The 56376-nt window shown below is 65.2% G+C and carries 55 protein-coding genes and 1 tRNA gene (1 of these 56 only partly in view); 39 read left to right on the top strand and 17 right to left on the bottom strand.

Annotated elements, in window-relative coordinates; all coding sequences use genetic code 11:
• Nucleotides 1-359, bottom strand: the start of a protein-coding gene (locus Q0897_RS03965) for an SWFGD domain-containing protein (RefSeq protein ID WP_299307681.1). 463 nt of this gene lie to the left of the window's left edge; only the first 359 of its 822 coding nucleotides appear in the window; it begins with the start codon at nt 357-359; the stop codon falls past the left edge of the window.
• 274 nt (nt 360-633) lie between these two features.
• On the opposite strand from Q0897_RS03965, the gene Q0897_RS03960 reads away from it, so the two are divergent.
• The 4 genes from Q0897_RS03960 to Q0897_RS03945 all read left to right on the top strand — a co-directional run bounded on the left by Q0897_RS03960 (nt 634) and on the right by Q0897_RS03945 (nt 5730).
• Nucleotides 634-1968, top strand: a complete 1335-nt coding sequence (locus Q0897_RS03960; protein ID WP_299307680.1) for an amidohydrolase — start codon at nt 634-636, stop codon at nt 1966-1968.
• A gap of 143 nt (nt 1969-2111) precedes the next feature.
• A complete protein-coding gene (cysD, locus tag Q0897_RS03955; RefSeq protein ID WP_299307679.1) occupies nt 2112-3047 on the top strand; it encodes a sulfate adenylyltransferase subunit CysD in 936 nt (311 codons plus the stop codon).
• Complete coding sequence (gene cysN, locus Q0897_RS03950; RefSeq protein ID WP_299307677.1) at nt 3047-4987, top strand: sulfate adenylyltransferase subunit CysN; 1941 nt, start codon at nt 3047-3049, stop codon at nt 4985-4987. Before cysD ends, cysN begins: the two co-directional genes overlap by 1 nt.
• On the top strand, nt 4981-5730 hold the full coding sequence (locus Q0897_RS03945) for a 3'(2'),5'-bisphosphate nucleotidase CysQ (protein ID WP_299307675.1): 750 nt from the start codon (nt 4981-4983) through the stop codon (nt 5728-5730). Before cysN ends, Q0897_RS03945 begins: the two co-directional genes overlap by 7 nt.
• Nucleotides 5731-5745: 15 nt before the next feature.
• Here the strand turns inward: Q0897_RS03945 and aroQ are convergent, their stop codons facing one another.
• The 3 genes from aroQ to Q0897_RS03930 form a co-directional block, all read right to left on the bottom strand.
• The gene (gene aroQ, locus Q0897_RS03940; RefSeq protein ID WP_299307674.1) at nt 5746-6177 is read right to left on the bottom strand and encodes a type II 3-dehydroquinate dehydratase; all 432 of its coding nucleotides are present in this window, start codon (nt 6175-6177) and stop codon (nt 5746-5748) included.
• A 76-nt stretch (nt 6178-6253) separates the two neighbouring features.
• Nucleotides 6254-6652 (bottom strand): response regulator, encoded by a 399-nt coding sequence (locus Q0897_RS03935; protein ID WP_299307673.1) that lies wholly within the window; start codon nt 6650-6652, stop codon nt 6254-6256.
• 151 nt (nt 6653-6803) lie between these two features.
• Nucleotides 6804-8885 carry a protein-disulfide reductase DsbD gene (locus Q0897_RS03930; RefSeq protein WP_299307672.1) on the bottom strand — a complete coding sequence of 694 codons (2082 nt, stop codon included), beginning with the start codon at nt 8883-8885 and terminating at the stop codon, nt 6804-6806.
• 175 nt (nt 8886-9060) lie between these two features.
• Here Q0897_RS03930 and Q0897_RS03925 point away from each other — a divergent pair, with 175 nt between their 5' ends.
• The gene (locus Q0897_RS03925) at nt 9061-10281 is read left to right on the top strand and encodes a UbiH/UbiF/VisC/COQ6 family ubiquinone biosynthesis hydroxylase (protein ID WP_299307670.1); all 1221 of its coding nucleotides are present in this window, start codon (nt 9061-9063) and stop codon (nt 10279-10281) included.
• 4 nt (nt 10282-10285) lie between these two features.
• On the opposite strand, the gene Q0897_RS03920 is transcribed toward Q0897_RS03925, so the two are convergent.
• Genes Q0897_RS03920 through hemC form a run of 3 tightly spaced genes read right to left on the bottom strand, consistent with a single transcriptional unit; the run spans nt 10286 to nt 12941 of the window.
• A complete protein-coding gene (locus Q0897_RS03920; RefSeq protein WP_299307668.1) occupies nt 10286-11251 on the bottom strand; it encodes a hypothetical protein in 966 nt (321 codons plus the stop codon).
• A gap of 8 nt (nt 11252-11259) precedes the next feature.
• Entirely contained in the window at nt 11260-11982 is a 723-nt protein-coding gene (locus Q0897_RS03915) for a uroporphyrinogen-III synthase (RefSeq protein ID WP_299307667.1), read from the bottom strand.
• Complete coding sequence (gene hemC, locus Q0897_RS03910) at nt 11979-12941, bottom strand: hydroxymethylbilane synthase (RefSeq protein WP_299307665.1); 963 nt, start codon at nt 12939-12941, stop codon at nt 11979-11981. Before hemC ends, Q0897_RS03915 begins: the two co-directional genes overlap by 4 nt.
• A 44-nt stretch (nt 12942-12985) precedes the next feature.
• On the opposite strand from hemC, the gene tsaD reads away from it, so the two are divergent.
• Genes tsaD through Q0897_RS03880 form a run of 6 tightly spaced genes read left to right on the top strand, consistent with a single transcriptional unit; the run spans nt 12986 to nt 18277 of the window.
• The gene (gene tsaD / locus Q0897_RS03905) at nt 12986-14038 is read left to right on the top strand and encodes a tRNA (adenosine(37)-N6)-threonylcarbamoyltransferase complex transferase subunit TsaD (protein WP_299307663.1); all 1053 of its coding nucleotides are present in this window, start codon (nt 12986-12988) and stop codon (nt 14036-14038) included.
• Nucleotides 14035-15051 carry an NAD(P)H-dependent glycerol-3-phosphate dehydrogenase gene (locus Q0897_RS03900; protein ID WP_299307661.1) on the top strand — a complete coding sequence of 339 codons (1017 nt, stop codon included), beginning with the start codon at nt 14035-14037 and terminating at the stop codon, nt 15049-15051. The genes tsaD and Q0897_RS03900 overlap by 4 nt, the downstream gene beginning before the upstream one ends.
• Nucleotides 15048-16583, top strand: a complete 1536-nt coding sequence (locus tag Q0897_RS03895; protein ID WP_299307660.1) for a lipopolysaccharide biosynthesis protein — start codon at nt 15048-15050, stop codon at nt 16581-16583. Before Q0897_RS03900 ends, Q0897_RS03895 begins: the two co-directional genes overlap by 4 nt.
• Before the next feature lie 34 nt (nt 16584-16617).
• A complete protein-coding gene (locus tag Q0897_RS03890) occupies nt 16618-17349 on the top strand; it encodes an OmpA family protein (RefSeq protein WP_299307658.1) in 732 nt (243 codons plus the stop codon).
• Nucleotides 17350-17352: 3 nt separating this feature from the next.
• On the top strand, nt 17353-17505 hold the full coding sequence (locus tag Q0897_RS03885; protein WP_202085386.1) for a hypothetical protein: 153 nt from the start codon (nt 17353-17355) through the stop codon (nt 17503-17505).
• Nucleotide 17506: 1 nt separating this feature from the next.
• On the top strand, nt 17507-18277 hold the full coding sequence (locus Q0897_RS03880; RefSeq protein ID WP_299307655.1) for a hypothetical protein: 771 nt from the start codon (nt 17507-17509) through the stop codon (nt 18275-18277).
• On the opposite strand, the gene Q0897_RS03875 is transcribed toward Q0897_RS03880, so the two are convergent.
• Nucleotides 18274-18858: a hypothetical protein gene (locus Q0897_RS03875; protein WP_299307654.1), complete on the bottom strand. Its 585-nt coding sequence runs from the start codon at nt 18856-18858 to the stop codon at nt 18274-18276. The two genes, Q0897_RS03880 and Q0897_RS03875, sit on opposite strands and share 4 nt — an antisense overlap.
• Nucleotides 18855-21041, bottom strand: a complete 2187-nt coding sequence (gene uvrB / locus Q0897_RS03870; protein ID WP_299307653.1) for an excinuclease ABC subunit UvrB — start codon at nt 21039-21041, stop codon at nt 18855-18857. Before uvrB ends, Q0897_RS03875 begins: the two co-directional genes overlap by 4 nt.
• A 137-nt stretch (nt 21042-21178) precedes the next feature.
• Between uvrB and Q0897_RS03865 the strand changes: the two genes are divergently transcribed.
• From Q0897_RS03865 to Q0897_RS03830, 8 genes are all read left to right on the top strand, one after another.
• Nucleotides 21179-21715: a DUF3617 domain-containing protein gene (locus Q0897_RS03865; protein ID WP_299307652.1), complete on the top strand. Its 537-nt coding sequence runs from the start codon at nt 21179-21181 to the stop codon at nt 21713-21715.
• Between the two features lie 18 nt (nt 21716-21733).
• Complete coding sequence (locus Q0897_RS03860; protein ID WP_299308148.1) at nt 21734-22564, top strand: alpha/beta fold hydrolase; 831 nt, start codon at nt 21734-21736, stop codon at nt 22562-22564.
• A gap of 49 nt (nt 22565-22613) precedes the next feature.
• A complete protein-coding gene (locus Q0897_RS03855; RefSeq protein ID WP_299307651.1) occupies nt 22614-24056 on the top strand; it encodes a circularly permuted type 2 ATP-grasp protein in 1443 nt (480 codons plus the stop codon).
• A 31-nt stretch (nt 24057-24087) separates the two neighbouring features.
• Nucleotides 24088-25038, top strand: coding sequence for an alpha-E domain-containing protein (locus Q0897_RS03850; RefSeq protein ID WP_299307649.1), 951 nt, complete (start codon nt 24088-24090; stop codon nt 25036-25038).
• A gap of 15 nt (nt 25039-25053) precedes the next feature.
• Nucleotides 25054-25866 (top strand): transglutaminase family protein, encoded by an 813-nt coding sequence (locus tag Q0897_RS03845; RefSeq protein ID WP_299307648.1) that lies wholly within the window; start codon nt 25054-25056, stop codon nt 25864-25866.
• A 103-nt stretch (nt 25867-25969) separates the two neighbouring features.
• Nucleotides 25970-26725: a proteasome-type protease gene (locus Q0897_RS03840; protein ID WP_202085373.1), complete on the top strand. Its 756-nt coding sequence runs from the start codon at nt 25970-25972 to the stop codon at nt 26723-26725.
• 155 nt (nt 26726-26880) lie between these two features.
• The gene (locus Q0897_RS03835; RefSeq protein ID WP_299307646.1) at nt 26881-27498 is read left to right on the top strand and encodes a LuxR C-terminal-related transcriptional regulator; all 618 of its coding nucleotides are present in this window, start codon (nt 26881-26883) and stop codon (nt 27496-27498) included.
• A gap of 111 nt (nt 27499-27609) precedes the next feature.
• Complete coding sequence (locus Q0897_RS03830) at nt 27610-28119, top strand: GNAT family N-acetyltransferase (RefSeq protein ID WP_299307644.1); 510 nt, start codon at nt 27610-27612, stop codon at nt 28117-28119.
• On the opposite strand, the gene Q0897_RS03825 is transcribed toward Q0897_RS03830, so the two are convergent.
• Together Q0897_RS03825 and Q0897_RS03820 are read right to left on the bottom strand one after the other, a co-directional pair.
• Nucleotides 28116-28688 carry a TMEM165/GDT1 family protein gene (locus Q0897_RS03825; RefSeq protein WP_202085367.1) on the bottom strand — a complete coding sequence of 191 codons (573 nt, stop codon included), beginning with the start codon at nt 28686-28688 and terminating at the stop codon, nt 28116-28118. The genes Q0897_RS03830 and Q0897_RS03825 overlap by 4 nt on opposite strands.
• Nucleotides 28689-28742: 54 nt before the next feature.
• Nucleotides 28743-29432: an extensin family protein gene (locus tag Q0897_RS03820; RefSeq protein ID WP_299307641.1), complete on the bottom strand. Its 690-nt coding sequence runs from the start codon at nt 29430-29432 to the stop codon at nt 28743-28745.
• A 176-nt stretch (nt 29433-29608) separates the two neighbouring features.
• On the opposite strand from Q0897_RS03820, the gene Q0897_RS03815 reads away from it, so the two are divergent.
• The 3 genes from Q0897_RS03815 to Q0897_RS03805 all read left to right on the top strand — a co-directional run bounded on the left by Q0897_RS03815 (nt 29609) and on the right by Q0897_RS03805 (nt 33667).
• Nucleotides 29609-30730 (top strand): phosphoserine transaminase, encoded by a 1122-nt coding sequence (locus Q0897_RS03815; RefSeq protein ID WP_299307640.1) that lies wholly within the window; start codon nt 29609-29611, stop codon nt 30728-30730.
• A 105-nt stretch (nt 30731-30835) separates the two neighbouring features.
• Nucleotides 30836-32419 carry a phosphoglycerate dehydrogenase gene (gene serA / locus Q0897_RS03810; RefSeq protein ID WP_299307639.1) on the top strand — a complete coding sequence of 528 codons (1584 nt, stop codon included), beginning with the start codon at nt 30836-30838 and terminating at the stop codon, nt 32417-32419.
• A gap of 102 nt (nt 32420-32521) precedes the next feature.
• On the top strand, nt 32522-33667 hold the full coding sequence (locus Q0897_RS03805; RefSeq protein ID WP_299308147.1) for an ATP phosphoribosyltransferase regulatory subunit: 1146 nt from the start codon (nt 32522-32524) through the stop codon (nt 33665-33667).
• Between the two features lie 4 nt (nt 33668-33671).
• Here Q0897_RS03805 and Q0897_RS03800 read toward each other — a convergent pair whose 3' ends face one another.
• Both Q0897_RS03800 and Q0897_RS03795 read right to left on the bottom strand, forming a co-directional pair.
• Complete coding sequence (locus Q0897_RS03800; protein WP_299307638.1) at nt 33672-34499, bottom strand: aldo/keto reductase; 828 nt, start codon at nt 34497-34499, stop codon at nt 33672-33674.
• Nucleotides 34500-34592: 93 nt separating this feature from the next.
• Nucleotides 34593-35525, bottom strand: coding sequence for an alpha/beta hydrolase (locus Q0897_RS03795; protein ID WP_299307637.1), 933 nt, complete (start codon nt 35523-35525; stop codon nt 34593-34595).
• A 121-nt stretch (nt 35526-35646) separates the two neighbouring features.
• Between Q0897_RS03795 and Q0897_RS03790 the strand changes: the two genes are divergently transcribed.
• The 5 genes from Q0897_RS03790 to Q0897_RS03770 all read left to right on the top strand — a co-directional run bounded on the left by Q0897_RS03790 (nt 35647) and on the right by Q0897_RS03770 (nt 40313).
• Nucleotides 35647-36936, top strand: a complete 1290-nt coding sequence (locus Q0897_RS03790; protein WP_202085361.1) for an adenylosuccinate synthase — start codon at nt 35647-35649, stop codon at nt 36934-36936.
• Between the two features lie 22 nt (nt 36937-36958).
• The gene (locus Q0897_RS03785) at nt 36959-37693 is read left to right on the top strand and encodes a class I SAM-dependent methyltransferase (protein ID WP_299307636.1); all 735 of its coding nucleotides are present in this window, start codon (nt 36959-36961) and stop codon (nt 37691-37693) included.
• 497 nt (nt 37694-38190) lie between these two features.
• Complete coding sequence (locus Q0897_RS03780) at nt 38191-38730, top strand: winged helix DNA-binding protein (RefSeq protein WP_299307635.1); 540 nt, start codon at nt 38191-38193, stop codon at nt 38728-38730.
• Nucleotides 38731-38813: 83 nt separating this feature from the next.
• Nucleotides 38814-38904: transfer RNA gene (locus Q0897_RS03775), tRNA-Ser, on the top strand.
• Nucleotides 38905-39599: 695 nt separating this feature from the next.
• Nucleotides 39600-40313 (top strand): hypothetical protein, encoded by a 714-nt coding sequence (locus Q0897_RS03770; protein ID WP_299307634.1) that lies wholly within the window; start codon nt 39600-39602, stop codon nt 40311-40313.
• Here Q0897_RS03770 and Q0897_RS03765 read toward each other — a convergent pair.
• Complete coding sequence (locus Q0897_RS03765) at nt 40298-42013, bottom strand: recombinase family protein (RefSeq protein ID WP_299307633.1); 1716 nt, start codon at nt 42011-42013, stop codon at nt 40298-40300. The genes Q0897_RS03770 and Q0897_RS03765 overlap by 16 nt on opposite strands.
• Nucleotides 42010-42645: a DUF2924 domain-containing protein gene (locus Q0897_RS03760; RefSeq protein ID WP_299308146.1), complete on the bottom strand. Its 636-nt coding sequence runs from the start codon at nt 42643-42645 to the stop codon at nt 42010-42012. Before Q0897_RS03760 ends, Q0897_RS03765 begins: the two co-directional genes overlap by 4 nt.
• Nucleotides 42646-43024: 379 nt before the next feature.
• On the opposite strand from Q0897_RS03760, the gene Q0897_RS03755 reads away from it, so the two are divergent.
• The 4 genes from Q0897_RS03755 to Q0897_RS03740 all read left to right on the top strand — a co-directional run bounded on the left by Q0897_RS03755 (nt 43025) and on the right by Q0897_RS03740 (nt 46178).
• Nucleotides 43025-43435: a hypothetical protein gene (locus Q0897_RS03755; RefSeq protein ID WP_299307632.1), complete on the top strand. Its 411-nt coding sequence runs from the start codon at nt 43025-43027 to the stop codon at nt 43433-43435.
• Nucleotides 43432-44499 carry an ADP-ribosylglycohydrolase family protein gene (locus tag Q0897_RS03750; protein WP_299307631.1) on the top strand — a complete coding sequence of 356 codons (1068 nt, stop codon included), beginning with the start codon at nt 43432-43434 and terminating at the stop codon, nt 44497-44499. The genes Q0897_RS03755 and Q0897_RS03750 overlap by 4 nt, the downstream gene beginning before the upstream one ends.
• A 424-nt stretch (nt 44500-44923) precedes the next feature.
• Nucleotides 44924-45613, top strand: a complete 690-nt coding sequence (locus Q0897_RS03745; RefSeq protein WP_299307630.1) for a hypothetical protein — start codon at nt 44924-44926, stop codon at nt 45611-45613.
• The gene (locus Q0897_RS03740) at nt 45606-46178 is read left to right on the top strand and encodes a hypothetical protein (RefSeq protein WP_299307629.1); all 573 of its coding nucleotides are present in this window, start codon (nt 45606-45608) and stop codon (nt 46176-46178) included. Before Q0897_RS03745 ends, Q0897_RS03740 begins: the two co-directional genes overlap by 8 nt.
• 145 nt (nt 46179-46323) lie before the next feature.
• Here Q0897_RS03740 and Q0897_RS03735 read toward each other — a convergent pair whose 3' ends face one another.
• Nucleotides 46324-47202 (bottom strand): LysR family transcriptional regulator, encoded by an 879-nt coding sequence (locus Q0897_RS03735; protein ID WP_299307626.1) that lies wholly within the window; start codon nt 47200-47202, stop codon nt 46324-46326.
• A 204-nt stretch (nt 47203-47406) separates the two neighbouring features.
• Here Q0897_RS03735 and Q0897_RS03730 point away from each other — a divergent pair, with 204 nt between their 5' ends.
• The 8 genes from Q0897_RS03730 to Q0897_RS03695 all read left to right on the top strand — a co-directional run bounded on the left by Q0897_RS03730 (nt 47407) and on the right by Q0897_RS03695 (nt 54213).
• Nucleotides 47407-48108 carry a type 1 glutamine amidotransferase domain-containing protein gene (locus Q0897_RS03730; protein ID WP_299307625.1) on the top strand — a complete coding sequence of 234 codons (702 nt, stop codon included), beginning with the start codon at nt 47407-47409 and terminating at the stop codon, nt 48106-48108.
• Between the two features lie 2 nt (nt 48109-48110).
• The gene (locus tag Q0897_RS03725; protein WP_299307613.1) at nt 48111-48566 is read left to right on the top strand and encodes a VOC family protein; all 456 of its coding nucleotides are present in this window, start codon (nt 48111-48113) and stop codon (nt 48564-48566) included.
• Nucleotides 48560-49672, top strand: coding sequence for an NADH:flavin oxidoreductase/NADH oxidase (locus Q0897_RS03720; RefSeq protein ID WP_299307611.1), 1113 nt, complete (start codon nt 48560-48562; stop codon nt 49670-49672). Before Q0897_RS03725 ends, Q0897_RS03720 begins: the two co-directional genes overlap by 7 nt.
• Nucleotides 49669-50820, top strand: coding sequence for an L-dopachrome tautomerase-related protein (locus tag Q0897_RS03715; RefSeq protein WP_299307610.1), 1152 nt, complete (start codon nt 49669-49671; stop codon nt 50818-50820). Before Q0897_RS03720 ends, Q0897_RS03715 begins: the two co-directional genes overlap by 4 nt.
• 76 nt (nt 50821-50896) lie before the next feature.
• Complete coding sequence (locus tag Q0897_RS03710; RefSeq protein ID WP_299307608.1) at nt 50897-51637, top strand: SDR family oxidoreductase; 741 nt, start codon at nt 50897-50899, stop codon at nt 51635-51637.
• A 111-nt stretch (nt 51638-51748) separates the two neighbouring features.
• Nucleotides 51749-52042, top strand: a complete 294-nt coding sequence (locus tag Q0897_RS03705) for an antibiotic biosynthesis monooxygenase (RefSeq protein ID WP_299307606.1) — start codon at nt 51749-51751, stop codon at nt 52040-52042.
• Between the two features lie 454 nt (nt 52043-52496).
• A complete protein-coding gene (locus Q0897_RS03700; protein WP_299307605.1) occupies nt 52497-53636 on the top strand; it encodes a glutathione-independent formaldehyde dehydrogenase in 1140 nt (379 codons plus the stop codon).
• 31 nt (nt 53637-53667) lie between these two features.
• On the top strand, nt 53668-54213 hold the full coding sequence (locus Q0897_RS03695; protein WP_299307603.1) for a type 1 glutamine amidotransferase domain-containing protein: 546 nt from the start codon (nt 53668-53670) through the stop codon (nt 54211-54213).
• 252 nt (nt 54214-54465) lie between these two features.
• Here Q0897_RS03695 and Q0897_RS03690 read toward each other — a convergent pair whose 3' ends face one another.
• Nucleotides 54466-56154: an ATP-binding cassette domain-containing protein gene (locus tag Q0897_RS03690; protein ID WP_299307601.1), complete on the bottom strand. Its 1689-nt coding sequence runs from the start codon at nt 56152-56154 to the stop codon at nt 54466-54468.
• Nucleotides 56155-56376: the final 222 nt, after the last annotated feature.

Raw genomic sequence — 56376 nt, 5'->3', positions numbered from 1 at the left:
TGCACACGCTCGAAATCGCGGCCGCCATAATCGTTCGAATTGAAGCTGCCGAAACGGTCGCCGCGGTTGTCGTAACGCATGGGATCGCCCGCTGTGCGTGCTCCGCTCCGGTCGTTCATGTCACGTCCGCCGCGGCGCGTCATGTCGTCACGGCCGTAGCTTTCGAAGTCATCGCGGCCGTAATCATTGTCCATTTGACGGTAACCATCGTCATAGCTGCCCTGCTGACCGTATCCGCGCTCCGCACCGTAATTGCCGGATTCGAATTGCTGCTGCTGACGGTCGTCGAAACGGTCGTAATCGCGGCTGTAGCTGCGATTGCGTTCATTCCTGCGCTCGTTGTCATAACGGTTGGCCATGGGGTGTCTCCTTTTACTGTGTCATGAAAGACGTGGACGAATATTGCTATCCGTTCGTCTTTCCCGCGTTTCAGCGGATTGTATGGTGTTTAAACGGCTGAACCGATTGATTTGTTTCGCGGTTCGTCGCAACGCTGCGCCATTTGGGCGAAGAAGCGGCGCGACACGGGATTTCGAAAGGCGATACAAGGGTTTGTCCCACCCGCCATGCGCACGCCGGAACGGACGGCAAAATCGGATTGCGGGGCGGCGCAATCGCGGTAAGGTGGCACGCATGACCATACGATCCACGCTTCGCGCGCTTTCGCTTTCCGCCGCTCTCGGCCTGACGCTGCCCGGCGTGGCATGGGCCGATACGCTCTCCGACGATCTTCAAGGCGACATGCCCGGCCTCATGGCGCTTTATCGCGATCTCCACGCGCATCCCGAATTGTCGATGCAGGAAACCCGGACCGCGGCGAAGATGGCGGGCCTCATGCGCGAGCTTGGCTATGAGGTAACGGAAAATGTCGGGCAGACCGGCGTGGTCGGCATTATGAAGAACGGTCCCGGCCCGGTGGTACTGCTGCGCGCCGACATGGACGGCCTGCCGGTGCGGGAGCAGACGGGGCTTCCGTTCGCGTCGGAGGTCACCGCGACGGCGCGGTCCGGCGTGGAAAGCGGCGTGATGCATGCCTGCGGCCACGATACGCACATGACCGGCCTGATCGGGGCGGCGCGCCTTCTGGCGGAGCGGCGTTCCGAATGGTCGGGCACGCTGATGCTCGTCGCGCAACCGGGCGAGGAAGTGGGCGAGGGGGCGGCCGCCATGCTCGACGACGGGCTGTACGACCGGTTCGGTCAGCCCGACTATGCCATCGCGTTTCACGACGCCGCCGCGCTTCCCGCAGGGGTCGTGGGCTATTCCCCGGGCTACGCGCTCGCCAATGTGGACAGCGTCGACATCACCGTGCCGGGCATCGGCGGGCACGGCGCCTATCCGCACATGACGAAGGACCCCATCGTGCTGGCGAGCAGCATCGTCATGCGGCTCCAGACGCTGGTCAGCCGGGAGCAGGACCCGCAGGATCCGGCCGTCGTCACCGTCGGCTCCATCCACGCCGGGTCGAAGCACAACATCATTTCGGACGAGGCGAAATTGCAGCTTACCGTGCGCAGCTATGGCGATGAAAGCCGCCAGGGCCTGCTCGACGGGATACGCCGCATCGTGCGCGGGGAGGCCATCGCCGCCGGCATGCCGGAGGACAGGATGCCGACCGTCACGCTCGCGGATCAGTTCACGCCCGCGACCTACAACGATCCCGCCCTCGCGACCCGCATGGCAGGCCTTTTCGAAACGCGTTTCGGTGCCGAACGCGTGGTCGAGGAACCCGCCACGATGGGCGGCGAGGATTTCAGCCGTTACCGACGCGCAGCCCCGGACGAGATTGAATCGCTGATCTTCTGGGTCGGCGGGGTGCCGATGGACCGCTGGGAGGCCGCCCAGGCGGGAACGGCGCAGCTCCCTTCGCTGCACAGCCCGTTCTGGGCACCCGATGCGGAGGCCGTCATCGCCACCGGGGCGGAGGCGCTGGCCGCCGCGGCGCTCGACCTGATGCCGCGCAGCTGAACGTGCGGCACCCGACCGGCGCCACCCCCTTCGCGCAAGTCGGGCTAAATCCCCGTTGGCGCGGCGCAATAAATTCTTGGCTGTAATGCGGAAGGCCCGCGACTAGGTTCTCGCCATCTTTTGAACAATCACGCGGGTGCGCCGTGCCCGCTGCCGATCGAAAAGCGCGACCTATGGCCAAACCCCTCACTCATCTTCAGCGTCTGGAGGCCGAAAGCATCCACATCATGCGCGAGGTCGCCGCCGAGGCGGACAACCCCGTCATGCTGTATTCGGTCGGCAAGGACAGCGCGGTGATGCTGCATCTGGCGAAGAAGGCGTTCTATCCCTCTCCGCCGCCGTTCCCGTTGATGCATGTCGACACCACCTGGAAGTTTCAGGCGATGTACGAATTGCGCAACCGTGCGGCGGAGGACGCCGGCATGGACCTCATCGTGCATCAGAATCCGGAGGCGAAGGCGCAAGGGATCAACCCGTTCGACCACGGCCCGCTCCACACCGACATGTGGAAGACGCAAGGGTTGAAACAGGCGCTCGACAAGCATGGTTTCGATGCGGCCTTCGGCGGCGCGCGCCGGGACGAGGAGAAAAGCCGCGCGAAGGAGCGTATCTTCTCCTTCCGCACGGCAACCCACGGCTGGGACCCGAAGGATCAGCGGCCCGAACTCTGGAACCTTTACAACACGCGCAAGGCCAAGGGGGAGAGCATTCGCGTGTTCCCCATCTCCAACTGGACCGAGCTCGACATCTGGCAATATATCCAGCTGGAGGGGATCGAGATGGTGCCGCTCTATTTCGCGGAAAAGCGCCCGGTGGTGGAACGCGACGGCTTGCTCATCATGGTGGACGACGACCGCTTTCCCCTGCGCGAAGGGGAGACCCCTGAAATGCGTTCGGTGCGGTTCCGCACGCTGGGCTGCTACCCGCTGACCGGCGCGGTGGAGAGCGAGGCGAGCGACCTTTCGGGCGTGATACAGGAAATGCTGCTCACCACCACGAGCGAGCGGCAGGGCCGCGCGATCGACCGGGATGCCGGGGACGCCAGCATGGAAAAGAAGAAGCAGGAGGGCTATTTCTGATGGCCGACGCGCACGACACCACCGATGCCCCCGTGTACGAGACCGATGCGCTCATCGCGAAGGACATCGACGCCTATCTGGAAACGCATCAGCATAAAACGATGCTCCGGTTCATCACCTGCGGGAGCGTGGACGACGGGAAATCCACGCTGATCGGCCGGTTGCTCTATGATTCCAAGATGATCTTCGAGGATCATCTGGAGGCACTGGAAAGCGATTCCCGCCGCGTCGGTACGCAGGGGCAGGAGATCGATTTCGCCCTCCTCGTCGACGGCCTCGCGGCGGAGCGGGAGCAGGGCATCACCATCGATGTCGCGTACCGCTTCTTCACCACGCAGAAACGCAAGTTCATCGTCGCCGACACGCCCGGCCACGAACAATATACGCGCAACATGGTCACCGGCGCATCGACCGCCGATCTCGCCGTGATCCTCGTCGATGCGCGCAAGGGTGTGCTGGTGCAGACCCGGCGGCACAGCTATCTCGCCCATCTGGTCGGCATCCGTAATGTCGTGCTGGCCGTGAACAAGATGGATCTCGTCGATTACGATCAGGCGACGTTCGATGCCATCGTCGCGGATTACCGCGAGTTTGCGAAGACCATCGGGATCGAGGATCTCACCGCCATTCCGATTTCGGGCTTCAAGGGCGACAATGTCACCGAGCCGTCCGGTAACACACCGTGGTATGCGGGGCCGTCGCTCATGGAGCACCTCGAAACGGTCAAATTGTCGAGCGATAGCGACCTTGTCAAGCCGTTCCGCATGCCGGTGCAATGGGTGAACCGGCCCAATCTCGACTTTCGCGGATTTTCCGGCCTGATCAGCGCGGGGACCGTGCGGCCCGGTGACCCCGTGCGCATCGTGCCTTCGGGCAAGACGACGAACATCGCCCGCATCGTGACGCTGGACGGCAATCTGGACGAGGCGCAGGTCGGGCAATCGGTGACGCTCACGCTCGCCGACGAGGTCGATTGTTCGCGCGGCAGCGTCATTGCCGCCGCCGAAGCACCGCCCGAAACCGCGGATCAGTTCGAGGCCACGATCGTGTGGATGGCCGACGATGCGATGCTGCCCGGCCGGTCCTACTGGATGAAGATCGGCACGCAGCAGGTGTCGGCCAGCGTGCAGGAGCCCAAATACACCGTCGATGTGAACAGCATGGACCACATGGCGGCCAAGACGCTGAATCTCAACGAGATCGGGGTCGCGGAACTCGCCACCGAACGGCCCATTGCCTTCGTCCCCTATCGCGACGAGCAGGACCGGGTGAGCCCGGCGCTTGGCGGGTTCGTGCTCATCGACAAGATGACGAACCGCACGGTTGCGGCGGGCATGCTGCATTTCGCGCTGCGCCGCTCGCAGAACGTCCATTGGCAGGCGCTCGACATCACACGCGAGGCCCGCGCCGATCTGAAGAACCAGGCGCCGAAGGTGCTGTGGTTCACCGGGCTTTCGGGATCGGGTAAATCGACGATCGCGAACCTTGTCGAGAAGCGGCTGCACCGCATGAACCGGCACAGCTTCCTCCTCGACGGGGACAATGTGCGGCACGGGCTGAACCGCGATCTCGGCTTTACCGACGCCGACCGGATCGAGAATGTGCGCCGCGTGGGCGAGGTTGCCCGGTTGATGACCGATGCCGGGCTGATCGTGATCACCGCCTTCATCTCCCCCTTCCGTGCCGAACGCGACATGGTGCGCGCGATGATGGAGGAGGGCGAGTTCATGGAAGTGTTCATCGACACGCCGCTTTCCGTGGCGGAGAAGCGCGACGTGAAGGGCCTCTATGCCAAGGCGCGGGCCGGGACGCTGAAGAATTTCACCGGCATCGACAGCCCTTACGAAGCGCCGGAAAACCCGGAAATCCGCATCGACACCACCGCGCTTTCGCCGGAGGAAGCGGCCGATCTCATCGTGGAGCGTTTGCTGGGATGGTAACGAAGGTTCGTATCGAGGACGACACCGAGCTGGCCGCGAGGCTCGCGACCACGGCGGGGCAGATCGCCGTCGCCGTGCGGGACAGCGGCTTGCTCGACGGCAAGGAGCTGGGCAGTGCAGGGGACAAGGTCGCCAATGCGTTCCTGATGAAGGCGCTGGCCGAGCAGCGACCCGAGGATGGCGTGCTTTCGGAGGAAAGCCGCGACACGCTCGAACGGCTGGACAAGGAACGCGTGTGGATCGTCGATCCGGTCGACGGCACCCGCGAATATGGCGAGAGGCGCGGCGACTGGGCCGTGCATGTCGGCCTTTCCATCGGGGGGCAGGCGGCCATCGGCGCGGTGGCGTTGCCGGGGCTGAACGTCACGATGCGGTCCGACCGGACGGAGCCCTTGCCCCCCGCGCCCGAACGGCTGCGCATGGTGGTGAGCCGCACGCGCCCGGCGAAGGAAGCGGTCCACGTGGCCGAGGCGCTCGATGCCGAGCTCGTTCCCATGGGCAGCGCCGGTGCGAAGGCGATGGCGATCCTGCGCGGGGAGGCGGATATCTACCTGCATTCGGGGGGGCAGTACGAATGGGACAATTGCGCGCCCGCCGCCGTGTGCGAGGCGTTCGGCCTCCATTGTTCGCGCATCGATGGCGCGCCGCTCCAATATAACAGGGCCGATGTCGCGCTGCCCGACCTGCTGTTCTGCCGCAAGGAGCATGCGACCCGCGTGCTGAACCTCGTCGCCGCGATGTAGCGTGCGGCGCCGCGTTCAGATCCGCTGCGCAACCGCCTCTATCGCGAGGACATAGCCCAGCGCCCCAGCGCCGCAAATGACGAGATCCGCCACGGCGGAGACGTGGCTGTGATGGCGGAAACCCTCGCGCGCGTGGATATTGGAGATGTGCACCTCCGCGATCGGCCCTGTAAAGGCGGACAGGGCATCGCGAATGGCGATGGAGGTGTGGCTGTAGGCGGCAGGATTGATGATGATGGCGGCGGCATCGTCGCGCGCCGCCTGGATCCAGTCGATCAGATCGTGTTCGGCATTGCTTTGGTGAAAGGCGATCTCGTGGCCGAGCGCGTCCGCTCTTGCGCGGCACATCCGCTCGACATCGGTAAGCGTTTCGTGGCCGTAGATGTCCGGCTCCCGCTGACCCAGGAGGTTGAGATTGGGGCCGTTGAGTACGGTGATACGCGCCATCCGGTCCGCCTTTCGCTCTTGCAACCGCAGCCTTGCGCCTAACCGATGGCGGGGGCGGGCGCAATCGCGTCGCGGTTCATTTCCTGCTCACGACCAGCTTCTGCAGCCGGGATTCCAGCGTTCCGATCGGGCATGGCTTCGTGCACACATCGGCGCGCGGGTAGCGTTCGTGCAATTCTTCTGGGCTGGCATGGCCGGAATGAAAGACGAACGGCACGGCCATGTCCCGAAGCTTGTCCGCCACCGGAAATACGGCCCCGTCGGTAAGCTGCACATCAAGCACGGCGCCGTCGGGAACGCGCGCCTCGATCGCGGCGAGAGCGCGGGCGATGCTGGGATGCGGGCCATCGACGGTAAAGCCGCAATCCTCCAGCCGATCGACGAGGTCGAAAGCGATGATCATCTCATCCTCGACGAGGAGGATATGGGGCGAGGCCGTTTCGGGCTCGCCATGATCGCCTGCTTTGATGGTCACATTCAATTGCGGTCGGCTCACCACTCGCACACTTTCATCGGCGTCTGCCCCCTGGGTCGCAGCCAGCTATTGTTAACATTCGGCAGAAAGCGAACAGGCCAACCGGGCAATTGTTCCCGCGCGGCACATTAAAAAGCGAACGCCCGTTCTTTTATCCCGGATTGGCGCCGTTTCCCGGAACCCCGTCGCGGGCGAGCGTGACCAGCGCGTCGGCCGAAAGAACCTGCGGCAGGATTTGCGGGGGCTTTCCCGGCGCGTACCAGATATAGAGCGGAACGCCCGCCGCGCCGTTTTCCGACAGGAAGCGGGCGATGGCCGGATCGCCCCGCGTGAAGTCGCCGCGCAGGACCGCCACCTCGTGATCGGCAAAGGCCTTCGCGACCGGCGCGCGGTCGATCGCGACCCGTTCATTGACCTTGCACGTCACGCACCAGTCCGCCGTGAAATAGGCGAAGACGGGGCGGCCCTCCGCGCGTGCGGCGGCCAGCGCCTCGATACTGAAGGGCTGCGTGCCGGGCAGGGCGACGGCATCCGCGGCGGCGGGCGCAGGCTCCATCCACGCGGCAAGCCCGCCGGCGCAGGCCGCGATCAACAGCGTCACGCCGGCAAGCGCCGCGACGCCGCGCCCCTTCGCCTGTCGCCGCCCCGCCATGAACAACACGGCCAGCACGCCCGCCCCGGCGATGAGCGCCATCACCGCCAGCGTCCATCCCCCCACGCGCCAGCAGAGCCAGAACAGCGCCACCCCGGTCAGCGCCATCGGCACGGCCATGGTGCGCCGGAACGCGTTCATCCACCGGCCCGGCTGCGGGATCATCGCGCGCAGGCGCGGCACGAAACCAATGGCAAGAAACGGCGCCGCCAGCCCCAGCCCCAGCGCCGCAAACAGCGCGAGTGCCGCCCACGCGGGCAAAAGCAGCGCGGCGCCCATCGCCCCCGCCATGAACGGCCCGGTGCACGGCGTCGCCACGAATGCGGCGAGCATGCCGGTCCCGAACGCGCCGCCCCCGCGCCGCTCGACCGGCACGGGGAGGACCATTTCATAAACGCCCGCCAGATTGGCGGCGATCGCGGTGACGAGGAGGAAGAGCAACACGATGGTCGCCGGTTCCTGCAACTGAAACGCCCAGCCGACCTCCTGCCCAAGCATGCGCAGGATGAGCAGCACCCCGCCAAGTGCGACGACGGTGACCAGCACGCCCGCGGTATAGGCAAGCGCCTCCGTCCGGGCGCGCCCGTCACTGTCGCCCCGCGCGCGGGCGAGGGCGACCGCCTTCAGGCTAAGCACCGGGAACACGCAGGGCATGACGTTGAGCAGCAAGCCGCCCGCAAATGCGGCGAGCAGCAGCAGCAGCAGCAGCGCCAGCGGCCCGGTCCCCGTGCCATCGGCGCGCGCCGCATTTGCGAGCGGCTCTCCCGCCGCGCCGACCGGTCCGGGTTCGAGCCGCACCGACACCCCGCGCCCGTCGTTGAGCCGGAGTACCGCACCATGCGCCCCCTCGGCCGTGGCACCCTCCCGCGCATCGGTCTCCACGATGATCCAGTCGCCCCGGCGCGAGACATCCTGCCGCGCGGCATAATCGACCACACCATCGTCGGCGAGGAACAGGTGCGGCGCGGCAAGGCTCGCCCCCGCCGCGACGGGGATCGCGGCACGCAGCCGCCCGCCGGCAATCTCGTATCGGCCCGGCTCCGCCAGCGGGGCGGGGAGCGCGGCGCGCCATGCGGCAAGGCGCGGGTCCTGCCTCGCGCGATCCGCAATGGCGAGGCGCGCGCGAAGCGTCGCCTCCTCTGGCACGCAGATCGTGTCGGTACACGCCAGCCAGCGCGCCCGTACCGCGATCGGCACGGCTTCGCCCGGCGCCATCCGCGCGGACACCGACGCCGGGACTAGCACGGCATAGCGCCCTTCGTAGACATGGTTCATCAGCCCGGAAATCAGCAGCGTCTGCGGTACCGGATATTGCGGATCGCCCACCGAAACCCCGTCCGGCAACGTCCAGTCCAACGTCATGCCATAGCCCGCATCGCCGGGGTTCGACCAATATCCGTGCCACCCGTCCGCAGGGTCCATGAGGAGCGCGATCACCGCATCCTCGCCCGGCGCGGCGGTGCCGGCAACCAGCCGCGCATCGATATTGTTGGCATGGGCCGCCCCCGGCAGCCCGCCCGCCACGAGGATGATCGAACACGCAATCCACGCGAGCAGTACGCGCAGGAAAGCCGTCGGCAACACAGGGCAAATCGACAGGCGATGATGCATGGGGGTTATCGTGTCCGGGCTCGCTGCTGCGGCGAAGAGGCGATACGGACACTTGCGTCCGCGCCCGCGCACCGCCATCAACCGCATGGCGTATCTAGGCGCGGCGCTTCGCCGTGTCCAGCATGGCGGGAACGAGGAACGAGCGATGACGAAGACAGACAGGCGCGATGTGGTGATCCTGGGCGGCGGCCTTGTCGGGACCAGCCTGGCGCTTGCGCTGGCAAAGGCGGGCATCACGAGCCATGTCCTCGACGCCGCCGATCCCGAGGCACAGCTCGCCGAGGGGTTCGACGGGCGCGCGTCGGCCATTTCCACGGCGAGCTGGAACATGTTCGCCAATATCGGCGTCGCGCCTTTGCTCGAACCTTTCGGCTGTCCGATCGAATCCATCGCGGTCAGCGATCAGCTGAAACCCGGCGAACTGCATTTCCGGCCCGAACCGGGCGAAGGCAGCCTTGGCCGCATGTTCGCCAACCGGCAGCTGCGCAAGGCCTTGTTCGACGCGATGCAGGACGAGGACGCCATCGCGTTTCATCCCCGCTCCCGCGTGACGGAACGCCGCCGCGGCCCGCATGGCGTCGCCGCCGTGCGCGACGATGGCACGCGCTTCGAAGGGAGCCTGCTCGTCGGGTCGGAAGGGCGCGGTTCGCCGACGCGCGACGAGGCGGGCCTGAAAATGGCGAAATGGGATTATCGCCACCGGGCCATCATTTGCGGCCTCGCCCATGAAAAGCCGCACGGGAACGTGGCGTGGGAAATCTTCTATCCCGAAGGGCCGTTCGCGCTTTTGCCGATGCTGGACGATGCGGATGGGCGGCATCGCACCGCGCTGGTGTGGACGGTTGCGGAAAAGGAAGCGGAAGGCTGGCTCAAGCTCGGCGACCGCGCGTTCCTTGCCGAGGCGGAGAAGCGCATGGGCGCGCTGCTCGGCACGATGGAACTGGCCTCCCCCCGGTCGTCCTATCCGCTCGGCTTTCATCACGCGCCGACGATCATCGACCACCGGCTCGCGCTCGTCGGCGATGCGGCCCACGGCATCCACCCCATCGCGGGGCAGGGGCTCAATCTCGGCCTGCGCGATGTTGCGGCGCTGGCCGAGGTGGTGGGCGATGCGATGCGGCTGGGACTGGAGCCGGGGGACGCAGAGGTGCTCAAACGCTATCAGCAATGGCGCGCACTGGACGATTTCACGGTGTCGATCGCGACCGACGGGCTGACGCGGATCTTCGGCGTGCCGGGCCGCGCCGCGTCCGCCGTGCGCCGGCTCGGCATGGGGGCGATCGAGCGGGTCAATCCGCTCAAACGCTGGTTCATGGACGAGGCGCGCGGGGTGAGCGGGACGCTGCCGGCCCTGCTTCAGCGCTGAGGGTTCAGGCGGCGGGTTCGGCGGTGCGCGAGGGGGCATCCTGCCCTTCGCTCGCGCCGTCTTCGTCCACGGGCGCATCGGCGCCCGCGGGGGAGGCGGGACTCAATTGCCGGACCGGCTGCCCGCTGCCGTCGTTGAGGTTGCGCGGTTCGAGCAACGCCGCCGTCTCGATCAGGTCGAGCGCCTCGCGCGCCGCGACATAGCGCCGCGCATCGCGGAGCCATCCCTCCGCACGTTCGGCATTGGGAAGGCTCGCGACGAGCGCGCGCGCCGATGCGACACGCCCTTCGTCGAGCAGGCGGCTCGCCCGCTCCAGCCTGCGTTCGGGGCGGGGGGACGGCGCGCTCGCCCGGCGCAGCACGAACAGATCGCCCAACTCCGCCTTCACCCGCTCCCACCCGTTCAGATCGCGCGGTTTTTCAACCGTTTCCTGCGGCAGGTTTTCGAGCCCCTGCCGCAATTGTTCGAGCGTCACCGGATCGCGCGCGGTGGCGAGTATGGTGCGCACCGCATTGGGCTGCGCATTCCCGAATCGCAGCCGCAGCTGATCGCCGAGATAGCCGAGCCGCTCGCCCCGCTCGATCAAACGGCGCGCGGCAAAGGCGATGAGCAGGCCTTCGGCGCGGGCGGCATTGCCCGACGCGGCCTCGGCCTGAAGATCGATACGGTTGAGCCGGCGTTCGAGCGCATTGAGCCGCAGGTCGATCGGCACGCCGGCGCCCGGGCCCGCCGCCATCGCCGGCGCGGTATTACCCGCGCCGTCGCCGTCGTTCGCGGCGCCCGCCTTCGTCTGCGGAGCGGCGGTGTCCTGATCGGTGGCGATCCATCCTGTGCGCCACGCGATCCACGCCGCCGCGCCCGCGCCCAGCACGAAGGCGAGAAGCACGGCAAGCACCATCCCGCGCAGCCCGGATTTGCGCGGGCTGTTCCCATTTCGCGGGCGGTCATGCGGGCGGGTCGGTTCGGTCATGCGATCGTTCAAGCGGGTGTTCCTTCTGGCCCCTGTCGCCTTTCCAAGCCGCCTTTGCACATTTCGGCGGCAAGGGCCAGCAGGGCGGCATCATCCACCGTCTCCGCCACCTCGACGGCACGCCATCCCGCGCCCGCGGCCGACGCGATCCGGGGCGCGAGACATGCAAGCGCGATACGGCCGCGCGGCAGTCCGACCCGCTCGACCTCCGCCGAAAAATGACGCGCAGCCTCCGCCGAATGGAGCAGCACGACCAGCTCCTCGTCGGCCAGCGCCGCAAGCGCGCCGGGCAGGGGCAGCGCCGCCACGCGATAGACCACGCGCGTGTCGAGCCTCGCATCCTCAGCGAGCGAGAGCGGCACATGCGCCTCCCCCGACAATCGCAGGAGATTGCGCGCGCCCATTGCGACCGCCCTCTCGGCGACAGGCTGCAATCCCCCCGCGCCGACATGCGCGAGCGTAAACCCCGCCGCCCGCGCCGCCTCCGCCGTCGTTTCGCCGACGCACCACGCGGGGATGCCCGTCAACGCCGACAGCTTCGCCCCGCCGTGGCGCATGATGTTCGCGCTGCCGAGCAGGAGCGCGTCGAGGCTGGCAATGTCAGGCATGGTCCACGCCACCGGCTCCACCCGGAACATCGGCATGGAGAGCAGCGCAATGCCTGCCTCGCCCGCGCGTTTGAGCGTCGCGGCATCGCCCGGTGGGGGGCGGATCGCGACGATCGCGGTCATTGCGGGCCGAAAAAGGCGCGGATCGCATCCGGCGCATCGACGAGCAGATTCCGGCCCATGTCCGCCGCGGGTTCGGTCTCGCCCGGGGCAAAGGTGACGTCGCTGTCGCGGCGGACGGTGCCGTCGGGGCTGAAAATCGCGGCGGTCATGCGCATGGCGGCACCGTCGTGGCGGGTCCATGCGGCGATCGGGCTATGGCAATTGCCGCCCAGCGCGAGGAGGAGCGCGCGTTCCGCCATGACCTGCGCCCGGGTCGGGACATCGTCGATCGCGCCGAGCATTTCGCGAAGATCGTCGCGGTCTGCGCGGCATTCGATGCCGATGGCGCCCTGGGCCGGGGCGGGGAGCCATTCCTCCGCCTCCAGCACATGCCCCACACCCCCCTGGTCGAGCCGGGCCAGCCCCGCCGCCGCAAGCAATGTCGCATCCGCCTCGCCCGCGCTCAGCTTCGCCAGCCGCGTCGCGACATTGCCGCGGATACCGACGATGGTAAGGTCCGGGCGGTGATACAGCATCTGCGCGGCGCGGCGCGGCGCACTGGTCCCGACGCGGGCGCCGCGCGGGATCTGCGCGATGGACGATGCCCCGACCAGCACGTCGCGCACGTCCGCGCGGGGAAGAAGCGCGGCGATGGCGATGGCCTCGGGGCGAATCGTCTCGACATCCTTCATCGAATGGACCGCGAAATCGATGCGCCCGTCCGCAAGGCACGCGTCCAGCTCCTTTGTCCACAACGCCTTGCCGCCGATCTCGGCCAGCGGGCGGTCCTGTATCTTGTCGCCGGACGCGATGACGGGGACGAGTTCGACGGCGCCATCGTCCCAGCCATGCGCGGCGATGAGGCGGGCCTTCGCCTCCTCCGCCTGTGCAAGAGCGAGGGGGGAGCGGCGCGTCCCCAGCTTGAGCGGTCGGTCCGGGCGGGGCCGGGATGCGGATCGGGATTGGTTCAGGAGTGTCATGCGCGTCTTGTGCTAGCGCCGCAAAGCGTTCAGGGAAAGCCGCCATGACGGCGCCAATCGTTCTCGGTATCGAATCCAGCTGCGATGAAAGCGCGGCGGCCCTCGTGCGGGCCGACCGCACCATCGTCGCGCAATCCATCGCGTCGCAGGACGAGGCGCATCGCCCGTTCGGCGGCGTGGTGCCCGAAATCGCCGCGCGCGCGCATGTCGAGGTCGTCGGCCCGATGGTGGAACGTGTGCTCAAGGATGCGGGCATGACGCTGGCCGATGTCGATGCGATTGCCGCGACGGCGGGGCCGGGGCTGATCGGCGGGGTGATGGTCGGGCTGGTCACGGCAAAGGCGCTGGCGATGGCGGGTGACAAGCCCCTGATCGCGGTCAATCATCTGGAGGGGCATGCGCTGTCCCCGCGTCTCGCCGATCCTCGGCTTGCCTTTCCCTATCTCCTGCTGCTCGCATCCGGCGGGCATTGCCAGATATTGGAGGTGCGCGGCGTCGGCGATTACCGCCGGCTCGCCACCACGATCGACGATGCGCTGGGCGAGGCATTCGACAAGACGGCGAAGATATTGGGGCTTGGCTATCCCGGCGGTCCGGCGGTGGAGCGTCTCGCGAAAGAGGGCGACCCGGCCGCCGTGCCGCTGCCGCGCCCTTTGAAAGGCGCGAAGGAGCCGCATTTCTCCTTTGCCGGGTTGAAGAGCGCGGTCCTGCGCGCGCACCAGACGGGCGACCACGCCCCCGCCGACATCGCCGCCAGCTTTCAGCAGGCCGCGCTCGACTGCGTGATCGACCGGACGGGCCGCGCCCTGCAAACCGCGGAGGGCATGACCGCGCTCGTCGTGGCGGGCGGGGTTGCGGCGAATGCGTCGTTGCGCGGCGCGTTGGAGGCGATGGCCGCCGATCACGGATTGCGTTTCGTCGCGCCGCCGATGGCGCTGTGCACCGACAATGCCGCGATGATCGCCTGGGCGGGACAGGAACGGATCGCGGCGGGGCTGGTCCAGCCGGGCGGCGATCCGCTCGATTTCGTGGCGCGGCCGCGCTGGCCGCTGGACCCGGATGCGGAACCGGCGCGCGGGGCGGGGGTGAAGGCGTGACGACGACGGGCGTGATCGGGGCGGGTGCATGGGGCACCGCGCTTGCGCAGATGCTGGCGAGCGACGGACGCGCCGTGCGGCTCTGGGCGCGGGATGCCGGGCTTGTCGCGACGATCAACGACGCGCATCGCAACCCGCTCTATCTGCCCGATGCGGCACTGTCCCCGGCGATACGGGCGACGAACGATCTTTCCGAACTGGCCGCGCTCGACATATTGCTCGTCGTCGTACCGGCGCAGCATGTGGGCACGGTTCTGCGCGATTTGTCGGGCTATGGCGGCGACCTTGTGCTCTGTGCCAAGGGGATCGAGGCGGGCAGCGGGCGCTTGATGGCCGATGTCGCGGGCGATTGCGTGCCGGGCGCGGGGCTGGCGGTTCTGTCCGGCCCGACCTTCGCGCATGAGGTCGTCGCCGGCTTGCCGACCGCGGTGACGCTCGCGTGTGCGGGCCGTCCGGGGGAGAGCGGGGAAGCGCAATGGAACCGCCTGTCCCCCGCCATCGCGCGGCCGCAGTTCCGGCCCTATTTTTCCGACGACATGACAGGCGCCGAAATCGGCGGGGCGGTGAAGAACGTGCTCGCCATCGCATGCGGCGTGGTGGACGGGCTTTCGCTGGGTCAGAATGCACGCGCGGCGCTGATTGCGCGCGGCTATGCCGAGATGCTGCGGTTCGGGCTGGCGCGCGGGGCGCGGGCGGATACGCTGGCGGGGCTGTGCGGGCTGGGCGATCTCGTGCTGACCTGTTCGTCGACGAGCAGCCGGAATTTCTCGCTCGGCAAGGCATTGGGCGAGGGGCGGTCGGCGGCGGAGCTGATGGCCCATCGCCGCACCGTGGCGGAGGGCGCCTTTACCGCGCCGGTGCTCAACGCGCTTGCCGATGACATGGGGATCGCGATGCCGATCACCGATGCGGTGTGCGCACTGCTCGACGGGAGGGTCGACGCGCAAACCATGGTCGAACGGCTGCTGTCGCGCCCCTTGCGGACCGAAACCGAGCCGGAGAACACGGTTTGAGCGATCCGGCAGCGGCCCCCGCAAAAGACGCGGACGGCAGCGACATCCAGGCGCTCGCAAAAGGCGGGCGCACCAATTTCTTCGGCTTCCTGCTCCGGCTGGCGGCGCGCTTGCCGTTCCTGTTCATCGCGGGGCGGCTTTATGGCGCGGACGATCTCGGGCGCTTCGCCTCCGCGCTCATCATCGTGGAAATCTGCGGGCAATTGGCGACACTGGGGCTGAAACGTGGCCTCGCCAAGGAGCTCGCCCGCGAACAGCGCGCCGATGCCAATGTCGTGGCCGACGGGTTGCTCTTGTCGCTCGGGCTGTCGGCGGCGATGGCGGCGATCCTGTTCGTGTTTCCGACGCCGATGTTTCCCAATGGCATGAACGCGCCGATCGACCGCTATCTCCCCATCGCGATCGTGATGCTGGCCACGACGGAGATCATGCTGGCGGCGCTCGCCTATCGATACGACATCGCGGCCACGGTGCGCAGCCGTTCGGTGGTGGAGCCGTGGACGCTCTCCATCATGGCCGGCGTGTTCTGGTTCGTGCCGGGGCTGCGCGATGGCGGGCTTTCACTCGCCTATCTCGTGTCGGTCGTGGCGGCGGCGATCACCGCGCTGGTGCCGATGCTGCGCAGCTACGGCCTGCCGCATGGCTGGAACCCGCGCCCGATACAGCTTGCCGCGATCGCGCGCGACAATCTGCCGCTGGCGCTTGCCGATGCGATCGAGTGGGGGACGCGCCGGCTGGACATCGCGCTGCTCGGCATTTTCGTCAGCCCGGCGACCGTCGGCGTCTATTACGTGGCGCAGCAGGTCGCCAGCCTGCCGCAAAAGCTGAAGACCAGTTTCGAGCCGATCCTCGGCCCCGTGATCGTGCGCAAGCTGAACGAGGGGGACTATCCCGCCATTGCGCGGCAGGTGTGCCAGGCAGGCTTCTGGATCATCGCGGCGCAGGCGGGCATCGGCCTTGCGCTCGGCATTCCGGGGGAGGGGGTCATGGGTCTCGTCGGGCCGGGCTTCGTCGCGGGGACGGGTGCGCTCGCCTTCCTGCTCGCCGCCGAGGTCGTCGCATCGACCGCCGTCGTTTCGGAGGCGGCGCTCATCTACATGGCCCGGATGCGCAATCTTGCGCTGTCGGTTGCGACGCTCGTCGTGCAGGCGGGGTTGAGCGTTGCCGCGATCCTCATCATGCGGCGGCTCGGCCTCGACGAGCTGTTTCAGGCGGCGGGCGTGGCCATCGGGCTGATGCTGGCGCTGGCGTTCGCGTCCTTCGTGAAATCGCGCATGCTGTCGCGCATGCTCGGCGAGCCGATCAGCAATTTTCGCTGGCCGCTCGTCTGGGCGGTCGCGCCGGCGGTGCTGGTGGGATATGCGTTCAAGCTGACGCCGGAATGGGCGCAGCTTGCGCTCGGCGTGCCGGCGATTTTGCTGACCTATGGCTTCGTCATATGGAAGCGCGGCTTCGGCCCGGAGGACCGCGTCCTGTTCAAACAGGCGGGAAAGAAGGGCGAGACGCTTCCCCACGCGCCGCCGCCACGCTAAGGCCTGCGCCATGGCCCTTGTTTTGCGATCATGGATGAAGCTGAGCGCCGGCGCGGTCGTCGTGGCGGGCATTGCGCTCGTCTTCGATGCGGCGACGGGACCGGTCGTCGTCGGCCGGCTGGACCAGATGGCGCAGGAGGTGATCGCGCGCGAAGGCGGCGCGGATATTCGCGCGGATTTCCATACCTCGACCGGCGCGCTCACCCGGCATCCGACGCTTTACGGCGGCGAATCGCTCGATGACGGGCGCCGTGTCCGCATCGCGCGCGCCATTGCCGCCCTGCCGGGCGCGGGCGGCGTGCACTGGGCGAGCCGCGGCGCCGGTCCCGCCCCCGAAACGGGCGAGACGCCCGAACGCGGCCCCTATCATTGCCAGCGCGACGTCGAATCCCTGCTCGCACAGCGGGTCATCCGGTTCAACGAAGGCAGCGCCAGCATCACCGCGGACAGCGCGACCCTGCTCGACGAGGTGGCGGACGCGCTCGAACCGTGCGGGGGCAGCATCATCGCCATCGCGGGCCATTCCGATGCGGTCGGCGATGCGGCGATCAACCTGCGCCTTTCGCGGCAACGGGCGCTGGCCGTGCGCGATGCGCTGGTGGCGCGGGGCTTGCCGCGGGACGGGCTGCGGGCGCAGGGCTATGGCTCGCAACGTCCCATTCCCGGCATTCCGCCCGAGGATTCCGCCAACCGCCGCATCGAGTTTTCGGTGATCGCCATCGAACCGTTGCAACCCACCCCCATCGACACGCCGGACGCAGGGTAGCGCATGCCGATCTGGATTGAATTGCTGGTCTCGCTGTTGATCGTCTATGCCGGGATCGTGGCGCTGACCGTGCCGTGGCTGCGGAGACGGCGGCGATTGCGCGCGTTGCAATTGCGCCGCGAGGCATCGCCCGCACGAAAAAGAGAGGAACAATGACATGTGGCAATTGATAGAGGCGAACTGGGTCGCCTTCCTGATCGTTGCGATACTCGCGGTGCTGATCGCGTTCTGGATCGTGGGACGCGCGAAGAAACCGCGCGAACGCAGCCACCGTCCCGACGTGCTCGACGAAGGGGTCGGGCCTGCGCGCCGCAACCAGGCGCTAATCGACGCGCCGCCCGCCGGGGCGCCGCCCGTTTCCCCTTCGCAGGATACAATTGGCGGAAACGCGGGCGAACGGCTCGCCCGGCAGGATGGCGCATCCGATACGGAAAAGACGCCGCCCGCGACCCCGCCCCTTGGCGGTGCGGACGTGGCCGTGGCCGCCGCCGTGCTCTCGAACGAGCCCGGCACGGACGAGGATATCGCAACCGATCACCGCGCCACAGCGATACAGCCCGGCGCCGCGGATGATCACCGCGCGCCGCCGGCGGCAGAGACGGCCGACCACACCTTCGAACCCAATGATCAGGCTATCAGCGACCGGGAAACCGTCGCCGCCGCCGCGAAAATGCAGGACGAGGACGACGCGGCCCACGATCTTTCCCGGATCAAGGGCGTCGGTCCGAAGCTCATCGCGATGCTGGGTTCGATGGGCATTTCCCGCTACGATCAGATCGCGGCCTGGACCGATGAGGACGTCGCGAAGATCGACGCGCAGATGGGCAATTTCCAAGGCCGGATCGAGCGTGACAACTGGCGCGAGCAGGCGCGGCTCCTCTCCGAAGGCGACCGGGAGGCTTACGAAGCCAAGTTCGGCAAGCTCTAGGTGCTGGGCACGAGGCGCTCGGTTTCGGGCGCCTTGCATGCCTCGAACATGCGGATCGCGTCGCCGGGGCCGGGCGTGATGACCTTGCCGCCGCCCGCCACCGTGGCATAGAACGGCCCGCCCGTCACCGCGCGCCAGTGCGGATCGTCGGCGGGAAGCGATCCGATCCACGCGCCTCCGTCATTCTGAACCCGCAGGCGCAGGATACCGCGATAGCCGACAAAGGCGAGCACCGCCTTCGCCCCGTCACGGTCGGCGACCGGGCGGATCGCCGAAATGGTCCCGTTGCTGCATGCGAGCGCGAGCAGCGGCCGTTTCCCCGGTTCTCCGTAAAGGGCGTTGCTCGCATCCTTCGCCACGCGCCAGCGCGCGGTCGGCGGGTCGATGGCGCCGGGCATGTCGCGATTGGGCGGCAGAACGCGTTTGGCCGGGAGGGTCTTGCGCGCGTTTTCGTCCAGCACGATGCGAATGGGGCCACTGCCGTCCGTGGCGACTGCGGCGTCATCCTCCGCCTCTGCGGAGCAGGCGGCGAGGGCGAGGGCGAGCGTGGCGACGGCGGCGGTGGGAACGAAGCGGATCATTTGCCCCATTTGCGCTGAGTCTTGCCGTAACGCAATTTGCGGGTGCCGGGTTTTCCCTCGTTCGATCGGCCGACGCGCGGGGCCTTCTGCTCCCCGTCGGGAAGGCCGAGCTCGTCCGCCTCCAGCTTGCGGATCTCGTCGCGCAGGCGTCCGGCTTCCTCGAACTCCAGATCGGCGGCGGCATTGCGCATCCGCTGCTCCAGCTCCTCGATATAGGCGCGCAGGTTGTGGCCGGCGAGATTGCGGGGTTCATCCTCGCCCGGTTCGCCGCCGGCATCGTCGCGCGCGGCGCTGTCGGCAACGATGTCGGCGATGCGGCGCGTGATGGTGACCGGCGTGATGCCGTGTTCCTCGTTATAGGCCTGCTGCTTTTCGCGGCGGCGGTCGGTTTCCGCCATCGCGCGCTCCATGCTGCCGGTGATGCGGTCGGCATAGAGGATCACCCGCCCGTCGACATTGCGCGCGGCGCGGCCGATCGTCTGAATGAGTGAGGTTTCGGACCGCAGGAACCCTTCCTTGTCCGCATCGAGAATGCACACCAGCCCGCATTCCGGAATGTCCAACCCTTCGCGCAGGAGGTTGATGCCCACCAGCACGTCATACACGCCAAGGCGCAAATCGCGGATCAGCTCGATACGCTCCAGCGTCTCCACGTCGGAGTGCATGTAGCGAACCTTTACGCCCGCCTCGTGCATGAATTCGGTCAGATCCTCGGCCATGCGCTTGGTCAGCGTGGTGACCAGCGTGCGGTAACCGTTGGCCGCGGTCGCCTTGCACTCCTCGATGCAATCCTGGACCTGGTCCTCCACCGGCTTGATCGTGACGGGCGGGTCGATGAGGCCGGTCGGGCGGATGACCTGTTCGGCAAACACGCCGCCCGTCTCCTCCATCTCCCAGTCGCCGGGGGTCGCCGACACCGCGATCGTCTGCGGCCGCATCGCGTCCCATTCGTTGAAGCGCAGCGGGCGGTTGTCGATGCACGACGGCAGGCGAAAGCCATATTCGGCCAGCGTGATCTTGCGCCGGTGGTCGCCCTTGGCCATGGCGCCAATCTGCGGCACGGTCTGGTGGCTTTCATCGACGAAGAGCAGCGCATTGTCGGGCAGATATTCGAACAGGGTCGGCGGCGGCTCGCCCGGCAGGCGGCCGGTCAGGAAGCGGGAGTAATTCTCGATCCCCGCGCAGGATCCGGTCGCCGCGATCATCTCGAGATCGAAATTGGTCCGCTGCTCCAGCCGCTGCGCCTCCAGCAACTGCCCCTCGGCCTCCAGCTCCTTCAGCCGTTCGGTCAGTTCGAAACGGATCGCCTCGGCGGCCTGCTTCATCGTCGGGCCGGGTGTGACATAGTGCGAATTGGCGTAGATGCGCACCTTCGACAGCGAGGCGCCTTTCTTGCCGGTGAGGGGGTCGAACTCGCTGATCTCCTCGATATCGTCACCGAAGAAGCTCACGCGCCAGGCCATGTCCTCATAGTGCGAGGGGAAGATTTCGAGACTGTCCCCGCGCACCCGGAAATTGCCGCGCGCGAAGCCGACATCGTTGCGCTTGTACTGAAGCGCGACGAGCTTGCGGATCAATTCGCGCTGATCGACCGTGTCGTCCTTCTTGATGTCGAAGATCATCGCCGAGTAGGTCTCGACCGAACCGATGCCATACAGGCACGATACCGATGCCACGATGATCACGTCGTCGCGTTCGAGCAGCGCGCGCGTGGCAGAGTGGCGCATCCGGTCGATCGCCTCGTTCACGCTCGATTCCTTTTCGATATAGGTATCGGAGCGCGGGACATAGGCTTCGGGCTGATAATAATCGTAATAGCTGACGAAATATTCGACGGCATTATTGGGGAAGAAACTCTTGAACTCGCCATAAAGCTGCGCGGCGAGGATCTTGTTCGGCGCGAGGATCAGCGCGGGACGCTGCAATTCCTCGATCATCTTGGCCATGGTGAAGGTCTTGCCCGACCCGGTGACGCCGAGCAGGACCTGCGTCTTCTCCCCATCGCGCACCGATCCGGTCAGCTCGCGGATCGCGGTGGGCTGATCGCCGGCCGGTTCGTAATCGGACGCGATCTCGAACCGTTTGCCCGGTTCGCTCTTTTCCGGGCGGTTGGGTTTGTGGGGGACAAAACTGCCGGAGGTATCGGGCTCCTGCAGTCCGCGGCGGATGACGAGTTCGGACATGGCGCGGATATGGGGGGCGATGCGGCGTTTCGCAATCGCCGACGACGCAGGCCTGCCATGACGCGCGCGATAATCAGCATTGGCGCTCCGCCCGCCGGCCCGCTATCACGGGGGATGCAACAAGGAGTATTGCGCTTATGACAATCCGTTTCGCGTCGCTGGCGCTGTGTTCGGCAATGGCGCTCACCCTGCCCGCATGTTCCGAGGATGCGCCGACCGAAAACCCCACGGTCGAGGAAGCCGCGAGCGAGGCCGAGAAGCTGGACCGCCCCGACCCCGGTCAATATCGCCAGACGATCACGATCAATTCGCTGGAGATGCCGGGCGCGCCCGAGGAGATCGTCGCACAGGTGCGCAACGCCATCGAGCAGAACGCGACCCGCACCTATTGCCTCACCCCGGAACAGGCGAGCGAAGGCTTCGCGGATCAGTTTCGCCGCGTGACGGAGAATGACGACTGCACCTGGAATCGTTTTGGCGTGGACGATGGCAATCTCGATGCCCTGCTGACCTGCGGCGGCGGGCAGGGCGGCGAGGTGACGATCGCGATGGAGGGGAACGTGTCGTCCACCGGATCGCGGATCGACATGACGATGAGCCAGGAGAACGCGGCGATGGACATGGATATGGCGATGACGATGGAATCAGAACGGCTGGGCGATTGTCCGGCCTGATGGCGTGACGTGACGGCGATGGACGAAGACCGGCAACCGGCACATGGCGCATCGGGCGCATCCGGCGCGCGCACATCGGACAAGATGCGCTTTATCGCGTCCGAATGGCGTCGGCGGCGCGCGCTTGCCCGCATGCCTCAGCCCGACGGCGTGGCGCGGCCGAATGCGCGGCTGATCCTGTCGGAGTTTGCGTCGGCGATCTTTCCCCATGCCTATGCGTGGTCGCATGGGCGGGTGCGGGTCGCGCCGGCGGATGAGGCGCGGACCGTCATGCTCGTGCCCGGATTCGGCTCGCATCCCTGGCGCATGGCGCCGCTGCGCCGCGCGCTCGAAAAGGCGGGGCATACCGTCGTCGACTGGGGCCTGGGCTGGAACCTGGGCGCCGATGCGCAGGAGTTCGAGCGTCTGTGCGCGCGCATTACGCTGATGGCGCGAAGCTCGGACGCGCCGATCGTGCTGATCGGGTGGAGCCTTGGCGGCGTTTACGCGCGCGAGGCGGCCAAGCGCGTGCCGGACGATGTGGAGATGGTCGTGACCATGGGCTCCCCGTTTTCGGGCGACATGCATGGCAATAATGCTTGGCGCATCTATCATGCGGTCGCGGGGCACACGGTCGACGATCCACCGGTCGGCGGCGATCTGGCGAAAAAGCCGCCGGTTCCCACCATCGCCTTGTGGAGTGCGCGCGACGGCATCGTTCACCGCCATTGTGCCGGCGGAAAGGCGGGAGAGCGCGACGAAATGCACCACGTCCGGTGCACGCATATGGGATTTGCCTGGCATCCCGCCGCGATTCAGAGAGTTCTTGCCGTGCTCGACCGACATCTTTCGGGAACGGATACGGCCTGACTCGCTTTTGTTAATATGGGTCTGACATTAAAATGGGGTTGATCGTCATATGAGCGGGGACGCGAGCGCGAATTTCGACGAGATGTACGATGCCAATGGCAATGTACGGCCCGCCTATGAAGATTATTGCGAATGGTACGACGAACAGGATCGCACGATCCTGCGCCGCAAGCACGAAGAGGCCGAGAGCTTCTTCCGCCGCACCGGCATCACGTTCAATGTCTACGGACAGGACGATGCCGAGGAACGGCTGATCCCGTTCGATCCGGTGCCCCGCATCATCACGGCCAGCGAATGGCGGCGCCTGTCCCGCGGGATCGAGCAGCGGGTAAGGGCGCTCAACGCCTTTCTCCACGATCTCTACCACCGGCAGGAAATCATCCGGTCCGGCCGCGTGCCTGAATGGCTGCTCCACGGGAACGAGGCGTTTCTGCCGCACATGTCGGGCTTTACCCCGCCGGGCAATGTCTACACCCACATCACCGGCATCGACCTCGTCCGCACGGGCAAGGACGATTTCATGGTGCTGGAGGACAATGCCCGCACGCCGAGCGGCGTGTCCTACATGCTGGAAAATCGCGAAACGATGATGGCGATGTTCCCCGAACTGTTCACGCGCGTCTCGGTGGCGCCGGTGTCGAACTACCCCCGCCGCCTCGCCCGCAGCCTCGCGGCATGCCCGCCACCGGCCTTCGACGGGTCGAACGGGCGCAAGCCGGTGGTCGCGGTGCTGACGCCGGGGATCTACAATTCGGCGTATTACGAACATGCCTTCCTCGCCGACCAGATGGGCGCCGAACTCGTCGAGGGCACGGACCTGCGCGTTATCGACGGGCGGGTGCAGATGCGCACGACGCTGGGTTTCACGCCGATCGACGTGATCTATCGCCGGGTGGACGATGAATATCTCGATCCGCTGACCTTCAATCCCGACAGCGTGCTCGGCGTGCCGGGCATCATGGACGTGTATCGCGCCGGCGGCATCACCATTGCCAACGCGCCCGGCACCGGCGTCGCGGACGACAAGGCGCTCTACAGCTTCATGCCCGAAATCGTCGAGTTCTATACAGGCGAAAAACCGCTGCTCCCCAATGTGGAGACGTGGCGTTGCATGGAGCCGGACTCGCTCGCCTATGTCCTCGACAATATCGAGGATCTGGTGATCAAGGAGGTCCATGGTTCGGGCGGTTACGGCATGCTCATCGGCCCGACCTCGTCCAAGCGGGAAATCGCGAAATTCACCGCCAAGCTCAGAGCCAATCCGCACAATTACATCGCGCAGCCGACGCTTTCGCTGTCGACCTGCCCGATCTTCACGAAAAAGGGTCTGGCGCCGCGCCATGTCGACCTGCGGCCCTTCGCGTTGATGAGCCCGAACGGCATCGACATCACGCCCGGCGGGCTGACGCGCGTCGCGCTCAAGCGCGGATCGCTCGTCGTCAACAGCAGCCAGGGCGGCGGCACCAAGGACAGCTGGGTACTGGAGGAATGAGCATGCGCGACAATCATGGGGAGGCGCGTTGATGCTGGGCCGGTCTGCGAACAATATCTACTGGATGTTCCGCTATCTGGAACGGGCCGAAAACTATGCGCGCCTCATCGACACGGGCTTTCGGATGGCGCTCACCCGCGACAAGACGGTGAGCAGCGGCGAATGGCGCTCCGTCATCGTGACCGCCGGCCTTCAGCCCGCGTTCGAGGAGAAATACGGGCGCGACGATTATTCCGGTCCGAACGTCTATAATTTCATCCTGCGCGATCCGGACAACCATACGAGCGTGCTCGCCATCATGGAAATGGCACGCAACAATGCCCGGGGCGTGCGCGCCGCGATCACCCGCGAATTGTGGGAGGCGGTCAACGAAAGCTGGATGACGGTGCGTGATGCGCTGCGCCGGCCGGTGCGCAACACCAATCTCAACGATGTGCTCGACCTCATCCGGCATCAGACCACGCAGGTGCGCGGCGCGATGCTCGGCGGAATGCTGCGCAACGACATCTTCAATTTCGGGCGCATCGGGCAATTCCTCGAACGGGCGGACAACACCGCGCGGATCGTCGACGTCAAATATTACGTGCTGCTGCCCTCGCTGTCCTATGTCGGGTCGAGCCTCGACAATGTGCAGTGGGAGACGATCCTGCGCTCGCTCGGTGCCGAACGGGCCTATCGCTGGCTCAATGCCGGACAGATGGACGCGCGCGGCATCGTCGATTTCCTCGTGCTCGACGGGCGGTTCCCCCGCTCGCTCAGCTTCTGCTACGAAAAGCTGCGCGCCAATCTGGGCAATCTGGCGCTGCAATACGGCGGCGAGGTCGAGGCGCACGAATTGATGCGGGGCGCCGATGTCGCGCTCCACGATCAGACCGTCTCCAGCATATTCGAGCAGGGCCTGCACGAATTCCTCACCGGCTTCGTCGCGCAGAATCAGCGCATCGCCGCCGCGATTCAGCACGATTACCGCTTCGTCGAATAGAAAGTCACAAGGGTTATGCGTCTCTCCATCTCGCACCGCACGCGTTACGATTTCGACGAGCCGGTCGTTCACGGCCTGCAACGTCTGCGCCTCACGCCCAAGTCGACGAGCGGGCAGGAGGTCCTGTCCTGGGACATGGAATATGACGGCGCGCGCGAACAGCTGAGCTACGAGGATCACAATTGCAACACCACCGTATTGGTCGAGGTCGATCCCGGCGTCACCCATGTCGAGATCGCGTGCAAGGGCATGGTCGATACCGACGACAAGGCGGGGATCATCGGGCGCCACGCGGGCGATCTGCCGCTGTGGCATTTCAATACGCAGACCGACCTGACCCGGCCCGATGCGGCGATGCGCGCGCTTGTCGACCGTGTGTCGGGCGGGGATGATATGCTTCAAACGATGCACGCGCTTTCGGCCGCGATCATCGATGCGGTGCGCTACGAAACGGGCACGACCACGTCGCAGACCACCGCGTCGGAGGCGCTGGGCGCGGGGACCGGCGTGTGTCAGGATCATGCCCATATATTCCTGGGTTGCGCGCGTATCATGAAGGTCCCGGCCCGCTATGTCAGCGGCTATCTGATGATGAACGACCGAGTCGATCAGGAAGCGGGTCACGCCTGGGCCGAGGCGTTCGTCGCGGGGCTTGGCTGGGTCGGGTTCGACATCTCGAACCAGATTAGCCCCGATGCGCGCTATGTCCGCGTGGCCACCGGCCGCGATTACCGCGAAGCCGCGCCGATCACCGGCATTTCGAGCGGTGGACACACCGATTCCATGACCGTCGAACTGGCCGTCGCGCAACAGACCGTGGACCAGTAATCGCACGCTTACGCAGCACCGCGTACCGTCGCACAGGCGTCGCAATTACGCTTTTCATGCGATAGAGCGGCGCAGCAGACCGAAGATTCAAAGGATATAATGCATGACCTATTGTGTCGGCATGCTGCTCGACAAGGGCATCGTGATGATGAGCGATACGCGGACCAATTCCGGCGTCGACAATATCTCGGTGTTTCGCAAGATGACCACGTTTCAGGGCGAGGACCGCGTCATCACGATGATGACCGCTGGCAATCTGGCGACGACGCAGGCCGTCATCAGCCAGCTGGAGGAGCGCAACAAAACGCCTGAGGAGCGCGAGCCGACGATCTTCAAGGCGCCGACCATGTTCCAGGTGGCGAACATGGTGGGCGACCTCCTGCGCGATGTCGTGATACAGCGGCAGATGTCGAACAAGGGGCAGTCGGGCGGCCCGAAATTCACCGCGTCCATCATTGTCGCCGGACAGATCGAGGGCATGGAACCGCGCCTCTTCATGATTTACCCCGAAGGCAATTTCATCGAGGCGTCGACCGACACGCCGTTTTTCCAGATCGGCGAAACGAAATACGGCCGTCCGATCATCCTGCGCGGCTACGACTGGAACATGAGTTTCGAAGACGCGGTCAAGCTTTTGATGGTGTCGATGGACTCTACGCTGGCCGCGAACCTGTCGGTGGGCATGCCGCTCGACGTGACGGTGCTCGAACGCGATCTGTTCGAGCCGAAGCACGAACGGCGCATCATGGCCGATGATCCCTATTTCAACGCAATCTCTTCCGGATGGGGCGAAGCGTTGCGGTCGGCCTTCCATTCATTGCCGGATTACAGTTTTTATAATGACGATTCGCAATCGTGATGGTTGCGTCGGCGCTCTGTGTCTCGCCTGTTGCAACCATATCGGATGATGATTTGTCCGATTTTCGCCGGGCGCGTGGTTAACCGTTTCCAATAGGTCCATACCGGATTTAACCGTAATGGCCGTGGTCCGAACCCCGGTGCATCATCCGGGACATGGAACAGCGAACAACAATCCACATCGTCGACGCCGACCCCCGCAACCGCGCCGCTTTTTCCCGGGTTGTCTTCAACCTCAGGCATCATGCGGAAGTGTATGCCGATGTCGGCGAATTGTGCCAGCACATGCCGGAGAAGGGCATCATCCTCGCGCAGGACGACCCCGAAAACGGCGGCATCGACGGGCTGATACAGGCGATGTCCGACAATGGCGGATGGCTCCCGATCATCGCCATGGCATCCGATCCGGGGCTTGAGCGTGTTGTCGCCGCGATGCGGGCCGGGGCGCTCGACTATCTCTCTCAACCGGCGGATGACAGCGCATTGCAGGCCGCGATCACCCGGGTTTCCGCAGAGGCCGCGAATCAAGCCGAATATCGCCGCCGCGCGATCGAGGCGCGGCTCCGCATCTCGATCCTGTCCAACCGGGAGCGGGAGGTTCTCGACCGGCTGACGCAGGGGCGCAGCAACAAGGACATCGCCCGGGATCTTTCCATCAGCCCGCGCACCGTCGAGATCCATCGCGGCAACATGATGGACAAGCTCGGCGCGCGGCACGCGGCAGAAGCGGTGCGGCTCAAGCTCGAGGCGTCGCTCGGCGACTGGATGCACTAACGGTTCAACAACACGCAGCGAAGGGGCCGGGCGGGTCGGATGGGTAGCGCATCCGGCCCGCCAAGGTCATTCCGCTTGTCATAGGGCGCAGGCTGCGCGAAAATTATCCGCATGGAACCCATAGTCACCGAACGTCTGTTGCTGCGCCCGGCGCGGATGGAGGATTATCCCGCCCATCGCGCGATGGAACTCGCCCCCGATTTCGGGCTCGGCCCGACGACCGAGCATGAAAGCTGGCACCGGTTTCAGCGTATGGCGGGCAACTGGGCCTTGCAGGGTTACGGCATGTTCATGGCATTCGACCGCCAGACGCAGGAGTTTCTCGGCAATGTCGGGCTGAGCGATTTCAGGCGCGGCATCGAGTGCATCGACGGCTATCCCGAAGCTGCGTGGGTGTTTACCGCGGCGGCGCACGGGCACGGTTTCGCAACCGAGGGCGCGATTGCCGCGCATGGCTGGCTCGATGCGCATGTCTCGCCGCGCCGGACGGTCTGCATCATATCGCCCGACAATGCGCGCAGCCTGCGTGTCGCGGACAAGCTCGGGTATCGTTCCTTTGGCGAGGGGATCCATCTCGGCGATACGGTCGTGCTGCTCGAACGCGTTGCGACGGGGGGTTAGGGGAGCCAGCCTGCCGTCTGCGCGAGAAGCCAGATCCCGATGGCGAGGAACAGCGCGGCCGCGATGGTGCGCACGACCTTCAGCGATACCCGCCGGACCAGCGCGTCGCCCAGCCAGATCGCCGGCAGATTGGCGATCATCATGCCGAGGGTCGTGCCCGCAGTCACCCACCCGGTCGCCGCGAATTGCGCACCCAGCGCGATGGTCGCGATCTGCGTCTTGTCGCCCATTTCGACGAGGAAAAACGCGATCAACGTCGTCACGAACGCCCCGCCGCGCGAACGCGGTTCGTCATCCTCGTCGAATGTGTCGGGGATGAGCGTCCAGAGGCCCATCGCCACGAAACCCGCCGCCACGCCATAGCGAAACCACTCGCTGTCGAGCCACGCCGCGGCCGTCGCACCCAGCAGCGCCGCGAGGAAATGATTGGCGATCGTGGCGAGAAATATGCCCGCCGCAATGGCGAAAGGCCGCCGGAACCGGGTGGCGAGCACGATCGCGAGCAGCATCGTCTTGTCGCCGATCTCGGCCAGGGCGACCACCAGTGTCGATGTGAGGAAAGCGTCCATTCTATGCTCCGGGAGCGGGAAATCGGGAGGATGCGGCGATCACGCGAGCAAGGCCTAGCGGCAGAAACCGCCGCCGCCCGGCTCGACGTGAAAATGATTGCGATGCGCCGCGTTATAGTCCGGGCCGAGCGTCGTGCCGAACCGTTTGCATGCGCTTTGATGCACGGCGCGCAGAAATTCGCGTTCTGCGCGCGAACCGTTCCACCCGTCGAGCACGGTCACACGCCGCCCATCGGCGAGCACGAAGGCGGATATGTCGATCGCCTGCGCGTTGGAGTGGGCAGAACGTCGCCCGGTCCCCGCGACATTGCGACAGGAATAGCTTCCGAAAGTCTCGATCTTCATCACCGGGCTACCCATGATCTGCTCCGCCGCGCGATTGACGCCATAGCGGGCCCATCCGGCGAAACTGTCGGCAAGCGGGCAGTACACCCGGTCGAGATTCGACAGCGACATGCGCGAATCATCGCTCGGCAGGCTTTGGAGATAGACCGCATTGGTGCTGTCGCAGCCCTTGCCCGCGAACAAATCCTGCGCCGGGGTGAAGGCGACGCCAGCCTCGCCGAGCAAGGCACGACATTGGCGCACGGCCGCATCGCCCAGCGCGCCGGTGCCCGTGCCGGGCCCACGCGTATCGCGCGACGGCGCGGGCGCATCGCCGACGCAGGCGGACAGCAAAAGCGCCATGGCGACGCTGATGCGCGGCAGGCGGCGGAACTGCATTGGCGGGACCCGGTTCGACATATGTGCTCCCTATAACAACCGCTCCGCGACGCCAATGCGCCATTCGCCGCATGATCGGCGAACGATAATTTCACACAGGCGCGCCCCGCCGCTTGACTTGGCCGGCGCACGCTGTAGTGCCGCCGACGGGCCACGCGGTCCCAACGCCGCGCGAGCTCTCTGAAAGGAGAGAATACATGACCGATACCAAGCCGACGCTCCCGCAGCGTCCCTTTTTCTCATCCGGCCCGTGCGCAAAGCCGCCGGTGTGGGATGCCTCCAAACTCGACAGCGAATCGCTCGGCCGTTCGCACCGCTCGAAGATCGGCAAGGCGCGTCTCGCGTATTGCATCGACCTGATGCGCGAGGTGCTGAACCTGCCCGACACGCATCGCATCGGCATCGTGCCGGGCTCCGATACCGGCGCCTACGAAATGGCAATGTGGACGATGCTGGGTGCGCGGCCCGTGACGACGCTGGCGTGGGAAAGCTTTGGCGAAGGCTGGGTCACCGATGCGGTCAAGCAGCTGAAAATCGACCCGACCGTGATGCGCGCCGATTATGGCGAAATTCCCGACCTGTCCGCGGTGGACTGGTCGCATGACGTGCTGTTCACCTGGAACGGGACGACCTCGGGCGTGCGCGTGCCGGGCGCCGACTGGATCCCCGACGACCGCGAAGGTCTGAGCTTTGCCGACGCGACCAGCGCCGTTTTCGCGCAGGACATCGACTGGAGCAAGGTGGATGTCGCGACCTTCAGCTGGCAGAAGGCGATGGGCGGCGAGGGTGCGCATGGCGTGCTGATCCTCGGCCCGCGCGCGGTCGAGCGGCTGGAAAGCTACACGCCCGCATGGCCGCTGCCCAAAGTGTTCCGCATGACCAAGGGCGGCAAGCTGATCGAGGGCATTTTCAAGGGCGAGACGATCAACACGCCCTCGATGCTCGCGGTCGAGGATGCGATCTTTTCGCTCGAATGGGCGAAATCCATCGGCGGCGCCGCCGAGATGAAGCGCCGCGCCGATGCCAATGCCGCCGCGCTCGACACCATTGTGCAGGACCGCGCATGGCTCGGGCACCTGGTGGCCGATCCGGCGATCAGGTCCAACACCTCGGTCTGTCTCACGGTCGAGGGCGCGGACGCGACTTTCATCAAATCCTTCGCCAAATTGCTGGAGGATGAGGGCGCGGCCTATGATGTCGCCGGGTATCGCGATGCACCGCCGGGCCTGCGCATCTGGTGCGGGGCGACGGTCGACACCGCCGATATCGAGGCGCTCGGCCCCTGGCTCGATTATGCCTGGAACGCGCTGAAGGCGTAATTCTCTTGCGGTGCGGCGACCACAAGCCGCACCCTTTTTCCCTGATATTCTCGCCGGTTATCGCCGCGCCGACGCGCACCCGGCACAGACACGAGGACCATTCCCATGGCCAAGCCCAAAGTCCTGATTTCCGACAAGATGGATCCCAACGCCGCCCGCATTTTCGAGGAGCGCGGCTGTGACGTCGATGTCATCACCGGTCAGACGCCCGACGAATTGAAGGCGATCATCGGCCAGTATGACGGCCTCGCCATCCGTTCCTCCACGAAGGTCACGCCCGAAATCCTCGAGGCGGCGACCAATCTCAAGGTTATCGGCCGCGCCGGGATCGGTGTCGACAATGTCGATATTCCCGCCGCTTCGGCCAAGGGCGTCGTGGTGATGAACACCCCGTTCGGCAATTCGATCACGACCGCCGAACATGCCATCGCGATGATGATGGCGCTCGCCCGCCAGATTCCGGAGGCGAACGAGTCCACGCAGGCCGGCAAGTGGGAAAAGAACCGCTTCATGGGCGTCGAGGTCACGGGCAAGACGCTGGGCTTGATCGGGGCGGGCAATATCGGCGCCATCGTCGCCAGCCGCGCGCTCGGTCTCAAGATGAAGATCGTCGCCTATGATCCGTTCCTGACCGCGGAACGCGCGATCGACATGGGCGTGGAGAAGGTTGACCTCGACGAACTGCTCAAGCGTGCGGATTTCATCACGCTGCACACGCCGCTGACCGACGAGACGCGCAATATCCTTTCCGCCGAAGCTCTCGCCAAGACGAAGAAGGGCGTGCGCATCGTCAATTGCGCGCGCGGCGGGCTCATCGACGAGGCCGCGTTGAAGGCTGCGCTGGAATCGGGCCATGTCGCGGGCGCCGCGCTCGACGTGTTCGAGGAGGAGCCGGCGAAGGAAAACCCGCTGTTCGGCACGGCCAATTTCAACTGCACCCCGCATCTGGGCGCCAGCACGACCGAGGCGCAGGTCAATGTCGCGCTCCAGGTCGCCGAACAGCTCAGCGATTATCTCGTCAATGGCGGGGTGACGAACGCGCTCAACATGCCGTCGCTTTCGGCGGAGGAAGCGCCGCGGCTGCGCCCCTACATGGCGCTCGCCGAAAAGCTGGGCAGCCTCATCGGGCAGCTGGCGCACGACAACCTCACCAAGATCAGCATCGAGGTCGAGGGCGCCGCCGCGCAGCTCAACCAGAAGCCGATCACGGGCGCGGTGCTTGCCGGCTTCATGAAGCGGTTTTCGCAGAGCGTGAACATGGTCAACGCGCCGTTCCTGGCGAAGGAGCGCGGGCTGGAGGTGCGCGAAATCCGCAACGAGCGCGAGGGCGTGTATCAGACGCTCGTGCGCGTGACGGTGGACACCTCGGCAGGCGACCGTTCGGTGGCCGGCACGCTCTTCGGCAAGGCGGAGCCACGGCTCGTCGATATTTTCGGTGTCGGGATCGAGGCCGATCTCGATGGAAACATGATGTATATCGTCAATGACGATCAGCCCGGTTTCATCGGGCGCATCGGCACGCTGCTTGGCGAAAACGGCATCAATATCGGCACGTTCCACCTCGGCCGGCGTGCCGCGGGCGGCGAGGCTGTCCTGCTGCTTTCGGTCGACAATCCGGTGCCCGAAGATGTGCTGAACGCCGCGTGCCAGCTGACCGGCGTGCGCGTTGTGCGGGCGCTCACGTTCTGAACCCATGCGCGGATGGGCCGGGCGGGAGCGGCTTGCCTCTCCCCCCGGCGCCATCTAGGGGCGCGGGGACGAAGGGAAATGACGATGACCGCCGCCACCGACATGCCACAGGGCGCCAGCCTGCCGGACGCCGATCTCTTGCCCGCCGATCTTCTGCCCGAAGGTCTGGCCGACCGGCTGCCCCCCCATGCCGCGAGCGCGGTGCAGATTACCCGCGCGGTCACAGATACCATGGTCGCCCACGGCTATGCCATGGTGCAGCCGCCCCTGGTCGAGTTCGAGCGCAGCCTCGCCTCCCGCATGGCGGGGACGGGGACGCGGCGCATGGTCCGCTATACCGACCCGGTTTCGCTGCGCACGCTGGCGCTGCGTTCGGACATGACGGTGCAGGTGGGGCGCATCGCCTCGACCGGGCTGCGCGATGCGGCGCGTCCGCTGCGCTTGTGCTATGCGGGTCAGGTGCTCGCCATTCGTGGTGACGGGCTCGAACCCGAACGCGAACGGCTTCAGATTGGCGCAGAAATCGTCGGCACCGATACGGTCGCCGCGGCTTGCGAGAGCGTGAGCCTCGCCATTGCCGCGCTGCGGGCCGCGGGCGCGCAGGACATATCGGTGGATTTCACCCTGCCCGATCTGGTCGAGACCCTGTCGGCCGGTTCGCTGCCGCTCGCGCCGGAACAGGTCGCCGCCGTCCGCCGCGAACTCGATGCGAAGGATGCGGGCGGGCTCAAGACGCTGGGCGCGGATGCTTATCTGCCGCTGCTCTATGCGACGGGCGCATTCGACACCGCGATCGAGAAGCTGGCCGCGATCGACGCGGGCGGGGCGCTCGCGACGCGGATTGCGGGGCTGCGCCGGATTGCCGACCATGTCGGCGGGCGCGCCGCGCTCACGCTCGACCCGTCGGAACGCCACGGTTTCGAATATCAAAGCTGGTTCGGGTTCACGATCTATGCCGACGGGCTGCGCGGCGCGCTGGGCCGGGGCGGCACCTATCGCATTGGCGGCGAGGGCGGCCATGACGAGGCCGCGACGGGTTTCTCGCTCTACACCGATCCGCTGATACAGCTTTGCGCGCGGACGCAGGGCGCCGACCGCCTCTTCCTGCCCGAAGGCTATGATCCCGACATCGCGGACCGCCTGCGCGCGATTGGCTGGCAGACGGTCGCGCAATTGTCGGATGCGGACGACCCCGCCGCGCTGGGCTGTACCCATGTGCTGCGCGGGCGGGAACCGGTCCGGCTCTGATCGATCAGCCGCAGAAGGTCTTGGGGTCCGGCCCCTTGCGACCATCGGCACTGTCGAGCGCGTCGATCCGCGCCATGTGATCGCGATTCAGGAACACCTGCATCGCGCCGCGATTGGCCGCCATGTGTTCGCGCGAGGACGCCTTGGGAATGGGTGAACAGCCGCTCTGCATGTGCCAGCGCAGGACGACGGCGCCCGGATCTGCGTCGAGTTCCTTGGCGATGTCCTGAATGACGGGGTTGCTCATCGCCTCGCCGGAGCCGAGCGGATACCAGCTTTGCGTGATGATATTGTGCTCCTTGTGGAAGGCGCGCAATTCCTTCTGCTGAAACGTGGGGTGAAGCTCGACCTGGTTGACCGCGGGAACGACGCCGCTTTCGTCGATCAGCGTCTGCAGATGATCGGCATTGAAATTGGACACGCCGATCGATTTGACGCGGCCATCCTCGCGCAGTTCGGTCATGGCCTTCCACGTCTCGACGAACTTGCCCTTGTCCGGGCAGGGCCAGTGCATGAGGAGCAGGTCGACCTCGTCGCGGCCGAGCCTTGCGAGCGACTGGTGAAAGGCGGCCTTCGTCTCGTCGTAACCCTGATCGTCGTTCCAGATCTTGGTGGTGAGGAACAATCCGTGCTTGCCCGAGAGCGCCTTGCCGACGCCTTGCTCGTTGCCGTAGATGGATGCGGTGTCGATCAGGCGGAAGCCTTCCTCGAGCGCCATGGCGACGATGTCGGTCGCATCGTCATTCTCGATCTTGTACGTGCCGAAGCCGAGTTGCGGCATTTCGCGGCCATCGTTGAGGTGGAGCGTGGGAAAAGCAGTAGGGGCGTTCATAGATCTCCTTAATTGCGCGCGAACGGGTGATGCTCCGTTCCGGCAAGAATTATCGGGTGGTACCCATGAAAGCTGGGCAATCCGCGCCGGATTTCAACCACCCATCACCTGCGCGAGCCATTCGTCGACGATTCGCGTGGCGGGATAATCGCTCCGCCCGAGCCTGTTGTTGATCTCGTTATGGGCTTTCATCCCGCGCCCTTCGAAGGCAGCGACCTCGGCCGGCGTGCCCGCCTTTTTCAGCGCATCGGCGAAGATCCGGGCCTGTGCGGCGGAGTCGCGCTCGACATGGAGCATGAGCATGGCGCCGGCGTTCGGGCTGTCGACATGGGCGGTCGGGGACATCGCGCCCTGCATCGCCGCATTGCCGGAAAAGGCGAGTTCGTAGGCAAAGCCGAGCAGCGGCCCGGCGGCCCTGATCTGCTGCCCGACATCGAGCGCGGCGGCATCGATCAGCACCGCACCCGCGATGTCGGTAGGCGCCATCCCGCCGGCGCGCAGATATTGCGGATCCGTCGCCACCAGCGCGGCAAGATGCCCGCCCGCGCTATGCCCCATGAGCACGACGCGGCGCGGATCGATATGCAGGGTTTCGGCGCGATCGCGCAGCATGGCGACCGCGTCGGCGACGTCCTGCGCCTGATCCTGGATGTCGACATCGGGCAGCAGGCGATAGTTGATCGTCGCGAAATTATAGCCCGCCTGCGTGTAATGGCGGATCTTGGCCGTGCCGGTCGAATCGGCTTTGTCCCCCGACACCCATGCCCCGCCATGGACGAACACGATGAGCGGACGCGGCGCCGTGCCCGACCCGGCGCCGGGGAAGAAATCGAGCGTCTGTAATGCATCGCTCCCATAGCGGATCGAGGAAGGGGCCGGCATGGCCGTGGCGGTACGCGTCCCCGCCTCCGCCGCCGGAACGCCCCCCGGCGCTGCGTCCTGTGCAAGGGCGGGAGGCACGGGCGCAGCCGACAGGGCGGCGGCGCACGCCATCGCGGCGAAGGGGCGAAATACACTCAAATCCATAAAAATCCCGTCTCAATGCGTATCGGCCGGGCAAATGGCGGCTGTGTGCCCTTGCCCCGGTGGCGAAGGCACCCTAATGCCGCGCGGGCTTTACCAAAGCTGAAAGCAAGGGCGAAAAATCTTGGCAAACGTAACGGTGATCGGCGCCCAGTGGGGCGATGAGGGCAAGGGCAAGATCGTGGACTGGCTCGCCAGCCGGGCCGACGCCGTGGTGCGGTTTCAGGGTGGGCACAATGCCGGCCACACGCTCGTCGTGGGGGACGTGACCTATAAATTGTCGCTGCTGCCGTCGGGCATCGTGACGGGCACGCTGTCGATCATCGGCAATGGCGTGGTGCTCGACCCTTGGGCGCTCAAGGCCGAGATCGAGAAGCTCACCGCGCAGGGCGTGACGATCGACGCGGAAAACTTCGCCATCGCCGACAATTGCGCGCTGATCCTGCCGCTGCACCGCGATCTCGACGGTCTGCGCGAAAACGCGGCGGGCACGGGCAAGATCGGCACGACCGGGCGCGGCATCGGCCCGGCGTATGAGGACAAGGTCGGCCGCCGCGCGATCCGCGTGTGCGACCTTGCGCATCTCGACGCGCTCGGCCCGCAGCTCGACCGGCTGTGTGCGCATCACGACGCGCTGCGCCACGGTTTCGGGCAGGATCCGGTCGACCGGGAAAGCCTGCTTGCCGAATTGCGCGAGATTGCCGATTACGTCCTCCAATTCGCGCAGCCGGTGTGGAAGCGGCTGAAGAAAGTGCGCAAGGCCGGCGCCCGCATCCTGTTCGAAGGGGCGCAGGGCGTGCTGCTCGACGTCGATCACGGCACCTATCCCTTCGTCACCAGCTCCAACACGGTGAGCGGTACCGCGGCCGCGGGGTCGGGTCTCGGTCCCAACAGCACCGGCTTCGTGCTGGGCATCGTGAAGGCCTATACCACCCGTGTCGGTTCCGGTCCGTTCCCCACCGAACTGTCCGACGAGATCGGTCAGCGTCTGGGCGAACGCGGCCATGAATTCGGGACGGTGACCGGGCGGCAGCGGCGTTGCGGCTGGTTCGATGCGGTTCTGGTGCGCCAGTCGTGCAGCATTTCGGGCGTGACCGGCATCGCGCTGACCAAGCTCGACGTGCTCGACGGGTTCGATGTCGTGCGCATCTGCACGGGCTATCGGCTCGATGGGCGGATCCTCGATTACCTGCCCGCCCATGCCGCCGATCAGGCCCGCGTGGAGCCGATCTACGAAGAGATGGAAGGCTGGAAGGGGACGACCGCCGGTGCGCGCAGCTGGGCCGATCTCCCGGCGCAGGCGATTAAGTATATTCAGCGCGTGCAGGAATTGATCGAGACGCCGGTGGCGCTCGTCTCCACCAGCCCGGAACGCGAGGATACGATCCTGGTGCGCGACCCGTTCGTGGATTGACCGCGCAACGCCGGCCCGGACGATGACGTCGCGCGAGACGACAGGATATCTGCCGCAGGGCGAGGCGGGGCTGCACCGAAGCTGGCGGGAAAAGGCGCTCGTCGCGGGGTGGGCGGTGGTGCAATGGCCGTGGTTGTTGCGCAGCCTTTCGGGCGGGCGCCGGCGCGACAAGGCCGCGCTGCTCGACCGGCTCGACCTGCCGCATGATGCGCTCCCTAACCTGGGGAGCTGGAAGGCGGATACGTTCTTCCTCACGCGGATTGCGGATGCGATCGCGGCGGATCGCCCCGCCTGCGTGGTGGAACTGGGCGCGGGGGCGTCCTCGCTCATCGCGGCGCGTGCGTTGCAATTGCATGGCGGCGGCACGCTGACCAGCTTCGACCAGAACGCCGCATTCGTCGCCGCGACCGCGCGATGGCTGACGGAAAACGGGCTGAACGCCGATATACGGCATGCCCCGCTCGCATCGCAGGACGGCAAATGGGCGTCGTGCTGGTACGATCTCGACCATGTGCCCGACACCATCGACCTGCTCATCATCGACGGTCCGCCCTGGACCCTGAACCCGTTCGTGCGTGGCGCGGCGGAACGCTTGTTCGACCGGTTGAGCAAGGGCGGGAGGGTGTTGCTCGACGATGCGGCGCGGCCCGGCGAACGGGTCGTGGCGCGGCGGTGGCGCAAGCGTTGGCCGGACATCGAATTCGTCCTGCATCGCGGCGGCACGAAGGGGATGCTCGAAGGGCGGCGCAAGGTTTAACGCGAAAATCGCTTGACCGGGAAGCTTCGTATTTTCAGTATCTTCGCCTGTCGGGGCATCCTCCCGGCGCCAAGGGGTCGCTACAATGGGGCAGAACGCAGCGCCTTTCCAATATGCATTCGGTGAAAACCGCGACGCTGCGTCGGCATCGCCGCCGGGGTCGAGCGCGTCGATATTCGCGGACCGGTCGCAGGTGCGGGGCCTGCTTTCCGACCTGGCGGACGATGCCGGCATGCGCGTGCGGCATTGCGCCGACATCGCCCCCTTGCGGGACGAGGCATTGCCGGCGCTTGGCGACATCCTGATCATCGATGCGCCGATCGTCGACGATACGTTGGCCGCCGTGCTGGGGCGGCTGGGCGAACGGGCGGCGCGCGGGGGCGAGGCGTTCATACTCTCGACCAGCGCGGATGCGATCGACACCGTTTACGGCATGGCCGAATGGGGCGATGCGCAGATCCTGATCAATCCGTCCGCTGCGCGCGCCGGGGCAGAGCGTGGGCGACATCGCGTCGGAAGATCGCGCCGCGCTGATGCGGCTCACCGAACAGGTCAGCATGCTGGCCCGCCGGATCGAGGCGCGCGGAGACGAGCGTTTCACGTCCGAAAACCTGGCGAAGGAGCCGGACACGGGCTTCATATCGCTGACCCCCCGGCACGAACGGGCGACCGCCGCGCGCGACAATGGCAGCCTGCCGCCCGCGGCGTTGATCCGCGAAATCATCCGTCAGCGCCAATTGCGCGCGAAGTTCTTCGATGCCGAGCTGTTCGCGGACCCGGCCTGGGACATCCTGCTCGACCTGACCGCGGCGCAGGCGGAGCGCACGCAAGTCTCCGTCAGCAGCCTCTGCATTGCCGCGAACGTGCCGCCGACGACCGCGCTGCGCTGGATCAGCCAGATGACCGAGGCCGGCCTGCTCAAGCGCGTGCAGGACAGGGCCGACCGCCGCCGCGCCTTTATCGCGCTGAGCGACAAATCCGTCGCTGCGATGAGCGGGTATTTCGCCGCCTTGCGGGGCAGTTCGGCGGTCATCTGATCGGGGCGCGGGTATAATCGCCATGCCTCTTGCGTCGCCGAATGGGAGCGGCTAGGGCACGGCTCGCTCATGCAAGAGCGCGCGGAGCGGTGGCCGAGTGGTCGAAGGCGCACGCCTGGAAAGTGTGTATACGGTAACCCCGTATCGTGGGTTCGAATCCCACCCGCTCCGCCATTTAGTCCAGGCCCTATCTCCCACAGCAGAGAAACAGCCAAATAGCCCGCAGACTGCGGGCTTTTTCGTGTCTGCCCCGTACCGGCGGAGAGTGGAGATGGGCGCACGGAGTAGTGCTCCGGAAAAGCGGAGAACGAGAGCGCCTCCGGTGCCCTGCCGCGCCGCGAATGATAGCCAGGTTACACTCGCCCGGAGCGAGCCCTGTCGACCCTGCTGAATCGGGCTTGGCGGGAGAGGTTGCGCATGTTGACAGCTGACAACCGCTTGTCGGCGTTCGTTGACAATGATGTTGTCAGGGCCCTGAGGCGAGATTACGTCTAACCCGTTGTATTAGTGATATAAACCGATAAGGCTGACAACTTATAACCCGGACGCAATTGCCAATCGCGCCGCTAAAAAAAGAGGTTGTCAACATGCGCGCAACCTGGACGCGTTTTTGGGCGCGGTGAACCGTGGGCAAAAGAAGCGGTAATGTGCAAGTTGGATGGCCGCGCCAGGCAAGCGCCGTGAGCCAGCGCTGTAAAGCCGCAAGGCGCCGCTGCCGTTGGCAAGGCAGAAGCCGGCATGGCGTGCCGAAGCAGCAAGCCAGATGCCTGCCGGCAGACACATGCGGCGCTTTGCTGTATCAGTCCAGCAGATAGAATGACTATCTGTCTCGGCCGCCTGTCATGGCCGCTGCCTCGCAAAGGATCGTGATGACTTCCAACCCGCGCCTGCTGTTCCCGCGCGAGCAACCCGCGCTGGCGCACCCGGCCATCGACCTGGTGCTGCTGACGGTCAGCGACGGCGGTTTGCAGGTGGTGGTGAGGGAACGCGAGCGCCCGCCCTTCGAAGGACGATGGACGCTGCCAGGACGGTTGATCGAAGAGCCGGCTGCGTTCGAGCTGGCAATGCACGAAGTGCTGTATGAGGAGATCGGCGATCTCGATGCTGCCTTGCGGCCGTTCTTTACCTTCAGCGATCCTGCGCGCGATCCGAGGGGATGGGTGATCTCGACCGCGTTCGTGGCGCTGGTCCGGCCGGCATGGCTTGCCCGCGTGACCGAAGCGGGATTGGGTCCGGTGCTGGCGGATGTCACGATGGACGAGGCGCGCAAAGAGGCGCGTGTCATGACAGGCGGGGTCGCGCTTCCGCTGGCCTTCGATCACGGCGCGATCATCGACGCCGCGGTTCGGCACTTGCGGGGTGTGATCGATGGCACGATGATCGCGTTCGACGCGCTTGATTACGCATTCACCATGCTGGAGCTGCAAACGGTGCACGAGTCGGTGCTGGGCAAGCCGCTTTCCAAACCGCTCTTTCGCAAGCGCATGCTGGCCCGGACCTTTCCCGATGGCCGGAGCTTGCAAACCACCGGCGACGAGCACCGCGGATCGGGACGGCCGGCGGCATTCTACACGCTGGCGTGAGCGACCAGCAGGGTTTGCTCCTGCGTGTTCCAGTCGGGATCGATGGCATTGGCAGCCAGCAAGGTCCTGGCACTGATCCCGGCCTTGAGCCGTCCGGCAAGAATGCCGTCGATCACCTGGGGGGCAAGAAAGGCAAGCCGGGTGACCCGGGTGATATAGGAGACGGTCACGCCTTCGCGCGCGGCCAGCGCGGTGGGATCGAGGTCGCCCTCACCAAGAATATCCCACCATTCGCGGGCACGCAGGATGAGGCGAAGAAGCGCGACATCGGGACCGTCGTGCCCGGCGAGCGCGCCATTGTCCTGGACAAGGCGGACGGCACGCCCCGTACGGGTGAGATGCACATGGCTGGTGATGGTGAGCTGGACAGGCGCGCCATCGAGAAGCGGCACATCGACCAAAGCAGCAATCGCGGCAGACGACAGGGCGATGGTGATGGAGGCCGGGCGGATCCGGACTTCGGTGACCAGGGTGGCGAGATGACGGCTGCGGCCCGTGACAAGGGCCGCATGGACAGATTTGCAGGACACAGCCAGCCCGGCAAGCGTAGCGGGCGTCAGCGCAAGCGCGGCCCGGTCGGCCAGATGCACCGGATCGGCAAACAGATCAGCGAGCGCTGTACTGACAAGGCTTTCAATCTCGCCGGCCGGCAGGCGTATGGATTGCGCTGATGGTGCAGGCTGCTGACCGTGCTGCAATGCCTTGCTGACATAATAGCGATAGCGCTTCCTGGCCTTGCCTGCGCCCTTGCAGGCATGGGTCGCCACCAGCCTGTCGCCGGCTTCATCGACAATGCGATGGGCCAGCAGATGTTCGCCTGGTGACGGGGCGGCGCTGCGTGGCCCCTGGACATGACCGGCAAGCTGGCTTTGGACCTTGTCCCATTGGCCGCGTTCGATGATGCCATCGTGCAGGCCTTGATAGAGCGTGCCGTGATGCACGATGCGCCCTGTATAGATCGGGTTCTTGAGGATGGCATAAAGCTGCCCGCGCGAGAAGAAGCCGCCGCCAAGCTTACGTCCCGTGCCGGTCTTGCGCACCGGCACGGTGATGCCGTTGTCGAGCAGATGCTGTTCGACAAGGCGGACATTGCCAAGCTTGCGATAGGCGGCAAAGATCTGGCGCACGATGGCGGCCTGTTCCTCGACGATGGCAAGGCTGCGGCCTTGAGGCTTGTAGCCCAGCGGCGGCACGCCGCCCATCCACATGCCTTTTGCCTTGGAGGCGGCGACCTTGTCGCGAATGCGCTCGGCGGTCACTTCACGCTCGAACTGGGCAAAGGAGAGCAGCATGTTGAGGGTGAGCCGGCCCATGCTGGTGGTGGTGTTGAAGGCCTGGGTGATGGAGACGAAGCTGGTGCCCGCCTTGTCGAGCGCTTCGACCAGCCTTGCAAAATCGAGCAACGAACGCGTCAGCCGGTCGACCTTGTAGACGACGATGATGTCGATGCTGCCGGCCGCGACATCGACGAGCAATTGCTGGAGCGCCGGACGCTCGAGCGTTCCGCCCGAGATCCCACCATCGTCATAGACCGTGTCGATCATCTGCCAGCCTTCGGAGGCCTGGCTCAGTATATAGGCGGCACAGGCCTCGCGCTGGGCATCGAGCGAGTTGAACCCCTGCTCGAGCCCTTCCTCGCTGGACTTGCGCGTATAGATCGCGCAGCGCACGGGTTTGGTCGCCATCGTATTCGTCGTCATGCGGCGTGCCGCGTCGATTTTGACTGAGGCTCTGCCTGTGCCTCTGCCGGGGCGTTGGGCAGGGTCTTGCCCTTGGGTTTGCCTTTGGACTTGAGACCGAAGAAGGCCGGTCCCGACCACCGTGTGCCGGTAATGGCGCGGGCGACTTCGCTCAAGGAACGCCAGTCCTTGCCTTGCCAGCGGATCGTCCCGTCAGAGGCGATGGTGACGCTGTGCAGCACGCCTTTCCATTCGCGCACGAGCCGCTGGCGGGGCGGGGCTGGGGCATCGGCACCCGCGGATGCTGCGAACCTGCCAAGCCGTTCGGCGCTGCGGACAGACAGCGAGCCATAAACTTGGGTCTGTAAGAGATGGGCAAGCGCAAAGCGCATCATGGCGGCGCTGAGCCTGGGGGCGGGCTTGCCGGTCAGCTGCGTCCACCGGGCCCGCAGCGCCTTGCGGGTCATGGCGGGCAGGGCAGCAAGCTCGGCATCGAGATCGAAGGGCTGGGCGCGCGATGATGCTGAGGGCAGGGCGCGCGATGATGCGGGGGGCAGGGATGAAGATGAGGATGGGGATAGGGATGGGGACGAACATAAAGACGAAGATAGCGACGCCGCGTCAGGCGGGGTCGTAGATGCTGCGACAGGCAAGAAAGGGGTCTCCTCAAAAAGCGGCAGGAGCAAGCTATGCGTGTCTTGCTCCTGCCGCCTCGAGCCCCGGGATGTGGCGCAGCCGGGGCAAGCAGGGGAAAGGTCTGCTGACCCCAAGACAATAGCGATTGCGCGCAGCTGTCCAGCATAATCGTGACGCTACGCCGCGGGGCCTGCGAATGCCCCATACAGGTACAGTTCGATGCGGTTGCAAGGGGATCCCCATAGGGCGCCAGCTACCGGCGACACAGGGTCCGACCACAAAAAATCGAGCAAAAGCAGATAGTTGTTGAAGATACCAGTCGGCTATGGATCAAGGGAAGACAGAACGCCGGCCGGTAATGACACGGCCTTGCAGTAACACAAAGGACACCCTCCCATGCGTACCAGTCTCACCCACCCGCTTCAGATTGCCGAGATCCGCCTCGCGCCGCATCTTGGCAAGGTCGGCCTCACCTTCTGTCCGGGCAAGAAGCAGCCCGATGCCATGACCGGCGGGTGGGACCGCGATCTCAAGGTCGACATCGACGCGGTTGCCGCATGGAATGCCGGCGCCTTGCTCACGCTGATCGAGGATGTCGAGATGGCAAGGCTGGGGGTCGAGACTATCGGCCAGTCGGTGCTCGATGAGCATATGAACTGGTATCATCTGCCGATCCGGGATGCCGGCATTCCCGATGCCGTCTTCGAAGAGGCCTGGCAAAGCGTCGGCGAAGAGCTGCGCATGCGGCTTCGCGCAGGCTCGAACGTATTGGTCCATTGCAAGGGCGGCCTGGCCGGGCCGGGGTGATCGCCTGCCGCCTGCTGATCGAGCTCGGCATGAAGCCTTCGGAGGCCATCGTCGCGGTTCGTAACGTCAGGCCCGGCGCCATCGAGACGGCGGCACAACTTGACTACGTGATGCAATTGAAGGCGATTGCCGAGCCCGTGCCATCGCGTTCGCGCGCCGCCATTGCGGACCGGGCGCTGGGCGCCATGCTCGGGCTGGCGGTGGGCGATGCGCTGGGCACGACGCTGGAGTTCTCGCCGCGTGATAGCCGTCCGCGTTTGAGGGGCATCGAAGGGGGCGGGCCTTTCCAGCTCAAACCCGGTCAATGGACCGATGATACCGCCATGGCCCTGGCCTTGATGGACAGCCTGCTGCACCATCCCGACCTTGATGAAACGGACCTGATGCAGCGCTTTGTCAGCTGGCATGAGAACGGCACCTATTCGTGTACCGGCACCTGCTTCGATATCGGCATCACCACGCGGCAGGCGCTGGCGCGCTTCAAGCGCAGGGGGGATCCCGTGGCAGGCTCGAGCGATCCCCAAAGCGCGGGCAACGGCAGCCTGATGCGGCTTGCGCCGGTGGCCTTGCGGCATTGGCAGAACCGGCAGCGCCTGCACGATGTCGCTGCGCGCCAGAGCCGGACCACGCATGCTGCACCCGAAGCGGTCGACGCCTGTGTCGCCTTTGCCGATCTGCTGGCCGATGCCATCGGCGGCGCGCCTGCGAGCACGGTCCTGCAGCGACGCACGGGCACCGTTTATCAAGGCCGCATCGGCGAGATCATGGCCGGGTCATGGCGCGACAAGTCGCGCGATGCGATATGTTCGACAGGCTATGTCGCGCATTCGCTCGAGGCGGCGCTGTGGTGCGTGGCGCGCACCTCCAATTTCTTCGATGCGATATTGACGGCCGCCGAGCTTGGCGAGGATGCCGATACCACTGCTGCCATTACCGGCCAGCTTGCCGGCGCGCTTTACGGCGCTACCGGAATTACCACAGACAAGATCGAAGCCATCGCATCTAGTCCGCGCTTGATGAAGACAGCCGTGGCGCTTGTTACTGCAGGTATGCAGGCAGGATGAAAGGCGACCAGATCTGGCTCCACGGCGGTCGCGGCGAATAAGATCTGGCGGTTCGAACGATGCATGGCGCTGATTAGAGCGCCATCACGCCAGCCAGATGGCACAGGACCCGCAGGGCGTTGCCCTGCAAAGCATGGGCCTTTTGCCGAGTGCGTGCGGATGCGTGTCAGACGCAGGCGTTGAGCCGTGCCTGGTGGCGTCAGCGTGATGGCACGGCGCTGGGTTCGTTTGTCCAGATCGTGCTTTTTCTTTGCAGTTCTGCGCGGCGCAAGGGGCGGGGCACAAGGTGTGAGCGGACGCCTCGCAATCTGGCAAAGCCTGCGGTCGTGCAGGTCGCGTCGTCGCGTATACCGCCCGCGAACGCGTGGCCGGATAGTAAGGTAGCCGGATAGCCAGAAGGCTTGGCGCGTCGATAGCCGGGCCAATGATTATCGCGATGCCCGCACATAAGGGGTGCCATGCGACATGTCGTGACAGCACGATTCGAAAGACCACAAACATCTACGAGGGTTTTTCGATGACTACTACGTTGCCCATGGATCCTGTGAGCGAAGCCTTCGAACGCGATTGCTTCACAGGCCTGTGGACCGATCTGTATGATGAGCTTGTCGAGGACTATGAGCCCAAAGGGCTGATCCAGCGCCTGTACCTGCGCGATATTGCCAAGCTCACGGGCCGGATCGAACAATTGCGCCTCATTCAGTCAGGCCTGCACAGCTATCATCTCTATGCCCTGAGTTCCCATGCGAAGAAGGGACGCACCGCCTCGGACGATGCTGCGATAGACGGCAGCTCCTGGTGCGCCGATGTCGAGGAACGCGGTGTCGTTCACAACATTGTCGCAAGCCTTGAGAATATCAGCCTGTGCAATCTCAATGCGTTTGGTCCTGCCTTCGAGCGGCTTGTCGGCATGGCCTATACCCAGAGGCATGCGCTGTTCATCGAACTCGACCGGCTGATCGTCGAACTCGTGCATGCGCGCAACGCTGTCATCAATGGGCTCGATGCGCGCTGCGCAGATCTAGACCGGGTCGCCAATCTGGAAGGGATGCTGCAAGCACATCTGCGTGAGCACGATTGCGGCTCGCACAGCGACGACGAAGCCTATGATTGAGCCGGCAGCAAGCGCGCGCACCGGGGAGGAGCCTGAGGCGACTAAACCGGCGGTATCCAGTGCGCGCAGCGAAGCGGCCCGGGCTGCCAGCCGCCGCAATGGCGCAAAAAGCAAAGGACCCACATCACCACAAGGCAAGGCGAAGGCGGCCAGGAACGCATTCAAGCATGGTTTTCGCTCGAAACGCACTTTGCCCGAGCCGCTTCCGCCCTGGCTTGTCGAGATCGAGCAGGAGCTGTCCATGCTGGCCAGCGAAGTCGGCTTTGGGCGCCATCCGCAGATGGAACGTGTTTTGCTGAACTTCCTGCTTATCAATGAGATCGATACGCTGATCGATGGCACCATCGATCATCTGCTGTCGCTTGCACCCTGCGATCTGGCGGCACACCTCCAGCCTCGAAAGCTGGCAACGCTCGAATATTACCGCCACAGCTTTCGCAGGCGCCGCGATACCGGCATCCGCCTGCTTATGGCTACCGGCTATCGTCAGAGACAGACCGCCTTTCGCAATCTTGAGCGAGAGCAAAAACGCAGGGGGAAACGTGCGGGGCGTAGGGTGCCGTGAAAGCGGGGCGGGGCGGCAGCTTTGCGCCCCCAATTCGGTCGTTCGGCGTTGTCGCCGACGATCCCGAAAGCCGCCATTCGATTCGCCAGCGCTCAACTGGTTCAGACCCGACATTGCGCTCACGGCCCAACAGGCGTGGCCACCATTATGTTCGGAGTGCAGCAATCAGGGCGTCCCGAGCCATGGCCACGCGCGGGTGTCGCAGCGATGAGCGTGCCCAGACGAGGTAGTATGCGTTGCGCGGCACCGTGATCGGCGCGGGTATCTCGATCAGCGTGCAGGCAGCGCGTTCGCTGCGGGTGAGATAGCCGGGCAGTACAGTCCAGCCGAGGTCCGCGCACAATGCCGACCGTAGCACCCTCAGATCGGGCGCGGTCAAGGCGGGCTGGCTGGTCAGCTCGATCTGGTTTGCATGGAGCCAGGTTCGCAGCAGCGGCCGGTCGAGGTCGTAGGCGAGGTGGGCTGTTTGATTAAGCCCTTCGACCGGCGGCAATTCGGCAATCCGCATGGCCACGGAGGGAGAGGCTACGGCGCGCAGGTGTTCCTCGCCCAGCGCATGGAAGGCCAACCGCGGATCTTCGGGTTGCGAGGCGGTGACAGCCAGGTGCACCTTGTCTTCGAGCAGCAAGGCATAGAGCGCCTCGCGCCCGCCGATATGCAGGCGCAGGTCTAGCCCCGCATCCAGCAGCGGCGCCAGTCTGGGCGCGATCATCTCTCCCAGCAGGTCCGACGGCGCGGCGATGTGGACCGTGCCCGAGATGCGCGACGAACGGGCCCGCGCGCTGGCCAGTGCCGATTCCGCCGTGTCGAGGCTGCTTCCGATCGAAGCCGCGAGATCGTCGGCAATCGCGGTTGGTCGAACACCCCGCGGATGGCGATCAAACAAGGGACGGCCCAATTGCGCTTCGAGCGAGGCGATGTGCTGCGACGCAGCCGGTTGGGTGATGCCGATCGCCCGGGCCGCTTCGCTCAATGAACGACGGCGGTAGACTTCGACGAAGGTGCGCATCTGCAGAAGGGACATTCCGGTTCCATAAGGGGATTTATGGCCGTCCGCCATTCCCTTTGGATTTCATGATGTCGTTCCCTGCGTATCTAGGTCGCCGACAGGAACGATCGAATGCAAAATCGCCGCCAACTGCTGAAAGCTCTCACAGCTGTCTCTGTGGCGGGTGCGGCTGTGCCGGGTGCGTTTGCTCGTGTCCCCAACCTCAATGGAAAAGGACAAATGACGATGACCCGCATTCTCATGGTGGCCACCTCCGCCGACCGCATGACCCCCGGCACCGAACCGACGGGTGTCTGGCTCGAAGAACTTACCACCCCGTACTACGCGTTCCGCGATGCTGGAGCCGAAGTGACGCTGGCCTCGATCAAGGGCGGCGCCATCCCCGTCGACCAACGCAGCGTCAACGCCGATGGCGAGAACGACGCTTCGGTCGAGCGCTATCTGAAGGACGACGCCCTGAAGGCCGAGGTTGCCGGTACGCCGGCATTCACAAGCATCGATCCCGCCGGCTACGACGCGCTGTTCCTGCCCGGCGGCCACGGCACCATGTTCGATTACCCTGGCAGTGACGAACTGGCGCGCCTTGTCGAACGTTTCGACCGCGAAGGCAAGATCGTCGCCGCCGTCTGCCATGGGCCGGCTGGGCTGGTCTCCGCGAAGAAGGCCGATGGCACGCCCTTCGTCGCCGGCCGCCGTGTCGCGGGTTTCACGGACAGCGAGGAACGCGCGGTCGGTCTCGATCGGGCGGTGCCGTTCCTCCTCGAAACGCGTCTCAAGGAACTCGGCGGCAAGCACGAGGGCGGCCCCGATTTTGCCCCCTTCGCACTGCGCGATGGCAATCTGGTGACCGGCCAGAACCCTGCCAGCGCTACCCGCACCGCGGAGCTTGTGATGGAAGCCCTCAAGGACAAGGTCGCCTGATCATGCGCTATCTCCACACCATGCTGCGCATCGCCGATCCCGAGGCGGCGATCCGTTTCTTCACGCTGCTGGGTCTCAAGGAAACCCGGCGCATGGAGAACCAGGCCGGACGTTACACGCTGATCTACCTTGCCGCCGACGAGGATTTCCGCAGCGACGGCGAGCAGGGCGATGCCGAGGTCGAACTGACGTACAACTGGCCGCCCGAGGACGGCAGCCCTGCCGAGACATACACGGGGGGCCGAAACTTCGGCCACCTCGCCTTCCGGGTCGACGACATCTACGAAACGTGCGCGCGGCTGCAGGCGGGCGGCGTGACGATCAATCGCCCCCCGCGCGACGGACACATGCCGTTCGTCCGCTCGCCGGACGGGATCTCGATCGAACTGCTGCAGAAGGGCGAACACAAGGCTCCGGCCGAACCCTGGACTTCCATGCCCAACACGGGCGAATGGTGATGGCGAAATTGTTCGAACCGATTGAGGTTGGCGGGCTGCGGCTCGCCAACCGCATCGTCATCGCGCCGATGTGCCAGTATTCGGCAGTCGACGGCGCGATGACCGACTGGCACCAGATGCATCTCGGCCAGTTGGCGCTATCGGGCGCCGGCGCGCTAACGATCGAGGCGACTGCTGTGAGCCCGGAAGGGCGCATCACCTACGGTGACGTCGGCCTCTACGATGACCGTACCGAAGCGGCGATGCAAAGCATGCTCGAAAGCGTGCGCCGGTGGTCGGACATGCCGCTGATCATCCAGCTTGCCCATGCCGGCCGCAAGGCGAGCTGCGCCAAGCCGTGGCACGGTGGAACGCAGATCGCCCCCGAGGCGTACGACGGCTGGCAGACCGTGGCACCCAGTGCCATTCCCTTCGATCCGGACGACCATCCCCCTGTCGAACTGGACAAGCCAGGGCTTGCCCGCATCCGGGAGGCGTTCGCGGATGCCGCCCGGCGTGCCGGCAGGCTCGGCATCGAAGCCGTCCAGATCCACGCCGCGCATGGCTATCTGCTCCACGAATTTCTTTCGCCGATCTCCAACCGGCGCGGCGACGAATACGGCGGCAGCCTCGACAACCGGATGCGGTTCCCGCTCGAAGTGTTCGATGCCGTGCGCGAAGCGTTTCCGGCCGACCGCCCGGTGACGATTCGCGTTTCGGGGACCGACTGGGTCGACGGCGGCTGGACAGCGGAGGAAACCGCATTGTTTGCACAGGAGCTGGAGCGGCGCGGTTGTTCGGCAATCCACGTCTCCGGCGGCGGCCTCGACCCTCGCCAGCAAATCCCTGTCGGTCCCGGCTATCAGGTGCCGCTGGCGCGGACGGTCAAGGACGCGGTCGCCATGCCTGTCGTGGCGGTCGGAATGATCACCGATCCGCAGCAGGCGGAGCGCATCCTCGAAGACGGGCATGCCGACGCCATAGCGATTGCCCGCGCTGCGCTGTGGGATCCGCGTTGGCCCTGGCACGCCGCCGCCGCGCTTGGCGCATCGGTCAAGGCGCCCCCGCAATATCTCCGGTCCGAACCCCAAGAAACGGGCCGCATCCTCAAGGAAATGACCCCATGAAGACCTCCGTCAAACTGCTTCTTGCCGCTGGCGCTGCCCTCTCGCTTGCCGCCTGCTCGACGACCCGCGAGGGTGCATCCGCGCCCCAGATCGAACAGGTCGCGACCTTCGATGGCGCGATGCCGACTGGCGTGACCGTCGCCGCCAACGGGCGCATCTTCGTCAACTTCCCGCAATGGGGCGACAACGCGCCGTTCACAGTTGCCGAGCTGGTCGACGGCAAGGCGGTGCCCTATCCCGACGCCGCGACCAACCAGCCCGATCCGGCCGACCCGGCTGGGCATTTCATCTCGGTGCAGAGCGTGGTGGCAGACGGCGCCAACCGCCTCTGGGTGCTCGACACAGCGGCGCCCAGATTCTCTCAACCACAGGCCGGCGGTGCAAAGCTGGTGGCGATCGACCTTGCGACCGACCGGGTGGTGAAGACGATCGTCCTGCCGCCCAGCGTGGTGCTGCCCACGACCTACCTCAACGACGTGCGCTTCGATCTGCGTCAGGGCGCCGAGGGCGTCGCCTACATCACCGACAGCAGCAACGAGGGGATCGGCGGCATCATCGTCGTCGATATCGCCAGCGGGCGTGCGATCCGGCGCCTGTCGAACCATTTGACGACCAATCCGGAGCCCGGGTTCACCCCGGTTGTCGACGGCGCGGTGCTCATGAACCGCCCGGCCGACGGACCCGCGACGCCGCTAGCAATCGCGAGCGACGCAATCGGGCTTAGCGCCGACGGCAGCTTGCTCTACTACGGGCCACTATCGGGTCGCACGCTGCACGCGGTCCCCACGGCCATGCTGCGCGATCCTGCGGTGACCGATGAGGAACTGGCCCGCGCGGTACGCAGCCTGGGGCGCAAAGGCGCTTCGGACGGGATTGCCGAAGACGACCGAGGCCGCGTGTTCGCCGGCGATTACGAGAACAACGCAATCCGCATGCTCGACCAGGGCCGCTGGACGACGGTGGTCAGCGACCCGCGCATCAGCTGGCCCGACACGCTGTCGATCGGCACCGACGGCTACCTCTACTTCACCGCCAACCAGCTTCACCGCCAGCCAGGCTTCCACGGCGGGCGGGACTTGCGCCGCAAGCCTTACGAGCTGCTCCGCATCCGGGTGGGCGCCGGGCCCGTCCTCTTGCGCTCACAGTGATCCCATCAGGCCGGGCAGGCTCGAGCGGGGCCGCGATCCGGCAAAAAATCAACAACTGACTTGAAGGAATACAGACATGACAAAAGGTATCGAAGGCAAGGTCGTTCTCATTACCGGCGGCAGCAGCGGCATCGGCGCGGAAACAGCGCGTCTTCTCGCGGAACGCGGCGCGAAGGTGGCCATCGCCGCGCGGCGCAAGGACAGGCTCGACGAGGTCGTCGCGGACATCACCGCAAATGGCGGCACGGCACGTAGCTACGCGCTGGACGTGACCGACAAATCGGCGGTCCAGTCCGTCGTAGCCGCAATCATTGCCGACTTCGGCCGCCTCGACGTGCTGATCAACAATGCCGGGCTGATGCCGATCCGTCCGATGGCCGAGGTCAACACCGACGAGTGGGACCAGATGATCGACGTCAATCTGAAGGGTACGCTCTACGGCATCGCGGCGGCCCTTCCCGGTTTTCTCGAGCAGGGCAGCGGTCACATCATCAACTTGAGCTCGGTTGCGGGCATCAAGGTCTTCGCACCGGGCGGCACGGTCTACTCCGGCACCAAGTTCGCCGTCAGCGCGATCAGCGAGGGCTTGCGCCACGAGGTGGGGGAAAAGGTCCGGGTCACGTCAATCGAGCCTGGAGCTGTCGAAAGCGATCTGAAGTTCACGACATCCGGCACGGCTGCCGAGACGGTGCTGGACTTCTACAAGCAGGCCATCCCGACGGCATCGGTGGCGCGTGCTATCGCGTTCGCTGTCGAACAACCTGATGACGTCGACGTCAACGCGATCGTCATCCGGCCGACCGCACAGGAGTTCTGATTTCGACGAGGAGGCGGGGCCGCGTGTGCTCCGCCTCATGGGGAACGTACCGGCCCGCTCGTCCGTTACTTTGCCGAATAATATCTGTTCGTTTGACTTGAGGAATAAATTATGCCCAAACTTGCCCTGTATGTGCCATTGAAGGCCAAGCCCGGAAAAGAGCGCGATGTCGCCGATTTCCTGACCTCGGCATTGCCGCTCGTTCAAGCTGAGCCGGACACTCTGACCTGGTATGCGATCGAGGAAGGTCCCGGTGCGTACGCGATCTTCGATACGTTCGACACAGAGGAGGATCGGCAGGCCCATCTTGACGGCAAGGTTGCCGCCGCACTGATGGACAAGGCAGACGAACTGTTTTCCGAACCGCCGCAGATTCACAAGTTCACCCTGCTGGCCGCGAAATAGCGGAGCGGTCGGCCCTAAGCTGCCGGCTGACCGCAGAGTAAGGCTCGTTTTCCATCCGGAATGGATGGCCCGACCGAATCGGGAAATGAATAAATCAATACGACAGGCCATCCGCGATAGCGGATGGCCTTGTCTTTTGCGCTCATCACACCTCTGCATTTGCTGATAGGGCGCCGTTGATGTGTCGCGGCGGAACGGCACCATTGGTTCGCGGGAAATTCCTGAGCACATCAATTTGGCGCGTTGTTAGGCCGTTCTGGCTCAATCGTTCAGAAAACCGCCGTAAATCGATCCCAGGATGGCCCTCCGTGAAGGAACCTCTCAGGTAGCAGCAGGTTCAGCAAACTGAGAACACTTGTAAGGGTGCGATGTCCTCCACCGTTGCGATGGACCGGATCACCACAAGCTCTCGATTTGATGACGCGTTGAGAAGAGCTGCGAAAGGAAAAGATCCGTGAAAGCTGTCGTGTACAATGGGCCGAAAGATGTTTCGGTCAAAACCATCGATGATCCCAAGATCGAAAAGCAGACCGATGTTATCATCCGGCTGACCACGACCAATATCTGCGGCTCGGACCTTCACATGTATGAGGGCCGTACCAGCTTTGAGAAGGGCAGGGTCTTCGGTCACGAAAACCTTGGCGAGGTCATCGAGGTCGGCTCTGCCGTAGATCGTATCAAGAAGGGCGATCGCGTGTGTATGCCGTTCAACGTCGGTTGCGGTTTCTGCGAAAATTGCGAACGCGGTTTGACGGGTTTCTGCCTCACGACCAACCCTGGAACCGCCGGCGCAGCGTATGGCTTTGCCGAGATGGGTCCGTGGCAAGGTGGTCAGGCCGAGTTGATGCGCGTTCCTTATGCGGACTTCAATTGTCTGAAGCTGCCTGAGGACGCTGAGGAGAAGGAAGATGACTATGTCATGCTCTCCGACATCTTCCCCACCGGTTGGCATGGCGTCGAACTGTCGGGTTTCCTGCCTGGCGAAAGCATCGCGATCTACGGCGCCGGTCCGGTCGGTTTGATGGCCGCGCATTCAGCCGAAATTCGTGGTGCCTCTCAGATTTTCGTGGTCGATTCTCACGATGACCGCCTGAAACTGGCCGAGGCGATGGGCGCTATTCCGATCGACATGCGCAAGGGCGATCCCGCCCAGCAGATTCTTGACGCGACCGGCGGCCTCGGGACCGACCGGGGGGTCGAGGCGGTCGGGTATCAGTGTTGCGATCGCCACGGCAAGGAGCGCAGCAATTACACGATGAACTGCCTCATCAAAAGCACGAAGGCCACCGGCGGAATCGGCGTCGTCGGCGTGTTCATTCCGGAAGACCCGAACGCGCCCGACGATCTCCAGAAGGAAGGCAAGATGGCGTTCGACTTCGGCAACTTCTGGTTCAAGGGCCAGAAGGTCGGCACCGGCCAGTGCAATGTAAAGCACTACAACCGGCGACTGATGAAGCTTATCGAGCAAGACCGGGCCAATCCTGCTCAAATCATCTCGCACCGACTGCCGCTTGATCAGGCACCAGACGCCTACAAGCATTTCGACGAGCGCGATGCTGGCTGGACGAAGGTCGTGCTCAAGCCGGGCACCTGACCTTAGTCTTCGACGGAATAGGAAATAAATTATGACTTTGGAAGGCAAATCAGTTGCCATTCTGATCGCACCCCGCGGGACGGAAGAACCAGAATTCTCGAAACCCAAACAAGCTGTCGAGGACGCTGGTGGCAAAGTGACCGTGGTCAGTTTTGAACCGGGCAAGGCTCGCACAGTCAATAGCGATCTTGACGAGGGCGGCAGCTATACTATCGACAAGACGTTTTCCGAGGTCAAAGCCGACGATTTCGACGGACTTGTTGTGCCCGGAGGGACTGTCGGTGCCGACAAGCTGCGCGGCAGCGTCGAGGCAATCGGTTTCATTCGGGCTTTCTTCGATCAGAAAAAACCTGTTGCGGCCATATGCCATGCACCCTGGACATTGATCGAGGCGGGCGTGCTCAAGGGTCGCACCTTGACGTCCTACCCGACGCTGAAGGTCGATATCGAGAACGCCGGCGGTGGATGGACCAATGAGGAAGTCGTGGTCGACAACGGCCTTGTTACCAGCCGCGACCCCAATGAATTGCCCGCCTTCTGTGCCAAACTCGTCGAAGAAATCGCAGCAGGGAATTAAGACGGGGCGTTTCGACGAACCATGACAGGGCCTTTTCCCTTGAGAAGGTCCTCACAAAGCAAGCGTGGCGTGGCCAGCGATGGGCCGTCCGCCACGCCGCGTATCACACGAACACGGCGCACCTGACGGGCACTCAAACCCTGAGCCGCGTCGACCGCGGTGACACATCGCCGGCCCCTTTCCAGATTCGACCCATTCCAACGCGTGGTTGAGATGCACCTGCTCGAACGTGCGTTCGGCCAGATTTACGACCTACAGCGCCGCCTTGAGATAGCGGGCGGTGAGACTGCCTTCCGCTTCCGCAACCGCGCCAGGGACGCCGCTGGCAACGATACGGCCCCCATCTTCCCCGGCCCCCGGTCCTAGATCGATGATCCAGTCCACCTGCGTGATGGCGCGCATGTCATGTTCGACGACTACGACGGTATTGCCAGCGTCTACGAGGCCCTGCAGGTGTTGCATCAGCCGGTCGCCATCGGAGGGGTGAAGCCCCGAAGTTGGCTCATCGAGGATGTAGATCGTGTTGCCGCGTTGAGCGCGTTGCAGTTCAGTCGCCAGCTTGATGCGCTGCGCCTCCCCGCCGGACAGCTCGGTCGCCGGCTGACCGAGCCTCAGATAGCCAAGACCGATCTCCCGCAACACGTCGAGGGAGCGCATCACAGATGCCTCGCCAGCGAAGAAATCACACGCATCGTCGACCGTCAGTTCGAGCACCTGGGCGATATTGCGCCCGTTCCATTCGACTTCGAGCGTTTGCGGGTTGTAGCGAGAGCCATGACAGGTCGAGCACGGGGCAAAAACGCTCGGCAGGAACAGCAGCTCCACCATGACGTATCCCTCGCCCTCGCACACCGGGCAGCGGCCTTGCGCGACGTTGAACGAGAACCTTCCCGGGCCGTAGCGCCGCCGGCGGGCGAGCGGCGTTTCAGCGAAGATCCGTCGCACATGGTCGAACATGCCGCTGTAGGTGGACAGGTTCGAGCGCGGCGTGCGGCCGATCGGTTTCTGATCGACCCGCACCAGCCTGCGGACATGCTCCATGCCTGCGACAATGCGTCCTTCAGTGTCGTTCTGCGCAACGTCGAGCAGCGGATCGACATCCTCCTCTGCGGCCACGGGGGAGCCGCCGAGGTGTTCCGTGACGAGCTCGGGCAGCGCCTGACTGACAAGACTGGATTTGCCCGATCCCGAAACGCCGGTAACAGCGGTGAAGCAGCCGATGGGAAACTCGACGTCGAGACCATGGAGATTGTTAAGCCTGATCCCTTCCAGGCGTAGCCATGCCTTGGGATCGCGCGGTGTGCGCTCATTGTGGAGCGGCTCTGCGAACAGGTAGCGGCGGGTGATCGAAGTCTCGACGTCGGCAAGCCCCTCTGTCGGCCCGCTGTAGAGGACTTCACCACCCTTTTCCCCGGCTCCTGGCCCGACATCGACGAGCCATTCCGCGCGGCGGATGACGTCGAGATCATGTTCGACGACGAACAGGGAGTTGCCCGCCGCCTTGAGACGCTCGAGAATGGTGAGCAAGGCTTCGCCATCTGCCGGGTGCAACCCTGCCGAAGGCTCGTCAAGCACATAGACCACGCCAAAAAGCTGTGACGACAATTGCGTGGCAAGCCGCAAGCGCTGCAGCTCTCCGGAGGAGAGCGTCGGCGTGCTGCGGTCGAGCGAAATGTAGCCAAGGCCAAGATCGATCAGCGGATCCAGCCGCTCGATCAATTCGCAGGCAAGGCGTTGGGCGGCGATCCGCTTCTCGTCGGAGAGATTGGGCGTCCGGCGTACGTCTGGCGCGCTCTTGTGCGCAGAGCCGCCCGCCGCGACCCGTTGTTCGACCGCTGCATCGCGGGCCGCTTTTTCCAGAACATGGCCCTTTGAGAGGGCGGAGACCGCCCCATATGCGCCTTGCGCGACGGGCATCAGCAAGTCCTTCAGCTTGAGCACTGTCAGGTCGCCGAACTCGGCAATGTCGAGGCCGGCGAATTTGACCGACAGGGCTTCGCGCTTCAGGCGCTTGCCGTCGCAGGTCGGGCAATCGCGGCCGATGATTGTTCCCCGTCAGCACCCATGGCACAGATTTGAGGTTGTAAATTAAGGAGGGTTTGGGCTTCGTCGTAGTGACGAAGGAACGAAGATGAAGCCCAAACCCTCCTTGAAAAATTCACT

Origin of the sequence: uncultured Croceicoccus sp. (assembly GCF_947496385.1) — a bacterium.
Lineage (GTDB): Bacteria > Pseudomonadota > Alphaproteobacteria > Sphingomonadales > Sphingomonadaceae > Croceicoccus.
The sequence above is the reverse complement of the archived record's forward strand: the minus strand, read 5'-3'. Positions and strand labels throughout refer to the sequence as shown.

Coding starts and splice junctions, on each gene's coding strand:
- Q0897_RS03960 (WP_299307680.1), top strand. CDS start 634: ATGACCATACGATCCACGCTTCGCGCGCTTTCGCTTTCCGCCGCTCTC.
- cysN (WP_299307677.1), top strand. CDS start 3,047: ATGGCCGACGCGCACGACACCACCGATGCCCCCGTGTACGAGACCGAT.
- Q0897_RS03945 (WP_299307675.1), top strand. CDS start 4,981: ATGGTAACGAAGGTTCGTATCGAGGACGACACCGAGCTGGCCGCGAGG.
- aroQ (WP_299307674.1), bottom strand. CDS start 6,177: ATGGCGCGTATCACCGTACTCAACGGCCCCAATCTCAACCTCCTGGGT.
- Q0897_RS03925 (WP_299307670.1), top strand. CDS start 9,061: ATGACGAAGACAGACAGGCGCGATGTGGTGATCCTGGGCGGCGGCCTT.
- Q0897_RS03920 (WP_299307668.1), bottom strand. CDS start 11,251: ATGACCGAACCGACCCGCCCGCATGACCGCCCGCGAAATGGGAACAGC.
- Q0897_RS03915 (WP_299307667.1), bottom strand. CDS start 11,982: ATGACCGCGATCGTCGCGATCCGCCCCCCACCGGGCGATGCCGCGACG.
- hemC (WP_299307665.1), bottom strand. CDS start 12,941: ATGACACTCCTGAACCAATCCCGATCCGCATCCCGGCCCCGCCCGGAC.
- tsaD (WP_299307663.1), top strand. CDS start 12,986: ATGACGGCGCCAATCGTTCTCGGTATCGAATCCAGCTGCGATGAAAGC.
- Q0897_RS03890 (WP_299307658.1), top strand. CDS start 16,618: ATGAAGCTGAGCGCCGGCGCGGTCGTCGTGGCGGGCATTGCGCTCGTC.
- Q0897_RS03885 (WP_202085386.1), top strand. CDS start 17,353: ATGCCGATCTGGATTGAATTGCTGGTCTCGCTGTTGATCGTCTATGCC.
- Q0897_RS03880 (WP_299307655.1), top strand. CDS start 17,507: ATGTGGCAATTGATAGAGGCGAACTGGGTCGCCTTCCTGATCGTTGCG.
- Q0897_RS03875 (WP_299307654.1), bottom strand. CDS start 18,858: ATGATCCGCTTCGTTCCCACCGCCGCCGTCGCCACGCTCGCCCTCGCC.
- uvrB (WP_299307653.1), bottom strand. CDS start 21,041: ATGTCCGAACTCGTCATCCGCCGCGGACTGCAGGAGCCCGATACCTCC.
- Q0897_RS03865 (WP_299307652.1), top strand. CDS start 21,179: ATGACAATCCGTTTCGCGTCGCTGGCGCTGTGTTCGGCAATGGCGCTC.
- Q0897_RS03860 (WP_299308148.1), top strand. CDS start 21,734: ATGGACGAAGACCGGCAACCGGCACATGGCGCATCGGGCGCATCCGGC.
- Q0897_RS03855 (WP_299307651.1), top strand. CDS start 22,614: ATGAGCGGGGACGCGAGCGCGAATTTCGACGAGATGTACGATGCCAAT.
- Q0897_RS03850 (WP_299307649.1), top strand. CDS start 24,088: ATGCTGGGCCGGTCTGCGAACAATATCTACTGGATGTTCCGCTATCTG.
- Q0897_RS03845 (WP_299307648.1), top strand. CDS start 25,054: ATGCGTCTCTCCATCTCGCACCGCACGCGTTACGATTTCGACGAGCCG.
- Q0897_RS03840 (WP_202085373.1), top strand. CDS start 25,970: ATGACCTATTGTGTCGGCATGCTGCTCGACAAGGGCATCGTGATGATG.
- Q0897_RS03835 (WP_299307646.1), top strand. CDS start 26,881: ATGGAACAGCGAACAACAATCCACATCGTCGACGCCGACCCCCGCAAC.
- Q0897_RS03830 (WP_299307644.1), top strand. CDS start 27,610: ATGGAACCCATAGTCACCGAACGTCTGTTGCTGCGCCCGGCGCGGATG.
- Q0897_RS03825 (WP_202085367.1), bottom strand. CDS start 28,688: ATGGACGCTTTCCTCACATCGACACTGGTGGTCGCCCTGGCCGAGATC.
- Q0897_RS03820 (WP_299307641.1), bottom strand. CDS start 29,432: ATGTCGAACCGGGTCCCGCCAATGCAGTTCCGCCGCCTGCCGCGCATC.
- Q0897_RS03815 (WP_299307640.1), top strand. CDS start 29,609: ATGACCGATACCAAGCCGACGCTCCCGCAGCGTCCCTTTTTCTCATCC.
- serA (WP_299307639.1), top strand. CDS start 30,836: ATGGCCAAGCCCAAAGTCCTGATTTCCGACAAGATGGATCCCAACGCC.
- Q0897_RS03805 (WP_299308147.1), top strand. CDS start 32,522: ATGCCACAGGGCGCCAGCCTGCCGGACGCCGATCTCTTGCCCGCCGAT.
- Q0897_RS03800 (WP_299307638.1), bottom strand. CDS start 34,499: ATGAACGCCCCTACTGCTTTTCCCACGCTCCACCTCAACGATGGCCGC.
- Q0897_RS03795 (WP_299307637.1), bottom strand. CDS start 35,525: ATGGATTTGAGTGTATTTCGCCCCTTCGCCGCGATGGCGTGCGCCGCC.
- Q0897_RS03785 (WP_299307636.1), top strand. CDS start 36,959: ATGACGTCGCGCGAGACGACAGGATATCTGCCGCAGGGCGAGGCGGGG.
- Q0897_RS03770 (WP_299307634.1), top strand. CDS start 39,600: ATGACTTCCAACCCGCGCCTGCTGTTCCCGCGCGAGCAACCCGCGCTG.
- Q0897_RS03765 (WP_299307633.1), bottom strand. CDS start 42,013: ATGACGACGAATACGATGGCGACCAAACCCGTGCGCTGCGCGATCTAT.
- Q0897_RS03755 (WP_299307632.1), top strand. CDS start 43,025: ATGCGTACCAGTCTCACCCACCCGCTTCAGATTGCCGAGATCCGCCTC.
- Q0897_RS03745 (WP_299307630.1), top strand. CDS start 44,924: ATGATTATCGCGATGCCCGCACATAAGGGGTGCCATGCGACATGTCGT.
- Q0897_RS03740 (WP_299307629.1), top strand. CDS start 45,606: ATGATTGAGCCGGCAGCAAGCGCGCGCACCGGGGAGGAGCCTGAGGCG.
- Q0897_RS03735 (WP_299307626.1), bottom strand. CDS start 47,202: ATGTCCCTTCTGCAGATGCGCACCTTCGTCGAAGTCTACCGCCGTCGT.
- Q0897_RS03730 (WP_299307625.1), top strand. CDS start 47,407: ATGACGATGACCCGCATTCTCATGGTGGCCACCTCCGCCGACCGCATG.
- Q0897_RS03725 (WP_299307613.1), top strand. CDS start 48,111: ATGCGCTATCTCCACACCATGCTGCGCATCGCCGATCCCGAGGCGGCG.
- Q0897_RS03720 (WP_299307611.1), top strand. CDS start 48,560: ATGGTGATGGCGAAATTGTTCGAACCGATTGAGGTTGGCGGGCTGCGG.
- Q0897_RS03715 (WP_299307610.1), top strand. CDS start 49,669: ATGAAGACCTCCGTCAAACTGCTTCTTGCCGCTGGCGCTGCCCTCTCG.
- Q0897_RS03710 (WP_299307608.1), top strand. CDS start 50,897: ATGACAAAAGGTATCGAAGGCAAGGTCGTTCTCATTACCGGCGGCAGC.
- Q0897_RS03705 (WP_299307606.1), top strand. CDS start 51,749: ATGCCCAAACTTGCCCTGTATGTGCCATTGAAGGCCAAGCCCGGAAAA.
- Q0897_RS03695 (WP_299307603.1), top strand. CDS start 53,668: ATGACTTTGGAAGGCAAATCAGTTGCCATTCTGATCGCACCCCGCGGG.